Raw genomic sequence first — 57,671 nt, 5'->3', positions numbered from 1 at the left:
TGGAAGAAAAAGGTATTCAGTATATGGAACTCAACAAAAATCCGACGCTGTTCAATCTGCTGATCTGACATAGAAAGACGACCGGTATTGGGATATACCGGTCGTCTTTCCATACCCAATATCCTTTCTCGCCAGGAGGGTAACTTAGTTGCTGCTACAGCTCAGACTGATTGGTGTCGATGACGTGAAGCAGTATAAACCTTCACCGACAGCCTATACCTATGCGTTGGACCGATTGAACTGCAAACGGGAAGAAACCAAAATGCAAAACCGTCCTCTCGCTTATCAGCACAAGGAAGAGAGCGGTTTTTGTCTTTATGCCTCGGCAAATGATTTAACCGAATCGATTTCAGTAAAGTTGAAATTACTGTTTCATAGTGAACAGTAATGAAGCGAGGAGTGTAACACAAATCTTTTGTGTAAATTCATTCTACGACGACGCTAGATAAGGACATAAGCTTTACATAACTAAGAGACCCTCAACAAAGGAAAAAGGGATACATCCCTTACGTAAAATACGTAAAAAAACTATCCCGAATTTTGTAATATCAGTCTGGGATGAAGGAATATATAAGTCAAGATCTACCTTTTCCACGTCCTTGGAGGATGAGGAGGGGATATATTCTGGGAAGGAGGTGTTTTGGTGGAAGCCCTTGTGCCGAGGAGGTGAATACGATGGATGTCACCGACTTTTACCGCGAGGTTAAGGATTGGGTGCTGGTTTTCGGACCAGTCGTTCTTGCCTGGTGGTTACAACATCGAAAGTCTGGCCCCCGTCGCACCATCACCTTTGTATACTCTTGGATTACTCAATTGAAAAAGAATTTGAAGATCAAACGAAAGCGTTAGAACCTGACTAACTGAAGAGAGTTAACGAGCGAAACGTCTTCTTGCAACCGGTTTGGCCTTTTTCCTCGTAGTAGGAATCATCACTCCATCCATTACCTGGGCGAAACCGAACAATGCAGGGATTTATAGGTATCTCCATCATAAAAAAACCGGAGCCCATCGTTGGTGAGCTCTGGTTTTTTTATCGGGAGCTAAAAGATAACTGAACGGAGCCAGTGTATTTGATTCCCTTCGCCATATTCAACCCTTTATACTATATTTAAATTTTAGGTTTTTTCATAGGGTATTTCGGTATTGTTATCGTTTTATAAACGATTTTACCGTGTTTTACTGCTTTGTTTGGAGCAATAACACTAAGAAAAACTTGGTTGGCCAATGATCTCTCTCCTTTCCATTCGTGTTTGCAACCTACAGTGTCAATGTATTCTTCACCCTTGATTTTGTATAGGATATGGATCTAGAAAATAAGAATGGGCATAGGGAAATTAGGATATCTCACTTATCGAAGAAGGAAGATGGTTGTTATCCTTGGCTATGCGTATCATCACGCCCTATCCATTAAGGGGCGCTCACACGTAAAGTTGATGATCATCGATGGGGAGTGATGGGTTTCATCTTCTCCGTGATCCGCTTCCCCAATTCCTTCAGCCCGTCCGGCCTTGATTTTGGCTTGTGCCGAGTGGTATCCGGTTCCCCATCGCGGATGGTGACCGCCTAATTATGCGGAAAGGAGGCGTCCACCTCCCGGGCGGTGTTCTAACAGCAACCCTGTCACTGGGCATATTAGGTTAAGTGAAATATATGCGAAGGACTCATCATTGACACCGAAAGATGGAAGCCAAAGGCCGAAGGCACGAGCTCCCTTTGTTCTCCGTATACTGTATAAGATTCCGTGATCTTTTTATGGGGGAAAATATACATGTTCATTTATTCGGACCCTGATAAAGGGAACATCAGACAGAAGATTACTGACATCGTCCGAAACACCCGACATTTTTTGATTGTTTGCGAGGATGGAATTTTCCAGGCAGAAGAACGAAACCGTTTCCTGTCCGAACTGGGGTATTTGGAACGAGCCGCCGCTATCCCTGCTGCTACTCTGGATCAACTTAATTGGCTGTATCAAAAGGCGTGTCAACTTCACAGAAAATGTTCACGGCACGTCAAAGGGGCACCGACATTGAACAATGCCGTTCAAAACTCGGAAGAACCGTCCACCGAATCGGAAGAGGGAGGGGAAAGGTATGTCCCAGTAGGAAAACACGTTCTCCCGCCGCTCCCTTATCCTTACGATGCACTGGAACCGTACATCGATGAAAAGACGATGCGGCTTCACCACGATAAACACCACAAAAGCTATGTGGAAGGTCTCAACAAAGCGGAAACGATGATGGCCCAGGCCCGAAAAACCGGGGATTTCAATCTGATCAAGCACTGGGAGCGGGAAGCCGCGTTCAACGGGGCAGGCCACTACCTCCATACTATTTTCTGGAATATCATGAACCCCCGGGGAGGCGGTGAACCGGAAGGCGATCTCAAACAGCAGATCCGAAAGGATTTCGGGAGTTTTGAAGCCTTTAAAAAGCATTTTTCCAATGCGGCTGAAAAAGTGGAAGGGGGCGGTTGGGCCATCCTGGTCTGGTCACCCAGGTCCCGCCGTCTGGAGATCTTACAAGCGGAAAAACATCAAAACTTAACTCAGTGGGATGTTATTCCGCTGCTGGTGCTGGACGTATGGGAACATGCGTATTATCTCAAATACAACGACAACAGAAAAAAATACATCCAAGCCTGGTGGCATGTTGTTCATTGGCCAGCCGTCGATCACCGTTATCAGAAAGCGCGGAAAGTGCGGTGGAAACCTTACTGAAAAAATAAGCCTATTCCTTTTAAGCAGAAAACAATTCCAGTCTAGACTCACAAAGTTACCCAACCCAAAATACCCTAATCCCCGTCAGTAAAGGGGATTGGGGTATTTGGGTTGTAGTGGTTAAGCAGCCATCTTCCGGCATTCGGTCGCACATTGCCGACAGAGATCCGCGCATTTTTGGCAGTGCTCACCTTTAAATTTGGCATTCCTGCGCGCACGCCTCACAAACCGTCGCGTATACTTCACTTTTTCGGGACATAAACCGGGAAGCCATGGAGCAGATCTCAGCACAATCCTTAAGAACCTGAATGCAATGCTCCCTAGCCTATGGGCAAATAATCATCCAACTCCTTTCAGAGGTAGCTGGTGCTATTCGAATCGGTACTGCCATAGTACCCAGCAATTTTAGGGGTTCCAATTAAAAAGGCTCTGTTATATAATAAAATCAACATAAGGATATCTGTTGTGATACAATTAAAGCGAGCGGTACGAAGGAGGATAGATTATGGCAAAGCAAAGATGTAAAAAAACGGAGAACAGTAAACAAATGATTTGTGTCGACTGTGGTATTCAAATGGCCCCATCGTATATTACACAATGTGAACATTGCTTAAGCAAAGTGAAAGAATAAAACCCTCGTCAATAAGTACGGTTACGTAATAAAGGCTACGTTGTTCGGGGAGGAAGTAAGTCACTCAGATACATCCGCTTTACGCTTATTCCATTCCAGGGAGTGGCCAATCGCCCGCAACAAAGAAAAGCTGGGGAGTTCCCAGCTTTTTTTGTCTATTAAAAGTCGATATAAAGTGCAAAAGTGTAACTCCCAATCATATCTGTACGTAATGAACCTCAAAAGTCCAGACAATTAAGTGACATTTGAAGTAAGAGATTGACGGAATTCTTTTGGAGATAGATAGCTAGCGTAGAATGAGGTCGGTCAATGTAGGCTACAATATCCGGTTTGGCTTCATGAAAGGAACGGATAAATAGCGAGGGTATAGGGCGTGCCTGACAAAAAACTCTTCAAGCAACTCTGAGGCATTCATCAACCTGGGTATTCGTACATAATTTGTACAAATTAAAGATTAGGGGGCATACCCGTTGACAAATGGTTTTGTGGTACGTTCGCTTGATGAGATTCGATTTTGGTCGCGTATTATGAAGGAACATTCGTTGTTTTTAAAGCTTGGATTTCGATGTGAAGATACGCAGCTGATTAACGAAGCGAATTATTTTTTCTCCCTTTTCGAAAGAATCGAAAATCAAGCTCATGACTTTTCTACAGAAGCGGATCCCGAACAAATCAGCAATTTTAATATGAAAGTTCATCGAGCGGCTTCTCTCATTTGGGCGTTTAAAAGAAAAGTCTTGGGTTTGATTTTGCAATGTCAACTTCCCGGAGGAAACAACTTTCCCTTGTTAGTGGATCATGTGAGTCGAGAAGCAGCTTATTTTAGAAATCGATTGGAAGAACTGAATCAAGGAAGACTTGAGCCTCTTCCCGATGCGATCATCGATGAAAATGTATTTTTCCTGCGAATCATGGCCGATCATGCTAAATTTATCGGACATCTTCTGGATCCTTCGGAAAGAAAACTGGTTGAACAGGCCCGGGAGTTCAGCCATGATTTTGACCAGTTGTTATTCCAGGCCAAAGATCTAGAGTCCATGAGACCCCAATCACAAACGGTTCCTTTGCTCGATCAGTTTCTAGATCAAAATAGGGTATCCGTTAAGTCATTGCGGGACTTTAAAAAGACGGCGCGGGAATTAATCGAGGCTTGTCGGATTAAAAGCATCATCCACCCCCTATTGGCCGACCATGTTTTTCGTGAAGCTGAGCGGTTTTTGCAAATCATCGACCTATTTGAAAGAAGTTTAACCAAGAGTTCTCCAAAGTAGGGGTAGTCTGAGATATATGTAAACGATACGGTTTCAAATGGGATAAAAAGTAAATCTCTTTAACATCAGGATGTCCGATTACATACATTCGCGGTTATTCATCCCGCGAATCTATGTCTGGAAGGCACGGAATAATGGGGAGAATCCATGTGTACTACTGTCTAACCGTAGATATCGCGCGTATACCGGACCTACCCGAAATGCTCATACCGATGCCTTCCGAAGGACATCTTAGTTGGTCGCAAGGCGAGCAGAAGGGTTATAATGGGCAATCCCCACAAAAAGAAAGCATACGGGAAGTAGACGAGTGTCGGTATACCCATAGCCGCTGAACAGAGGATGCCATGCAAATTCCAAGGGATCAGCGGTGAAACGACGACACCCGAGTCCGCTAAACTCCTTACCAGATAACGAGAAGGAACTCCCAGCTTCTCATATGAGGAACGAAGAGTTCGTCCCGGCACAATCACGGATAATGACTGATTGCATGCCAGTAATGACATAGAGATACTTAGTAAGACAGTCGCGCCGATCAATCCGCTTTTCGAACGGATGCGCTGAAGTAACGAATCAAGGATCGCATGCAACATACCACTTTCCTCCATGACCCCGTTTAAAGCCCCCGCCGCGACAATCAGTAAAACCTCATTGAACATCGGCCAGATACCTCCGCCATGGAGCAATGCTTGTCCGTTCACTTGAAGATCATATCCGAGCCACAGAGAACGTAAAACCGAGAGCCACGAATCGCCTTGTAGCGTGACGGCGAAGAGGATCCCCAATACGGTGCCGATCCCGAGATTCAGCAGAATAGAAACACGAAACATGGCCAAAATGAGCACCAGAATAGGAGGGATCAATACGTACCAGGGCATCTGAACATGTAGGATTAATTCTTTCAGTATAGGATGACTCATGGGATGAAGACTCCCGAATGTTTTGCCGTACCCAAGGCAAGAGAAGAGAAGGATACATAGGACGATCATCGGTATTCCCGTCTGCCACATTGGTTTGTAATTATCTTCCGCTTTGGTTTCTGTCATATGGGCAACCAAGTGAAACGTTCCTGAAACGGGCGATGTGCGATCCCCAACCATCGCCCCGGAGATGAGGGCACCTCCGATGAGTGCGGGGGACAGATTAAAAACGTGTGCCATCCCTGCGATAGCAACCCCCATGGTGGAGAGGGTCGCCACAGAAGAGCCCAGTGTCATCGATGAGACCGCTGCGAGTAAAAAAGCGGTTACAACAAGAAACTTGGGGTGAATCAATTGTATCCCATAGTAAATCATGGCCGGGACCGTCCCAGATGCAAGCCATGCCGAGATGATCCCAGCGATCAGCAAGAGAATGGCGACAACGAAAAAAGTGCTCTTCATTCCTTGAGACGTCGCCCGGACCACTGACCTAAATGATCCTCCATGGAAAAGGGATATCACTACGGCTGTCAGCCATCCTGCCACAAGACCAGAATACAAGGGGGCTTTTATCAATTTTATTGCAGCGATCAACCCCATGATGGAAACAAGAAAAGGTACGACAGACAGAGGCAATGGAACGGTTCGGTTTTTTTTCATGAGAATTGCCGACAGGAGACTCGCCAATTCATTGGCGTAGAGGAATCGGTGTTGCTCAGTATCTACCTTGTGGGGATGCTTAGAGCAACAATCTTTTCTCCTGTCGTACCTCCCTTCAAAAAATGATAATCTCCTTTACTTTCACTAAAATATGTTATGTTAGTTTCATGTAAGAGGAGGTGAAACACATGCAAATCACCATTACGGCCAAGCTTAAAATCCATGTGACAGAAGAACAGAAAGACCTACTTGCTCAAACTTCACACGCCTACAAGACCGGATGCAACTATGTTTCTAATATTGTCTATGAAACCAAAAATCTCGTTCAAACAAAATTACACAAGATGACTTATGTAGAGCTTCGTTCTACTTTTGGACTTCGCTCTCAAATGGCTCAATCCGTAATGAAAACCGTCATTGCAAGTTACAGGTCAGCCAAAGAAAATGGTCATGATTGGTCTTTAGTGAAATACAAACGGCCTGTGTATGATTTGGTTTGGAATCGAGACTATTCCTTAGTTGGTGGAATGTTCTCTGTAAATACCTTAGAAGGTCGTGTGAAAGTTCCTTATGAAATGAAAGGGATGGAACATTTCTTTGATGGTAGTTGGTCGTTTGGTACAGCAAAACTTATCTCTAAGAAAGGGGAATTCTTCTTGCATATTCCCATGACTAAAGAGGTTCATGATGCTGACTTGAATGAAGTGCGAAATGTTGTAGGTGTTGATTTTGGATTAAACTTCTTAGCTACAACATTTGATTCCAAAGATCAAACTGTTTTTTCAAAGGTCGCTATATCAAAGATAAGCGATGTCAGTATAGACGTACCCTTAAATCTCTCCAACAGAGAGGAACAGCTTCTGCTCGAAGACGATTAAAGAAGATCGGTGATCGAGAAAACCGTTGGATGACGCATATTAATCATGCGGTATCAAAGGCACTCGTTCAACATGCTGGTAAAAACAGCCTAATCGTCTTAGAAGATTTAGAAGGTGTTCGCTCTGCAACTGAAAAGGTTCGTAAGAAGGATCGTTGGTATTCCGTCAGTTGGGCGTTCCATCAACTACGGCAAATGGTTGAATATAAGGCAAAGTTGAATCTCTCTACCGTAGTCACTGTTGATCCTGCCTATACATCCCAAACCTGCCCCAAGTGCGGACATACAGAGAAGGCGAACCGTAATAAGCAGAAACATGTCTTCCAATGCCGTACATGTGGGTACACCTCAAATGATGATCGGATTGGAGCCATGAATCTGCACCGTAAGGGAATTGAGTACCTTTGTGCAGGAAAACTGCATCAGCATGACTGGTGCGGTGCGGGTAGCTGTCAACCTGCCCTGATGTAACATCAATTCAAGGTCAGAGTCGAAAGACGCTTGCATGACTGGATAGTTACAAGCTCACCATTTCAACGGTGAGTCGTTGACTTAAACATAATCGCAGAACGAAGAATGCAATGAAGTTTGCTATAAGGGGTGAACGTAATACCGACGTCCAGCCTGTCAAGGGTGGAGGCCGAGGGGATAGTCGCCCATACGCGAGATCGCGGGAAAGGGTGACCAAAAGCCAGAATCGGCAATTATAAATAGCGAGCGAGAAAACCCAGCCCTTTCGGGTTGGGATGAAAGCAAGCGTCGGACAAGGGAGGGGGTGCCCCCTCTTAATAGTCCGGGCTTAAATTCTCGTTGAGGATGTTTTTCGCCGCATTGAGATCCCGGTGTGGGGAACACCGCATGCCGGGACAGCAAGAGTCGGCAGGAAGAACCAAGAATCCCATGTCTCAGGCGTGGGAGTGTCAAGAGAACGAGAGCGGTTTTCAACGCGCCCATCCCGTTTTTCGAAAAAAATCAAATAAAAAATCGTTGACAAAAGGTCAGAAAAATGAGTAGAATACAAGAAACACATAAAAACCTAGTAAATTGATTGGGTTTACTTGTTTTCAGTTTTACCTGGCCAGGAAAGGTTTGCACACAATCCAGTCCATCCAGTTTCTATTTGGGTGATACATAAGGGATTGTGTAAATACAGGATGAGAACCTGTAAGGAGGAATGTATGATGGCAGTGGAAACGCAAGTCGCAGCAACTCCGGCAATTCCGAAAATCGGAGATCCGGCTCCGCAATTTACCGCTAAAACCACCTTTGGAGAAGTCAGCCTCTCCGATTACAAAGGCAAATGGGTGCTTCTTTTCTCCCATCCGGCAGATTTCACTCCGGTGTGCACCACGGAGTTCATTGGTTTTGCCAAACGGAATGACGAGTTTGCTCAACGCAATGTGCAACTGTTGGGGCTCAGTGTAGACAGCATCTCCTCTCACTTGGCGTGGGTAAACAACATCCGTGAAAAAATGGGTGTGGAAATTCCCTTCCCGGTAATCGCCGACCTGACCACCGAAGTGGCTCAAAAATACGGAATGATTCATCCCGGTGCCAACGAAACGGTAACGGTCCGTTGCGTCTTTGTGATCGATGACAAGCAAGTGATCCGCGCTATCATCTACTACCCGCTGAATGTGGGCCGCAATATCGACGAAGTGCTGCGTCTGGTGGATGCATTGCAAACCGCCGACAAACATGCTGTTGCTGCTCCGGCCGACTGGCAGCCGGGTGATGAAGTGGTGGAACCTGCTCCGACCAACTACGAAGGCCTCAAAAAGCGTCTCGAAGGCGACCTGAACGGAACAGACTGGTACCTGAAGAAGAAAAAGCTGGACAGCTGATCAACGGATGGTATTCCTTTCCTTGAGTATAGAACAACTCACCCCCGGTGCTTACAGCCGGGGGTATTTTTACTGACAAAGAAGAGATTTTTGCCAGGTTTCAATCGGCTTGTCGTCCATCTAACCCCCAGCGGTAGGCAGGGGGGTTATGAATTTCTTGAGCAAATCCGCCGAAAATACGTCTTTCTTCCCATTGCCATCTCGCTGTTCTTTTTTCATAGTATAGATAGAAAACGAGGAGGTGGTCATGGAAAAACATCCCTAAATTAAAGAATCGGGATAACTGGGGTTCTCGCTACATAAAATCATCTCCCGCTCGATATGGACTTCTGTCCTTATGATCTGCCGAGGATCCTGTTATTTTCGAGTAAAATCCTTGGTAGTTGGATATTGGACAGACTGGAACGGATTTGGTATAAAAGTCGGAGGTTGAGATTATTACATAAAAATCTCACGTAGGGAGAGGGATTATGAAACGCAAGTTAGTAGCTACTGTAGTAGCATCCACTTTGGCTTTCAGTGCACTTCCGCCGCAGTTTGCTCATGCGGAATCCACAAGCCAAAGCAAGCAAGAATTGAAAGATATCAACGAACAACAGGATGAAGTACAAAAGTCGATTGATGAGTTGGAGAAAAAGATTGCGCCTATCAAAAAGAAAGTAACTGATTTGGAAAAGAAGATGGCGGATACCAACAAGAAAATCAACGCCTTGGAGAAGGATATGAAGAAGAACAAAAAAGACCTGGACAAGGCTTCCGCTGTCTTTAAAGAACGGATCCGCATCATGTACCAACAAGGTGAAATGGGTACGATGGAGGCGCTCCTGGAAGCCGATTCCTTTGAAGAATTCCTGCAACGCTTCGAAGTGTTGCGGATTATTCTGAAGCAGGATCGGAATAAGTTTGACCAGTATTATCGGTTGTATGAGAAAAAAATGGCCATGAAGAAGAAGCTGTTGGCCATGAAGAAGAAGCAAAAGGAAGAAGCGGACAAGGCCCGGGCAGAATACGAAAAGATCAACAAAGAAATGGAAAAAACAGAGAAAAAACTCTCTTCTCTCAACTCTCGTGAACAATCCATTAAATCCCGGTTGGAAGCTGCGATCAATATCGATGCCTCCCTGTATCCGCTTCGAAACGCCAGCACCTCCGGGGTGGATCCCTGGGGCTTCTACAACCGTCAGTGCACCTCTTTCGTAGCTTGGCGGATGAACGCGAAAGGCGTGGATTTCTCCAACAACATGAAAGGAGGCCACTGGGGGAACGGGAACCACTGGGATGACAACGCACGTGCCCTCGGATACCGGGTGGACAACCAGCCCACCGTCGGCTCCATCGCGCAATGGAACTACGGCGGCGGCGGTTTCGGCCACGTGGCCTATGTGATTGCGGTGGACGGAAGCCAAGTAACCATCGAGGAGTACAACTGGGATACTCCCTATGGTTACGGCAAGCGGACGATCTCCGCTTCCGAACCCAGCAACTACATTCATATTATCAATTAACGATGAATATTGGCCCCGCATCGGTGAAACGGTGCGGGGGTTGTTTTTTCATGGAGATTGGCTTTTATTATCCGATCTATATTCGCATAATTCATTTTTGTATAATAAATTCTAAAGTGAATTCATTCGCATGCTGATAGGTGATGGAAGGAGGCGGTTTCTTGACTAAGCATCATTGGGATGAGAACGAAGCGATTTTGCACTCGTTGCAAGAGGATATTTTGGTGACGGATCCAAGTGGTACCATTTTGAAAGTGAGTGAACTGACGGGATCCATCTATGGGTTGCCTTCTGGTGAGCTGTTGGGACGTACCGTGTATGACCTGGAAAGAGAGGGGATTTTCCACCCCTGTGTGACCCCGTTGGTTGTCCAAAAAAAGGGGAAGGTCACCTTGATCCAAACGACCAAAAACGGGAAGAAGCTACTGATTACAGGAATTCCTGTTTTCGATCCAGAGGGGGAGTTGGTCCGGATCGTCAGCTATTCCCATGATGTGACGGAATTGGCAGAGATGCAAAAATATCTGGACAAAATGAAGGACGAAATGGAACGTGTCAAAAGTGAATTGGAGATATTGCGCCAACAGCAGGTTCAGGTGGACGGCCTGATCGCCAACAGTGCCAAAATGAAACAGGTGATCGGTACGGCGCTCCAAGTGGCGGAAGTGGACGTCAACGTCCTGCTGCTAGGGGAATCCGGTGTAGGGAAATCCTCGATCGCCCATTGGATTCACCAAAAAAGCCCTCGTCACAAAGGGCCTTTTATCGAGGTGAATTGCGGAGCAATCGCCGAGTCCCTGTTTGAAGCGGAGTTGTTTGGATATGAAGCGGGATCCTTTACCGGAGCCAGCCGAAAAGGCAAAATAGGCCTGGTGGAGCTGGCAGACGGTGGGACACTCTTTCTGGATGAAGTGGGGGAGCTGACTCCTGCTCAGCAAGTCAAGGTGCTGAAATTGATCCAGGAAAAGCAGTTTTACCGGGTGGGGGGAACCCAAGCGCGAAAGGTGGATTTTCGATTGATCGCGGCTACCAACCGAAATTTGGAGAAAGCAGTTGCCGAGGGGGCTTTTCGCGAAGATCTCTATTTCCGGTTGAATGTTGTCCCTGTTGAGGTGCCACCACTGCGGGAGCGTAAAGAAGACATGATTCCCCTGATGCGGCATTTCCTATCCCGATTCAATGAAAAATACGACCGCCGGCGTCAGCTGGACGAGGATGTGATCCATCACCTTCTCATCCAGGAGTGGAAAGGAAATGTCCGGGAATTAGTGAACCTGATTGAAAGGTTAGTAGTAACCTCCTCCTCGGAGATGATCACCATTGACAACTTGCCGTCACCCTATTTGCGGTCCAGCTTTCGGGAAAACGGATGGCAAAACCAACCCTTGAAAGCGGTGTTGGCTCAAGTGGAGAAAGAGATGCTGATCCAGGCGAAGCAGCGTTGCCGCACCACCTTAGAAATGGCAGAAGTGCTGGGGATCAGTCAACCTTCGGTCGTTAGGAAACTGAAAAAATACAAGATTCGTTAAGTTGGCACCATATTTGCATGTTATGAGGGCGAATCGAGGGAGTGCTACTGAGAGGGGGCAACCGAATGGGGATCATCGATTACGCGGTTATCGGGGTCTACTTCGTGGTGCTGGTATGGGTAGGAGTATATGGTTCCAAGAAGACGGCATCCACGGAGGATTACTTAGTAGCCGGCAGGCGGCTCAATGTTTGGATGTACATGGCGTGTTTGTCCGCGGTTATCCTGGGAGGAGCTTCCACTGTGGGGACAGTGAAGCTGGGATACCAATTCGGCATCTCCGGCATTTGGCTTGTGGTCATGCTGGGCCTGGGAACTCTGTTTTTGGGGTGGTTTTTGTCCAAGCGAATCGCCCGACTCCGAATCGTCAGTATCAGTGAACTGTTGGAACAGCGGTTTCACCACCATAGCCGTTTGATCAGCGCGGCCATTATGGTGATCTACACATCCATGGTCACGGTGACCCAAGTCATCGGAATCGGCACCGTTCTCAGCGCGATTCTCGGCTGGGACCTTCATCTGTCCATGATCATCGGTGGAAGCATTGTGCTGTTCTATACCATGAAAGGCGGCATGTGGTCTGTATCTTTGACGGATTCCATCCAATTCGTGATTATGACCGTCGGTATCTTTTTTATCCTGCTGCCCTTGGGATGGTCCAAAGCAGGCGGGTTCAGCGGACTTTCCAATCGGTTGGAAGGATCGTATTTTGATGTGACGGCGATTGGCTGGGATACGATCTTCTCCTTTTTCCTGTTGTATTTCCTGGGGATGATGATCGGGCAGGATATCTGGCAGCGGTTGTTTACCGCTAAAAACGAGAATGTTGCGAAAAACGGGACGATATTGGCGGGGGTATACAGCATCCTGTTCGCTGTGGCTTGTACCCTGATCGGAATGACAGCGGCGGTGCTGCTTCCGGGATTGGAAGATCCGCAATTGGCCTTTCCTAAATTGGCCACTGCCATTTTGCCGCCGGGGGTGTTGGGCATTGTGCTCGCTGCGGTGATTTCGGCGCTGATGTCTACCGCCAGCGGGACCTTGCTCGCTTCCTCCACGCTACTGGTTCACGATATCTGGAAACGCTTTTTCCGTCCGGATCTAACCGATCAGCAATTTTTACAAGCGACACGATGGACCACGGTGATACTGGGTGTGTTTATTTTAACGATGGCGGTATGGATCCAGGATGTGATTGTCGCGCTGGATGTAGCCTATGCCTTCCTGTCCGGTTCCATCTTCGTTCCGGTCATGGCGGCATTCTTCTGGAAACGGGCAACCTCCCAGGGGGTATGGCTGTCGATTTTGGTGAGCGGTGCTGTGGTATTGGCCACGTTGATTCTCAAAGGAATCACCTCGACCGATCCGATCATCTACGGCATTGTCAGCAGTTTGATCATCTTGGTCGCAACCTCCTTATTGGGCGCAAAACCCCAACCGGCTGAACAGGGAAAAAAATCCGAGGCAATCTAGATCAACGAAAGGAATGGATACCATGACAAAGTATCAACCGGCAGACTCTTTTGCTACCCCGCGATTTTCCGGTGTTCGTACCTTTATGCGTTTACCCTACAAAGAGACACTGGATCAAGGGATGGATTTTGTGGTGACGGGAATCCCTTTTGATACAGGCGGCTCCTATCGGGTCGGGACGCGGTTCGGTCCCCAGGCCATTCGGGATGCCTCGGTGCTCCTCCGACCCTACAATGTAGAGCAGGATCTCTCCCTGTTCGATTATGTATCGGGAGTGGATTACGGGGATCTGCCCGTGGTGCCGGGCTATATCCGACCTTCCTACGACCGAATGGTCGAAGGGCTGTCCCCGATATTGGAACAGGGGATTATCCCCATTGTCCTGGGCGGGGATCATTCCATCACCTTGGGAGAATTGCGGGCTGTAGCCCGGGTTTACGGAAAAGTGGGCTTGGTTCACTTCGATGCCCACAGCGATACCTGGGACAGCTACTTCGGCGAGAAATACAATCATGGGACGCCCTTTCGCCGAGCGATGGAAGAGGGGTTGATCGACCCTGCCCGTTCTATTCAGGTGGGGATGCGGGGATCGTTGTACGGTCCGGATGATTTGCAGGCGGCCAGGGATTTGGGATTTGCCGTATACAGTACTAATGACCTGCTTCAAATGGGTACGGCAACCATGGTGGAACGAATTCGGAAACGGACAGGAACCGGTCCGCTGTTCCTCTCGTTTGATATTGACTTCCTGGATCCTGTTTATGCGCCCGGTACGGGGACTCCGGAGGTAGCCGGCCCTTCCATCCATCAGGCCTTGGAGCTGGTTCGCGGGTTAAAAGGGCTGAAGTTTGTAGGCTTTGATCTGGTGGAGGTGCTTCCGTCATACGATCACGGACAGATCACGGCCCTGGCAGCCGCCAATATCGTCTATGAATTTATCACCTTGATCGCTTGCAATAAAAAAGCCGCTTCAAAGCATACGGAAGGTGCTTCAACGTGACTGCGCATTGGACAGAGTTGCTTTTAAACATGGAGGACCGGTTTGCTCCCAGCATGGCCAAAGATCATCCTAATCTGCCGGTGGAAAAAGCAGAAGGTTGCTATTTCCACGGTGCAGACGGCAGGAGGTATCTCGATTTTACTTCAGGGATAGCTGTTGCCAACACCGGACATCGACACCCCAAAGTGGTACATGCGATCAAACAGGCAGCGGATCAACTGGTCCACGGCCCCATCGGAGTCGTCGTCTATGAATCGATTGTACGTTTGGCGGATGAATTGGCACGGGTGCTGCCGGAGGGACTGGACTGCTTTTTCTTTTCCAACAGCGGGATGGAGGCGATAGAAGGGGCTATTAAACTGGCTAAATATGTTACCAAACGGCCAGGTGTCGTTTCCTTTACGGGCTGCTTTCACGGACGGTCCATGGGAGCGCTGAGTGTCAGCACCTCCAAAAGCAAGTATCGCAAGTACCAACAGCCGATGAGTCTTGTCTACCAATTGCCTTATGCCAATCCGGCGGACTGTCCGCCCCGGAAGGATCCAGCAGCCGATTGTGTTCGGAAGTTGGAACTTCAAGGGGAGAGGTTGTTTGCCCACCAAATACCTCCGGAAGAGGTAGCTTGCTTCATCATGGAGCCGGTGCTGGGGGAGGGAGGCTACATCATCCCCCCCAGAGCTTGGGTGCAAAAGGTGCGGGAGATATGCGATGAACACGGGATTCTTCTCATCTTTGACGAGGTACAAACCGGCTTTGGCCGAACCGGGGAGTGGTTTGCCGCTCAAAGCCTGGGGGTCACCCCGGATATCATGGCGATCGCCAAGGGGATCGCTTCCGGACTTCCGCTGAGTGCCACCGTTGCGTCTAAAGAACTCATGAAACAGTGGCCGATGGGGAGCCATGGGACCACCTTCGGCGGCAATCCCCTCGCTTGCTCCGCAGCGTTGGCCACATTGGAAATCATCAAGGAAGAAAATCTCCTGGAAAATGCCCGGCGAATGGGAAGCTATGCTTTCGAGAGGTTGAAGGGAATACAAGAGCGGCATCCGGCTGTCAAGGATGTCCGCGGCATTGGTTTGATGATCGGTGTGGAGTTGATCCATCCGTTCACCGGTGAACCCGATGGGGAAGGAGTCTTGCGGGTGTTGAACCATGCCCTGGACCAGGGCGTCCTCTTCTACCTGTGCGGTAACTGTGGAGAAGTGATTCGGATGATTCCGCCGTTAACGGTAAATCAACAGCAAATGGACGAAGCGCTGGAAGTACTGGATCAAGCCTTAAGCCGTTTTGAATCGGAATGTCTCTCTGATAGGGTGCAAACAGCCCGCTGATGTTTTCAGCGGGCTCAGATTGATGACAAACCTGTAGGATTGCTTCGACTTAAAAACGCCCCCCGAAGGAGTTTGCAGAGGTGAAGCAGAAGAAAGTCCGCGTATCGTTATCGTCAATGAACACATCAACAGGGGGGATCTGCGGTGAAAAAAGTGATGAATCAAGCCGAACAGATCGTTGAGGAAATGTTGGAAGGGATGGTTCAGGCCGCTCCCGGCCGTCTTCGTCTTTTGGAGGGGACGGGCGTGCTGGTACGGGCCGATGCCCCGGTGGCTGGGAAAGTGGGGTTGGTCAGTGGAGGGGGCAGTGGTCACGAACCGGCCCACGGCGGATACGTGGGGAAGGGGATGTTGGACGCGGCCGTGGCCGGAGAAGTGTTCACTTCTCCCACACCGGACCGGATTCTGGAAGCAATCAAAGCGGTGGACAGCGGAAAAGGCGTTCTTTGTATTGTGAAGAACTACACCGGAGACGTACTCAATTTCGAAATGGCGGCCGAATTGGCCGAGGCGGAAGGGATTCAAGTGGAGCAGGTTGTGGTCAATGATGACGTGGCAGTGGAGGACAGCACCCATACCTCCGGGCGGCGGGGAATCGCCGGCACCCTGTTTGTACACAAGCTCGCCGGGGCGAAAGCGGAAACGGGCGCCACTCTCCGGGAAGTGAAAGAAATCGCCGAAAAGGCGATTGCCCGGGTGCGAAGCATGGGGGTGGCCCTTACTCCCTGCACCCTCCCCGAATCGGGAAAACCGAGTTTCACCTTGGGGGAGGATGAGATCGAAATTGGAATCGGGATCCATGGGGAACCGGGTGTGGAACGGACCCGCCTACTTTCCGCTTCCGAATTGACCCGAACCCTGGCGGAGCAGATCGTGAAGGATGTGCCTTTCCGGTCCGGGGAGCGAGTGGCGGTGATGGTGAACGGAATGGGCTCGACTCCGTTGATGGAGCTGCATGTGGTCCATCGGGAGCTGATGGCTTACCTTGCCGAAAAAGAGATCGGGGTGGCCGAGTCCTGGGTGGGGGAATATATGACCTCATTGGATATGGCCGGCTTTTCACTCACGATGATCCAACTGGATGAGGAATTGGAGAAGCTTCTGGCACAACCCGTGGATACACCCACGATCAGGAGGTTTGGAGATTGAACGCCATCGAGGTAAAACACTGGTTCCGCCGTTATGCGGACCGGATCTTGGAGAAGAAAAACGAGTTGACGGACTTGGATTCAGCCGTCGGGGACGGGGATCACGGGGTCAACCTGGCACGGGGCTGGAAAGCGATCGGAAACGAGATGGAGACGTTTGACGGAGGGGTGTCCGATATTTTCCTCCTGGTCAGCCGAACGCTGATTTCTAAAGTGGGAGGGGCTTCGGGGCCTCTTTATGGAACGGCATTTTTGCGTATGTCCGCGGTGCTTAGAGGAAAAGAACAGATCGGCAAGGACGACTGGCCGGGGCTGCTGAAGGCGGGTTGTGAAGGCATTGGACAGCGCGGAAGGGTGAACGGTGGGGAGAAAACGATGTACGATGTTTGGTTGGCCGTGACCGAAGCCGCCGAAAAGAAGGAGCCGGAGGAAGCCACCCTGGCGTTGCGCCTTTTGGAAGCGGCCCGAAAAAAAGCGGAGGAAATCATTGAGCTTCAGGCGACGAAAGGGAGGGCTGCCTACCTGGGGGAACGGAGCATCGGTCACCGGGACCCCGGAGCGGAGTCGACGGTTCTTCTGTTTGAAGCCCTTCACGATACCGTCTCCAACCCGGGGGGAAGGCCATGAAAACGGGACTGCTGTTGGTTTCGCACAGCGAAGCGTTGGCCCGGGGAACCCGTGAGCTGGTTTCCGCAATGGCGCGGGAGGTGCCCATCCTGATTACCGCCGGGGACGGAAACGGCGGATTGGGCACCAGGGCCAAAGCGATCGAGCAGGCGGTCCTGTCCAGTGACTTGGAGAACGTGATTCTCTTGTTTGATCTGGGTAGTGCCTTAATGAATGCGGAGATGGCAGCGGAGATGCTGACAGCCCAGGGATACGGGATGACCGTCGTCGATGCCCCCTTTGTGGAAGGGGCGTTGGCGGCCGGGATGGCCCTCCAGGTGGGGAAAAGTCCCTCGGAAGCGGCGGCAGAGGCGGAAGCTACCCGGAATAGTCCAAAGAAGGGCTGACCCTTGGATTTGATCGGCTGTGCTCTTTTTAGAAGAAGCAAGGCCCTGTGTCGTCTTTTAAGCGCAGGGCCTTTTCTATTTCTTTATAAATCTAGATGAGAAAAAGCGGATCCATTTTGAAATCCCTTCGGATATCCATTACAATAGGAGCGGAATCCATTTCTTTAGCAGGTAAACAAGAACGCTACTTACATACACAGGAGGGTACCATGTCGAAGCTTACCTTTGATTACAGCAACGCTTTGTCATTTGTCGGCCAGCATGAGCTGGACCAAATGGAATCCAGTGTCCATGCCGCACACAAACTGCTGCATGAAGGGACCGGTGCAGGGAGTGACTTCCTGGGGTGGGTGGATCTGCCCAGTAAGTACGATCAAGAGGAGTATGCCCGAATTAAGGCCGCTGCCGAGCGGATCCGTTCCGACTCCGACGCCTTGGTCGTAATCGGGATCGGCGGTTCCTACTTGGGTGCACGGGCTGCGCTCGAAATGCTGACCCATACCTTCTACAACCAGCTTTCCAAGGAGAAGCGCCAAGGACCGGAAATCTATTTTGTGGGTCATCATATCAGCTCTACATACACGGCGCACCTGTTGGAGCTGTTGGAAGGAAAGGATGTCAGCGTCAATGTGATCTCCAAGTCCGGCACGACGACAGAACCGGCGATTGCTTTCCGGATTTTCCGGGAGTACTTGGAGAAGAAGTACGGCAAGGAAGAGGCACGCAAGCGGATTTATGCCACCACCGACCGGGTCAAAGGTGCTTTGAAGCAGCTGGCTGATGAAGAAGGCTACGAAACTTTTGTGATTCCGGACGATGTGGGAGGCCGCTACTCGGTACTGACCGCTGTGGGGCTGCTGCCGATTGCTGTGGGCGGAATTAACCTGGATGATATGATGGCCGGTGCCCGGGACGCTTCCGAAGCGTACCGCAACCCGAGCCTGGCTGAGAACCCCAGCTACCAGTATGCTGCGGTGCGGAACGCCTTGTACCGGAAAGGAAAAACGATTGAGCTGTTAGTCAACTATGAACCGTCTCTGCAGTACTTCTCCGAATGGTGGAAGCAGTTGTTCGGGGAAAGTGAAGGAAAGGACCTTAAAGGGATTTACCCGGCTTCGGTCAACTTCACCACGGACCTGCACTCCATGGGACAATATATTCAGGAAGGGCGCCGGGATCTCTTCGAAACCGTGGTAACGGTGGATCGTCCGGCGAAAGAGCTGACCATCCAGGAAGAAGCGGGCAACCTCGACGGGTTGAATTACCTGGCGGGACAAACCATGGACTTCGTCAACAAAAAAGCGTTCCAAGGAACACTGTTGGCCCACACCGACGGAGGAGTGCCCAACCTGATCGTTCAAGTGCCGGAAATCAGTCCGTATGCCTTTGGACAACTGGTCTACTTCTTCGAAAAAGCTTGCGGAATCAGCGGTTATTTGATGGGTGTCAATCCCTTTGACCAGCCTGGAGTAGAAGCTTACAAGAAAAACATGTTTGCACTCCTTGGCAAACCCGGTTTCGAAGCCGAACGGGACGCGTTGTTGAAACGGTTGGAGAATTAAGAGGACAAAGGGCTCCAAAAGGAGCCTGAGGTTGCTGATAAAGTCCTGCGCCGAAAGGCGACAGGGCTTTGTTTCTTCCAGAAACAGAGAAAAATGAAAATGTGCAAGGGAGATCGCGGCCCGTTTTCGGGTCCCCTGCTTTTCTTGGAGAGGAGCAGGGCCATTTTTTATGTTTTGGGCACACGCGGTTAGGAGGTATTGTTCTGTGACCTTGACAAGCCCCTCATGCGTGCTATCGGAGACCATGGAGCTCTTTGGCATCAGCAAACTCGCTCGATGGTCTCCTTTCTTCGTTTATAGAGTGCTTTCCCCCGTTCGCTCAAGCGGTTGGTACGCACCCACTCTTTGGCGTCCTCCCACACATGGCGGGTGGACAGTTTTGACGCAGCTCTTGCTGGTCGTACAAGAGGGACTTGAGCAACATTTTTTGTTTTTAGTTGTTGCAGTATTAATAAAATACCGATACAACTAAAACCATGGGACAAGCATACAGAAGGACGAAAAAGACGGTATCTCTGATTAACTACCACTTTGTTTTCTGCCCACGTTATCGTAGAAAAGTGTTGATAAACCAAGTGAAAGAGCGATTCAAACAGTTGGTAAAAGAAATTTGTCAGGAAAATAGCTGGGATATCCTTGCCATGGAAGTGATGTCAGATCACTGTCATCTGTTTTTAAACTGCCTACCCAGTGATTCGCCATCTGACATCATGGCAAAATTGAAGGGGGTGACTTCTAGAAAACTGAGGCAAGAATTCAATCACTTATCTCATTTGCCAAGCTTGTGGACACGCTCATTCTTTGTTAGTACGGCTGGAAACGTTTCAAGTGAAACGATCCGTCGATATGTGGAAGAACAAAAGAAAAGGGGGTGAATGGATGCCCACCATCACACTCAAGCTGGAACTGTATCAACCAACCCAATTCAAACAGGCCATGTATGAACAAATGACACAGATCAACACGAAGTTTGCAAACTGGCTCTTGCTTCATCCCGACGTGAACAAGGCGACCAGCAAGATTTTCAAGGAGTTTTCTGACGAGAAGTTCCCGTCTGCAATCATAAACCAAACGATCCGGGATGTGAAATCGCAGAAGAAACACCAACAAGCTCGGGTATTCAGGAAGATATGGTGTTCGTTCAATCAGAACCTAAAAGTCGAGAAAAATGGTGACTTCTACACGGTGTCGTTCCCTATGCTGGAGAAGCGTATCGGTGTGCCGGTTGTGGCTCGGTCATATCAGCAACAATGGCTGGATCGGATCATAGACGGAACGGCCAAACAAGGAACGGCGAAGCTCTACAAAAAGAAGCGCAAATGGTTCATTGCCTTGCCGATCACGTTTGATGTGGAAGCCAGCCAAGGCGAAAAGGTGATGGGCATTGACCTCGGACTCCGCTATTTGGCAGTGGCAAGCATCGGAACCAAATCCCTGTTCTTTAAAGGGAATCCATGCGCATACATACGCAGACGCTACGCCGCCAAACGGCGGAAGCTGGGCAAAGCCAAGAAGCTCGATGCAATCCGAAAGTCCAAGGACAAAGAAGCTCGGTGGATGAAAGATCACAATCACAAGATCAGCCGTCAAATCGTCAACTTTGCGGTATCCAACGGTGTTGGACTCATCCGCATGGAAGACTTGACGAACATCCGGAACCGGGCCAAGTCAAAAAAAGAAGCCGGACGGAACCTGCATTCCTGGGCGTTTTATCAGCTGAAAGAGATGATCTGCTACAAAGCGGAGATGGCGGGTATTCGGGTGGAGATAGTCCATCCCGAATACACCAGCCAAACCTGCAAGTGCGGTCATCGCGAAAAGGCGAACCGAAGCGGTATCCGTTTCAAGTGCAAACAGTGCGGATACACCATCCACGCTGATCTGAATGGGGCGATCAACATCGCCAAAGCGATTTCAGGGTTAGTAGCCTAGCACACTGGTAATAGGTGTGCCGCCCATCCGGGTACGTGCTAACCGGGTGGGATGGGCTGATGACACAGCCCTAGCTTGAGGGTTGCCCGAAACAGAAATGGATTGAGGGCGTTAACCACTCAAGAATCCCACGGCGACCATAGGGAGTGCCTGTGGTACTTTAGCCGTGTGGAGTGTCAAGAACGTTCTACCAAGTCCCGAACATCCGCTTGAATCCGGTTCATTTTGTCTTCTGCGTCCTCGCGCGTCTTGGCGACTACACTGAAGTAGAATTTGATTTTTGGTTCCGTACCCGAGGGGCGGACGGCGATCCAGCATCCATCTTCCAGCAAGTACTTCAATACATCGGCTTGCGGGAGCCCGTCGATTCTTTTGGCGTAATCTTTTAGCTCGCGAACGGGAATCCCGCCGATCGTTTTTAAGGGGGTGGTGCGCCATTCGGTCATTATCCGGTCCATCTTTTCTTGTCCGGCTTTGCCTTTGAAGGTCATGGAAAAAAGGTCTTCGGCATAGACCCCGTGTTTTTCGAACAATTGCTCCAACACCTGATCCAGAGTCCGGCCTTGTTGCTTGTAGTATGCGGCCATATCGCAACACATCATGGCAGCTTGGACTGCGTCTTTGTCTCGAACAAAATCGCCGAAAAGGTAGCCGTAACTCTCTTCGTAACCAAAAAGGAAGGTGTGTCGGCCCGTGTTGCGGTACTCTTCTATCTTTTCCGCGATGTATTTAAATCCGGTCAACACATCTACCATTGTGACGCCGTGTTCCCGGGCGATCACTGTTCCCATTTCCGAGGTGACGAGGGATTTCAGCACGACGCCGTTTTCCGGCAGCTTGCCTTTTTCCTTGCGTCGTTCCAACAAATAGTGCAGCAACAGTACTCCGATCTGATTGCCGTTAAAAGCGGTGTATTCACCGGCGGCGTTTTTGGCGAACAAACCCAGGCGGTCTGCATCCGGGTCGGTCCCGAGTACGATGTCGGCCTTTTGCTCTTTCGCTTGAGTCAGGGCCAAATCAAAGGCTTGCCGCTCTTCTGGGTTGGGGGAAGAGACTGTGGGGAAATCAGGATCTGGCTGCTCTTGTTCAGGTACGATGTAAAGATGGGTATAACCAAGTTCCTCCAACACTTGGCGTATGGGTAGATTGCCTGTTCCGTGCAATGGAGTAAACACGATGCGAAGGGGGTCCGGGGACGGATTTTTCTGTTGTTCCAGGGATAGTGATTTCACTTTTTCGATATAAGCGCGGTCCACCTCATCACCCAGGATGCGGATGAGCCCGGTGCGAATGCCTTCTTCTTTGGACATTGTGGGCAGGGTCAGTTCGTTCTCGATCTGCTCGATCTCCCGGATGATATGTTCCACTTTGTACGGCGGCATTTGTGCCCCGTCTTCGCCGTAGAGCTTGTAGCCGTTGTACTCCGGCGGGTTGTGGCTGGCCGTGATCATAATTCCTGCGGCAGTGTTCAGGTGGCGGACGGCAAAGGAGAGTATCGGAGTCGGACGGAGAGAGGGGAACAGGTAGACTGGAACTCCGTAATAAGCCAATACACACGCAGCTTCCTCAGCAAATTCTGGTGACATGCGGCGGGAATCGTAGGCGATTACCACCCCCTGGTTTTTTGTCTTCTCCCCTTGTGCAGAAAGAAAGCGGGCCAGCCCTGTGGTTGTTCGGCGGACGGTATAGCGGTTGATGCGATTGGTGCCGGGACCGATCAAGCCCCGCATTCCGGCGGTGCCGAAAGCGAGATGACGGTAAAAAGCATCTTCGATGTCAGTTTTGTTATACGAGGCTAACTCTTCTTTCAATTCCGGATCCAAATTGGAGTAAAGCTGCCAGCGCTGATAGGATGCGTTCATATGTCACACTCCAATATATGTATTTTGGACGCCCCTATTAAAGATATGACATAAATCTGTCCAGAGTTCAACGAAAAAATCGGTAGACTCTCGGTTTGCATAAGTCTCCGGAGAAAGCGATTGCAGATGGAAAGGAGATTGGGTATGATAGAGGCTAGTTAATTAATTTAATTTATAGGAGGTCCCCGCCGTGGAATTGCGATTTAACCCCTTGCTTGGAGATTGGACCATCGTCGCATCCAACCGGAAAAACCGCCCCACCCTGCCGAAAACGGATTGTCCCTTCTGCCCGGGCTCCGGAAAGGTGCCTGAGGATTACGATGTGCTGAAATACGATAACGATTTTCCCGCTTTGATGCCGGAGCCGCCAGAGCCGGACGCGGTTGCCACCGATTTGTACAAAACGGAAAAAGCTGTCGGAAAGTGCGAAGTGATCCTGTACTCGTCGGGTCACACGACCACGCTTCCGGAGCTGTCGGTGGACCATATCGAGAAGCTGGTGGATTTGTGGACGGAACGGTTTGTGGAATTGGAAACAGATCCGCGCCACCAGTATGTGCTGATCTTTGAAAACCGGGGGGAAGAGTGCGGAGTAACCATGCCCCATCCCCATGGACAGATCTATGCCTATTCCCACCTTCCGCTGAAGATCCGGACAGAGTTGGAGAATTGCAAGAGCCATTACGAAGAGCATGGTTCCTGTCTCATTTGCGACATGAACAAGGAAGAAAAGAAATTTGAACAGCGGGTGATTGCGGAAAACGATTTCTTCATCGCTTACATCCCGTTCTTTACCGATTATCCTTATGGATTGTTCATTGTGAGCAAAAACCACAAAACCGCTTTGAGCGACTTCACCCGGGAGGAAAAACGGAGCCTGGCTGATATACTGCAAAAGATGACCGGGGCGATGGATACGATGTTCAACCGGCTGTTTCCCTATATGATGGTGCTTCATCAACGACCGGTAAATGGGGAAGATGTGGAGGACTACTACCACTTCCATATTGAATTTTATCCGCCGCTTCGGGAGGCCGACAAAATCAAGTTTTATGCTTCCTCGGAGATGGGCGCCTGGGCTGCCTGCAACCCAACTGCAGTGGAGGAGTCGGCGAAGCAGTTGCGAAAAGCGTATAAGCAGTATCTGCAAGAGGGGAGAAAAGTGAAAGCATGAGTGTAGTGGAGCGATTGGAGGCTCGTTTTGCGGATCTGTACGGAGCGGGAGAGACGCGTCTTTTTTTCGCCCCCGGGAGGGTCAACCTGATCGGTGAACATACGGATTACAACGGGGGTTATGTGTTCCCTGCCGCACTTCCTTTCGGTACTTGGGTAATGGTTCGTCCCCGGAATGACGGCCGATTCCGTTTGGCTTCCACCCGGTTTGAAGAGAAGGTGGAGTGTGGAGCAGAAGGGATTACCTTTCGCAAAGAAGATAATTGGGCTAATTTTCCCAAGGGAGTGATCCGGGAGTTCCAACACAGGGGAGTCCATCTGAAAGGGGCGGACCTGCTTTTTCACGGCAACCTTCCTTTGGGTGCCGGACTTTCTTCTTCCGCATCCATTGAGCTGGCCACGGCGACGGCTTTGGCCGCTTTGGAGGAGCTGGATTGGGACAGGGTAGAGCTGGTGAAATTGTCCCAACAGGCGGAAAACGAGTTCATCGGGGTACAGTGCGGCATTATGGATCAGTTTGCTTCCGGTATGGGCAAACAGGATCACGCTATTTTGTTAAAATGCGACACCTTGGAATACCGGCATGTCCCCCTGGAACTGGGCGATTATTGTTTGGCTATTATTCATACCAATAAATCCCGTGGTCTCGCGGACTCCAAATACAATGAACGGCGCCGAGAATGTGAATCGGGATTCAGGGCGTTACAGCAGGTGCTGCCTGAGATCCAAACATTGGGTGATGTCAGTGTGACCCGGTGGGAAGAGGCTCAAAGAGCCGTTTCCTCCCCTATTGAGCGAAAGCGCTTACGGCATGTCATCACAGAGAATCGGCGGGTGCTGGATTCCGAGCAAGCCCTGCAAAAAGGAAATCTGCTCCGGTTTGGAGAGCTGATGAAAGCCTCCCATCTCTCCTTGCGTAACGATTATGAAGTGACCGGAGCGGAATTGGATGCTTTATTTGAGGCCGCCTGCAAGGTGGAGGGATGTATTGGAACCCGTATGACGGGTGCGGGGTTCGGCGGTTGTACGGTCAATCTGGTGTACAAAGATGCTTTGGAAAGCTTTAAAACTCGAGTAAAAGCGGAATATGAAGCAAAAACCGGGCTTCCTCCCCTCTTTTATCCCGGAGGCATCGGGGCCGGCGCCCGGGAGATCGTTAAAACAGAAACGGCGGAGTAAAGGAACGGGTGTATAAGCGACCGGTGATACAGCAGGCAGAAAGAGAGACTCATATTCCATCGTTCTACGAACAAAAAAGGAGGAAACATCATGGCGGTGCTGGTGACCGGCGGAGCCGGATATATCGGAAGTCATACGGTGATGGAACTGTTGGATCGTGGCGAAGAAGTGGTTGTGTTGGACTCTTTGCAAACGGGACACCTGGGAGCGGTGCGGGCCCATACTTTTTACCACGGGGATTTGAACGATCCAGCCCTGTTGGATGCTATCTTCCAAAAACATGAAGTAGACGTAGTGGTTCATTTTGCGGCTCACTCGCTGGTGGGCGAAAGCGTCAAGGACCCGCTCAAATATTATCACAACAATGTGGAGGGAACCCGGAGTCTGGTTGCCTCCATGGTAAAGCACGGCGTGAAGCGGATGGTCTTCTCTTCCACGGCGGCGGTGTATGGGGAGCCGAAGCACATTCCGATCCGAGAAGCGGATCCGACGGAACCTGCCAACCCCTACGGAGAAACCAAACTGGCGATTGAAAAAATGCTGCGGTGGTGCGAGCAGGCCTATGATGTGAAATCCGTCTGCCTTCGCTATTTTAATGCGGCGGGTGCCCACCCTAATGCGGAAATCGGGGAAGATCACACTCCGGAAACCCACCTGATCCCGATTGTGCTGGAAGCGGCGCTGGGACAGCGGGTGGCACTCTCTATTTTTGGGGAGGATTACCCCACGGAGGACGGGACCTGTGTACGGGATTATATCCATGTGATGGATCTCGCTCAAGCCCACTGGCTGGCCTTAAAGCGATTGCGGGAAACGGGGGAAAGCGGTGTGTACAACTTGGGCAACGGCAAGGGTTTCTCTGTGAAACAGGTGGTTGAGCGGGCCAAAGCAGTCACCGGTCGGAAGATCCAGGTGAAGATGGCTGAGCGCCGCGCCGGGGACCCGGCGGTGTTGGTCGCTTCCTCCGAAAAAGCGCGGGAGGAATTGGGTTGGCGACCTCAATACGCCGATTTGGACGTCATTTTGGAAACGGCATGGCGGTGGCATCAGACCCATCCTCACGGGTATGCTGAAGGGAAGAAGAAATGCTGATGGCAAGCCGGCTGGAAGTGGAGGATCGTTTGGAGAAAGTAAGGAACTTAATGATCGAAAAAGAACTGGATGCTGTTATTCTTCGCAAACGTCGCAGCTTCTCCTGGTTGACGGGCGGACGTGCCAATGATATCGTGCAGACCGTGGAAGAAGGCGTGGCCGATTTGGTCATCCTGCCGGAGCGGGCAGTCTGTGTAACCACGCAGATGGAAGCGGCCCGGATCCGGGAAGAAGAGCTGGACGGTCTCGGATTTGAGTTTGTCACTACGGAGTGGACGGAAGGGACGGAGCAGGCATTGACCGCCCTATGTGAAGGGCGACGGGTAGGGGCGGATGTACTTCCGGCGGCTCTGGGATTGGATCACGGTGTTTACATCGGGCAAGCCTTGGCACGGTTGACTTATGTGCTGACCCCGCCGGAGCAGGATCGGTACCGGGAGTTGTGCCAAATGGCGGCCCGAGCGGTGGAGTCCACCTGCCGGGAGATTGAGCCGGGCATGATCGAGCATGAGATTGCCGCCCATGCAGCTTCCAAAGTCATCGCCTTCGGAGCCCGGGTTCAGGTGCTCCTTGTGGCCGCCGATGAACGCATCTACAACTATCGCCACCCCATCCCAACCGATAAAAAACTGCAACGGTATGCGATGCTGGTTTTGTGTGCAGAGAAGTGGGGCCTGGTAGCCAATGTCACCCGGTTCGTCCATTTTGGACCGCTGCCAAAGGAGGTGGCGGAGAATCGGTTCAAGCTGGCCCGAATTGATGCGGTGATGAACCATGCCACCCGACCGGGAGTTCGCATCCGGGAAGTGTTTCAAAAGGGCATCGAGGCGTATGAGCAGGCAGGGTACCCGGGAGATTGGCGTTATCTTCACCAAGGTGGACCGACCGGTTACGCTTCCCGTGAATTTTTGGCCACACTGGAGAGTGAAGGGGATGTTCAGCTTTACCAAGCGTTTGCCTGGAATCCTTCTATCCGGGGGATTAAATCGGAAGATACCATTCTTGTCAAGCAGGATTCCAATGAATTTTTGACGTATACTGGAGATTGGCCTGTACTGCGAGTGGAGTTAGACAGCAGATGGTATCATCGTCCGGATATTCTCATTCGTTAAGGTTGGGTTGGTGAAAAGGGGGACAACCATGCCGCGTTCCATGCAAATTGGAAGCTTTCGCTGGATGAAGTCGATAAATAAATCGGCCATTCTCAATGTGATTCGGCTGCACGGCCCGATTTCCCGGGCAGAGATCGCCAAGCATACCAAGTTGACACCGCCGACAGTAACCAATATTGTCGCAGAGCTGTTGGAGTCCCGGTTGGTAGTAGAAAGTGATCTCGGTCAATCTACCGGCGGCCGCAAGCCGATCATGTTGACCATCAATGCTGAGGCTTTTTGTGTGGTGGGGGTATATGCCGGTGCGAAACGGGTGCAGGCGGTTTCCGCCGACTTGAACGGCAATATTCTGGAAGAGGCGGAATTGCCCATTCCTACTCGCCCGGAAGCAGATGTATTTATAGCCATAGTAAAAGAAGCCGTAAAAACCGTGATTCAAAAAGCGCGTGAGCAATCGGTTCCCATCCTGGGTATTGGTGTGGGGATGCATGGTTTAGTGGATCCGGATAAGGGGATTTCCATTTTCGCACCCAACTTGGGGCTGAAAGATATCCCGCTTCGCACCCTGCTGGAAAAAGAATTCGACCTTCCAGTGGAAGTGGAGAATGACGTCCGTGCACTTGCCTTGGGTGAAAGCTGGTTTGGTCAAGGGAAGGATGTCGGCGATTTCATCGTGGTTAATGTGGGTACAGGAGTGGGTGCCGGCATTATGCTGGAACATCGGCTGATCCATGGTCCATCCTTTACTGCGGGTGAGCTGGGGCATACAGTGATTGACCTGGACGGCCCGCCATGCAGTTGCGGCAACCACGGCTGTGTGGAAGCTTTTGCTTCCGGACCGGCGATGGCGAAACGGGCACTGGCTCGGATTCGCGAAGGAATCCCTTCCTCGTTGTCAGGGCGGGTAGAGGCAGGAGCTTCCGTCACGGGAAAAGATATCTGCCGAGCTGCTGAGGAGGGAGACCCTCTGGCCCGGAAAGTGCTGGCCGAAACGGGACGATATCTGGGTATCGGCTTGGCCAATCTGGTCAATTTGTTCAACCCGACCAAAATCATTTTAAGCGGCGGCGTGATCCGGGCTGGAGACTTTGTTTTGGAGCCGTTAAAAGAAACCGTTAAGAACCGGGCTTTATCCGTTCCGGCTAAAGAAGTCAGCATCACCGTGTCTGAATTGGGTACTCACGCTCAAGCGATCGGAGCGTTCACTCTGGTGTTGCAAAAAATGTTTGAACCCATGGGGCAGTGAAAAACACCGTGAGCAACCGGAACAAGGGGGCCGCGGTGTTTTTCCAGCTGCCGTTCCCAGCAACGGTCTTGCTTATTTCAGCGACGGAGGGTTTCTATTCTATAGATAGCGAGTAGGAAAACCCAGCCCTTTAGGGTTAGGATGAAACCGAGCGTCGGACGAGGGAGGGTGTAAACTCTCCGACAAGTATCTATGCGTTAAACTACTCGTACCTTGGGAACCGAATCACATAGGGTTGGCAGGAGGAATCAGTCCGGCTATAAAATGATTCCTGTTTCTCTAGCAACTTTTTGGGTGTTCTTTAAACAGTTCTTCCTGCGTTCATGACATGAAACTGGTATAGTGAAAGATGAAATCTTCCATTCATCGATCCGGACAGAGAGGAAGAGATGACCTTGAACCAAGATGCACACCGAGTGGAAAAACTGTACCACTATCTGGTGGGGAAGATGAAGCTGACACCGGAGCAAAAGCAGACTTTGTGGCAAGAACTGATGAATTGGTATGGCGTGCAAACGGAAGACTTACAAGCGAAGGGATCCGCAAGAGAGCAGGTACATCACCTGATTAAAAATATGGGGTGAAACGAAGAGAGCCCTTCGAAAGAGGGGCTTTCTGAAGCCTTTTGCGAGGAGGACTTTTCTTCATAATAGTAAAATACGGAAAAACAGTGAATGCGATCAATAAAACAGGCAAGGCACACAGCGTCGGTGCGTAAACATACAACAGGCTTTTTCCCAGCTGGGTGGCGGCCAATCGCCTCCAAACATTTGGCAGTCTCATTTCCCCCGTGGGCTGTGGGAAAGAAGGAGGGGAAGTTCAAGGAGCGAAAGGGTGTATAATAGAAAGAATCGCCTGCGAAAAAAGGTTGTGTCTATTTCGTGAATCCATTATAATGGCCTATAAGAAAAACAGCTTGTAAGCGCGTACATGTCGACCGGAGATGAGGAGAGGTCGTACGTACCCTTTTTCGCAGTGCACCATGGGGAAGGGGAAGTACGGCCTTTTACATCTTCGAGGGAAATGTACGGTAATTATGGGAAAAAGGAGTGAATCTGTTGGATCGGAAATTATGGGGGGCATGTCTATCTGAATTTTTCGGTACTTTTCTTCTGATCTTCATCGGTGTGGGAGCTGTAGCTGGTTGGGTACTGAATGAGCTTCCGTACAACTTGTGGGATGTCGCACTCCTGTGGGGGTTGGCAGTAACCATCGCCATCTATGTCACTGGTGCCGTTTCCGGAACTCATATCAATCCGGCGGTAACGATTACGATGGCCGTGTTTCGCGGATTTCCGTGGAAAAATGTAATCCCTTACATCATTGCGCAGGTGTTGGGTGCCTTTACGGGAGCAGCCGCGACGTACTTCCTGTATCGCGGCGCTTTTGCCCAGTTTGAAAAAACGAAGGATATCGTGCGGGGGAGTGCCGACAGTCTGGCAACGGCAAAAATTTTCTCCACCTATCCGGCGCCCTTCTTGAGCAATTGGGATGCTTTCTTTGTGGAGTTCATGATTACCGCCTTGCTGTTGATCGTCATTTTGGCCGTAGGAGATGATCGGAATCCGTTGGTGCCGGCTTTGAATCACCTGACTCCGTTGGTAATTGGCTTGACAGTGGCCGTCATCGGCGGTTCCTGGGGCAGCCTAACCGGATTTGCTCTGAACCCGGCACGGGATTTGGGACCGAAACTCTTTGCGGCTGTTGCCGGCTGGGGTCCTATCGGTTTCCCTGGACCCGATGTCTACTTCTGGGTGCCTGTGGCCGCACCGATTTTGGGCGGTTTGTTCGGCGCATGGGTCTATGATAGGTTGATTCAAACGTATTTGCCGGCACAAACAAAGGTTCCGGCAGGTCGTTCCAAAGCCAACTGAACCGTTTTAAGAAGGGCCTATAGAGACATCTTTTGGTTCCCATGATGGCAAGGCAGTAACGGGTAGGAGGAATGAAGGGCTGAATTTAGAGAAAGGGGAAATGAACATGTCCAAAGACAACAAGATGTATATTCTGGCAATAGATCAGGGAACCACCAGTTCCCGTGCCGTTCTCTTTGATCAAAAAGGCCATGTGCAAGGGATGGCTCAACAGGAATTCCGCCAGATTTACCCGAAACCGGGCTGGGTGGAACACGATGCCGAGGAGATTTGGGATACCACCTGCCAGGTGATCGACCGCTTGTTTGATGAATCCGACATCACACCGCAACAAATCGCGGGGATTGGTATCACCAACCAAAGGGAAACCGCGGTGGTTTGGGATAAAAACACCGGCAAGCCCGTCTACAACGCCATCGTGTGGCAAAGCCGCCAAACCGCCGGTATTTGTGAAGAGTTGAAGCAACGAGGGCTGAAGAAGACCTTTAAAGAAAAAACAGGCCTGGTTGTGGACGCTTACTTCTCCGGTACCAAAGTGAAGTGGATCTTGGACCATGTGGACGGTTCCCGTGAACAAGCAGAGCGGGGAGATCTGCTCTTTGGCACGATTGACTCTTGGCTGATCTGGAAGCTGACCGCCGGCAAGGTTCATGTAACCGACTACAGCAACGCGTCCCGTACGCTGATTTACAATATTCATACGCTGGATTGGGATGACGAGCTGTTGGAAATCCTCGGTATCCCGCGCAGCATGTTGCCGGAGGTGCAGCCTTCCAGCAAAGTGTACGGTTACACTGATGAAAAGATCTTCCGCGGTGCCCGTGTCCCCATCGCCGGTGCAGCGGGAGATCAGCAGTCCGCCTTGTTCGGCCAGGCTTGTTTCAAACCCGGAATGGCCAAAAATACCTATGGAACCGGTTGCTTTATGTTGATGCATACTGGTGAACGGGCGGTTCAATCGGATCACGGGTTGCTGACCACGATCGCCTGGGGAATCGATGGCAAAGTAGAATACGCTTTGGAAGGCAGCATCTTTGTCGCGGGTGCAGCGATCCAATGGCTGCGCGACGGATTGCAAATCATCGACAAAGCAGCGGAATCCGAAGAGTGCGCCAACCGGCTGGAGTCCAATGAAGGTGTTTATTTGGTTCCGGCATTTGTCGGTTTGGGTGCTCCTTATTGGGATCAGGAAGCCCGGGGTGCGATGTACGGACTGACTCGGGGTACCACTCGGGATCATTTTGCCCGTGCGGCTTTGGAGTCTTTGGCTTATCAGACGCGGGATGTGTTGACGGCTATGGAACAGGATTCCGGCATTCACCTGAAACAGCTGAATGTGGATGGCGGAGCTGCGCTGAACAATTTCCTCATGCAATTCCAATCCGACATTTTGAATGTCACGGTCAAACGCCCGACGGTAACGGAAACCACGGCTCTGGGTGCCGCTTATTTAGCAGGGCTGGCCGTCGGTTATTGGGATGACAAAGAATCCATTCAACAAAATTGGGCCATCGATGCTGAATACGAACCGAAAATGGCAGAGGAAACGCGAGAAAAACTGTATGACGGATGGAAAGACGCCGTACGCCGGACCATGTCCTATGAAAAGGTAAAAATATAATTTTTGCATCCAGGGCTCGCTTTGTTATAATATATTTAAACAACAGGAAAATCTGAATGTGTCGGGACTGGAGACGAAGAGAAGAGTCCCTCACCAATCCGAGCGTTTGTTTGCAACGGGGTGGGGACTCTTTTTGCATTTTTAAGGAGGAGACCAATGTGGATTTCCGGCAAGCGATTCAAAACCATCGCGTAATCGCCGCTTTGCGGAAAGAAGAAGAACTCGCGTCATTGGAGGGGACGGATCCGACCGTCTGCTTCTTGCTGTTTGGAGAGATCAACACTGCCGCAGATGTGGTGAAGCGGGTGAAATCGATGGGCAAACAGGTCTATTTGCACATCGATCTGGCTCAGGGGTTTGGCAATGACCGTGCCGCTTTGCGATACATCCGCTCCCAAGTGCAGCCAGACGGCATCGTATCCACTCGCACCCATTTGATTCGTTCTGCCCGGGAAGAAGGGCTGTTTGCGATTCAGCGGCTGTTTATTCCGGATACCATGTCGGTAGAAACGGGTAAACATTTATTGAAGCAGTCCAGAGCGGATGCTGTGGAAGTGATGCCTGGTGTCGTTCCAAAATGGGTTTTTGAAACCTTGCGGGACAGCCGGGATATTCCCATCGTGGCTGGTGGGTTGATCCGGGGTGAAGACGATATTCGGAGTGCGTTCAAGAACGGTGCCAGTGCCGTTTCGGTGAGCAGTCGGGGGTTGTGGAACCAGAAGGTTTGAAACACGTAAGAGAAGAGGTGATGCCAGGATGCATTTCTCAGCTAAAAGTCGTACCCGTATACTGGATGAAATGTCGAAGGAGAAGCTGGATCTATTGGTGATCGGCGGCGGCATTACCGGTGCCGGGATCGCTTGGGACGCTGCTTCCCGCGGTTTGTCCGTCGGGCTGGTAGAGATGCAGGATTTCGGCGAAGGCACCAGCAGCCGCTCTACCAAACTGATCCACGGTGGTTTGCGCTACCTGAAACAACTGGAAATCAACTTGGTTCGCGAAGTGGGACGCGAACGGGCACTCTTGTACGAACGTGCTCCTCATATTGTCCGTCCCGCTCCGATGATGCTGCCCATATATGAAGGCGGGACCTATGGAAAGCTGGCTTCTTCCGTCGGTCTTTTTGTGTATGATCGTTTGGCCGGTGTGAAAAAAGAAGAGCGCCGCAAAATGTTGTCCAAACAACAAACGTTGGAGAAAGAACCGCTTCTCCGTTCCAAAGGGTTGAAGGGATCCGGTTACTACTACGAGTACCGGACCGATGATGCCCGCCTAACCCTGGAAGTGATGAAAACGGCCGTCTCCTTGGGCGCCAAAGCTGTCAATCACGCCAGAGCGGAAAGCTTTGATTACGATGAGAAGGGCAAGTTGGCCGCTGTCGACGTGCAGGATCTGGTAAGCGGCAAAAAGTATAAAATGACAGCACATGAAGTGGTAAACGCCGCAGGTCCCTGGGTTGACGAATTACGGAAAAAAGATAACTCGCTCAAAGGAAAACGTCTGCATTTGACCAAAGGGGTTCACTTGGTGGTGGCCCATGAACGTTTTCCGTTGAAACAACCGATCTATTTTGATGTGCCCGACGGACGAATGGTCTTTGCCATTCCGCGCGGCCGCACTACTTACATCGGCACCACGGATACCAACTACCAAGGACCGATCGATCAGCCAATCATGACGGAAGAGGATCGGGATTATCTGTTGAAAGGCGTCAACGATGTCTTCCCGGATGTTCAGCTGAAACCGGAAGATGTGGAATCCGGCTGGGCTGGTCTGCGTCCGTTGATTCACGAAGAGGGCAAAAGTCCCTCGGAACTGTCACGGAAAGATGAGATCTTCCAGTCCGACACGGGACTGATCACCATCGCCGGCGGCAAATTGACCGGTTTCCGGAAAATGGCTGAACGGACGGTTGACTTGGTCTGCCGGCGGTTGTCTGGCAAAGGAATCCGTTCTTTTGTCTCCTGCCGAACGGATCGCACATCGATTACCGGCGGCGGAGATATGGGTGCTGAAGGGTTTGTCCGTTTCCGCCGCGAGTGGGTGGACAAAATGGCCCAAGCGGGTGTTGAACGGGATCATGCCGATGAATTGGTACAACTGTACGGGCTGCATATCGCCAAGGTATGGGAACGTGCCGGCGGAAATCCGGAGAATCTCCTGAAAGCTCAGGTGGAATTTGCGGTAGATGAGGAAATGGCCGTATCCGCTGCGGACTTTTTGATCCGGCGAACGGGAGATCTGTACTTTAACCGAGCCCGTTGTGAAGCCAACTTGGAACAAGTATTAGAGATTATGGCAGAAAAAGCAGGTTGGGATCAGGAAAAGAAACTGCATGAACGCGAAAAGATGGAGCATCATATGAAAATGACTCATCCTCAGGGATAAAGCATTTGGACATTGACAGAGTAGTGCCGCGGTTTTTACCTCAACTTACCGGTAAATGCTGCGGTTTTTTCTTTTTTTATAGGAGATATTAAAGATAACATTGGAAAAAAGTGCGTTTGACAGAAAAGTGAAGGTTTCTTAGAATAAATCACGGGCTAATCAATAGGCTTCCGAATTCTATGAAACTACAAAATTATCAAACTAGTGAATAAAGGAGGAAAACCTGTGAGCCTGTTTCGTAAAAAGAGCATTGATGAATTGCTCCGTACGACCAAACAGGGCAAGACCCTGAAGCGCGCCTTGGGTACATGGGATTTGACCATGTTGGGAATCGGCGCTATTATCGGAACCGGTATTTTTGTGCTAACTGGAACCGGTGCATTGAAAGCCGGCCCTGCCTTGGTGCTGTCTTTTATCGTTGCCGGCCTTGCATGTGCTTTCGCAGCGTTGGCATATGCAGAGTTTGCAGCTCTGGTACCGGTTTCCGGAAGCGTTTACACCTACAGCTATGCTACGTTGGGTGAATTTGTCGCGTGGATCATCGGGTGGGACCTGGTGTTGGAGTATTTGCTGGCCACCAGTACCGTTTCTGCCGGTTGGTCAGGGTACTTCCAGTCGTTATTAAGCGGTTTCGGCATTGTTTTGCCGGAGGCTTTGACCGCTGCTCCGGGAGCAGTACCGGGTAAGACCACTTTGTTTAATTTGCCTGCCTTTATCATTGTGATGGTGATTACCTTCCTGCTGGCACGGGGAATTACCGAGTCCAAACGGACCAACAACATCATGGTAGTCATCAAAATTGCCGTTGTGTTGATGTTTATCCTGGTCGGGGTGGGTTATGTGAAACCTGCCAACTGGCAGCCCTTTATGCCTTTTGGCTTTGACGGCGTCTTCTCCGCGGCGGCGCTCGTATTTTTTGCTTATATCGGTTTTGATGCAGTAGCGGCTGCTGCCGAAGAGACGAAAAATCCGGGTCGGGATCTTCCCCGGGGGATTATTTACTCTTTGGCTATTTGTACGTTGCTGTATGTGATTGTATCCGGCATCATGACCGGTATCGTTCCCTTCAAAAAGTTTGAAGGTGTGGACCATCCGGTGTCGCTGGCTTTGCAATTTGCCGGTCAAAACTGGTTCGCCGGCTTTGTGGATCTGGGTGCCATTCTCGGGATGACGACAGTGATGCTGGTGATGTTGTATGGACAAACGCGGATTTTCTTCGCCATGTCCCGGGACGGGCTGCTGCCCAAAGGGTTTTCCAGCGTTCATCCCAAATTCCGTACGCCCTTCGGTGCTACTTGGTTCTTGGGAACAATTGCGGCTTTGATCGGTGCGTTGATTCCGCTGGATAAACTGGCGGAGTTGGTGAACATCGGGACACTGGCCGCTTTCACCTTGGTTTCTGTCGGGGTGCTGGTACTGCGGAAAACCGAGCCGGATCTCCATCGACCTTTCCGTACACCGGGGATGCCGTGGGTGCCCCTCTTGGCTATTGCTTTCTGTCTGTTCCTGATTTCCAAGCTGGCTCCTATTACTTGGATGGCCTTCTTTATCTGGATGGCCGTCGGCCTGTTGATCTATTTTGTGTACTCGCGCAAGCACTCGAATCTCAGCAAACAAGGTGAATAATGGATAAGTCTGAAGCCCGCGATCCAATTCGCGGGCTAAGATTTGTCAGCAGTTGTATAGGAGCAGTGGGAATCCGTTCTGCTAAGGCGCGACTTTTGAACGAGAAGGGCATTCTCTAATGGATTGACCTCATTTTTTGCGAAAAAAGGAGAACACTTGTGAGAGAGTGTGAAATCCTTTAGAATGAGGTCATGATACACAACTGTCAAATTCGAAGCATGACGGGATACGGTCGAGGCGAATGCACCACAGAGGATGTCCGTTGTGTGGCGGAGATCCGGTCCGTTAACCATCGCTTTTCCGAAGTGATGGTTCGTCTGCCTTCCGGTTGGATGGCATTGGAAGAGCCCGTAAAAAAAGAAGTCCGGTCCGTTGTTAAGCGTGGTCGGGCGGATGTGTTTGTGACAGTGGAAGCACGTTTGTCCGCCAAGGAGATCAAGGTGAACGAGCAAGTGGCGGAGAAGCTGGTTCACGCCGCCAAAAAGCTGAAAGAAGTCCTGGAGTTAGAAGGTACTCTCACCTTGGCCGAGATCATGCAATTGCCGGATGTTCTTCAGGTGAAAGAAGAGGGATTTCATCCGGAAAGCCATGAACAGCAGGTGTTGCAAGCGGTAAAGTCTGCCTGTGCGTCCCTGAAGGCCATGCGGATCCGGGAAGGAGAAGCATTGGCGAAAGATCTCATCTCCCGGGTAAAAACCCTGAAAGGTTACGTGGAGGAGATCGGCCAACGGGCTCCCCAAGTGGTGGAGGATTACCGTAAACGGCTGCATCTACGGCTACAGGATTTTCTTGCCGAAGGGGTTCTGAACGCAGACCGCATTGCTGCGGAAGCGGCCATATTCGCGGAACGTTCGGATATTCAGGAAGAACTGACCCGACTCAGAAGTCATCTGGATCAGTTTTTGCATACCCTGTCCCAACCCGAACCAGTAGGACGTCGCTTGGATTTTTTGTTGCAAGAGATGAACAGGGAAGTAAACACCATCGGGTCGAAGGCGAACGATCAGGTGATCGGGTCCCGGGTGGTAGATTGCAAGAGCGAATTGGAAAAAATGAGAGAACAAGTGCAAAACATCGAGTAAACAGGTTATAATGAGATGAATGCGGATATGGCTAGAACCATGGAGCGAGGAGGTACTCTAAGTGAGTATCAAGTTGATCAATATAGGCTTTGGCAACATCGTATCAGCCAACCGGATCATTTCCATTGTCAGCCCGGATTCGGCTCCCATCAAACGGATTGTCCAGGAGGCCCGTGATCGGGGTGTCCTGATCGATGCCACTTACGGCCGCCGTACCCGTGCGGTCATTATCACGGACAGCGATCATGTCATTTTGTCTGCCGTGCAGCCGGAGACCGTTGCGCACCGTTTGCAGAGCAAGGATCAACCGGAGGAAATGGTAGACTGAAGTAGGAAAGGGTCGGTTATGGGGATTACAGACAAAAGTAAAGGTTTGCTTATCGTATTGTCAGGTCCGTCCGGTGCGGGAAAAGGAACCGTATGCTCGGCGCTTAGAAACCGTCTGCCCGATTTGACCTATTCCGTCTCCGCGACTACCCGTCAACCCCGGGAGGGGGAAGTGAACGGCGTCAACTATTTTTTTAAGAGTCATGCGGAGTTTGAACGGATGATCGAAGAAGGCAAACTGCTGGAATGGGCCAAGTATGTAAACAATTATTATGGTACCCCCCGTGAGTTTGTAGAGGAAAAACTGGAGGAGGGAAAAGACGTACTGCTGGAAATCGAGGTGCAAGGCGCCCGTCAGGTCAAAGAGCAATTTCCGCAGGGCGTATTCATCTTCCTGTTGCCGCCTTCGATGCAAGAGTTGAGGGAACGGATCCGCAACCGGGGGACCGAGACGGAAGAAAGTTTGCACAATCGCATGAAGGCGGCTGAAAACGAGCTGAAGCAGGTGGAGTATTATGACTATGTAGTCGTCAACGACGTGGTGGAAGACGCCTGCGACCGCATTCGCGCCATTCTGGTGGCGGAACACAGCCGCAAGGATCGTTTTTTGGAAAATCACCCCGATTGGCTGGAGGGATTTTGATGCTGTACCCATCCATTGATACACTCATGTCCAAAGCGGACAGCAAATACACGTTGGTTATTCTGGCGGCCAAACGGGCCCGTCAACTGTTGGACGGTGCCGAGCCGGATCTGCAGCCCCGTTCGAATAAATACGTAGGCATCGCACTAGAGGAGATCGCTGCGGATAAACTGGTACCGCCGGAAGAAGTCCGAAACCAGGAGAAATAACAACCTGTTACGGGTTGTTATTTTTTATCGTTAGAGGGGGACCGCACTATGAAAGGAAAACGCATCGTGGTAGGGGTGAGCGGTGGGATTGCCGTGTTTAAGGCAGCCTCCTTGGTCAGTCAACTGAACCAACGGGGGGCAGACGTCCGTGTCATTATGACAGAGTCGGCTACCCGTTTTGTCACCCCGTTGACATTCCAGACTCTCTCCCGCAATCCGGTCGCCGTGGATACATTTGATGAGAAGGACCCCTCTGTGGTGACCCATATCGATCTGGCGGATCATGCGGACTTGTTCGTCATCGCTCCGGCGACGGCCAATATCTTGGCCAAAATGGCCCATGGTCTGGGGGATGATATGTTGAGCACCACCCTGTTGGCCACACAAGCGCCGATCCTGGTAGCACCGGCGATGAATGTGCATATGTATGAAAATCCGGTCGTGCAGGAAAACATCAAAAAGCTTTGTCGCCTGGGCGTGCGGTTTGTGGAACCGGGATCCGGCCAGTTGGCCTGCGGTTACGTAGGGCGCGGCCGGATGGCGGAACCGGAAAAGATTGTGGAAGTGGTCGAAGAGATGCTGGCCGAACCGGGGAGCCAGCTTCAAGGCAAAAAAGTGGTGGTGACGGCAGGGCCTACCCGGGAGCCGATGGATCCAGTCCGCTACTTCACCAACCGCTCTTCCGGGAAAATGGGCTTCGCCCTTGCGGAAGCCGCAGCCGCCGCCGGTGCGGAAGCGGTGTTGGTGGCAGGCCCCAGCTCTCTCGAAACGCCCGTGGGTGTCCGCCGGGTGGATGTTACTACCGCTGAGGAGATGCTTCAAGCCGTGTTGGAGGAGATGGAAGAGGCGGATGTGATTATCAAAGCGGCAGCAGTGGCGGACTATCGGCCAGCGGAAGTGAAAGGGAGCAAGATCAAGAAAGCGGATGACCGCCTGCAGGTGGAATTGGTGAAAACGCCGGATATCGCTGCAGAGGTAGGCAGGCGCAAGGGACGTCGTCTGCTCGTCGGATTTGCCGCGGAGACGGATCAGGTCGAAACTTACGCTCGCGACAAACTGCAACGAAAAAACATGGACATGATCGTGGCCAACGATGTGTCCGAGCCTGGAGCCGGTTTTGAAGGGGATACCAATATTGTGACGGTATTTGATAAACATGGGGAAGTACTGCGGCTCCCCCAACTGAGCAAACGCGAGGTGGCCCGGCGGCTCATCCGTCTGGTAGGAGAACGGCTGGATGAACGATCATAAGCGTGTGGCACGGGTGTTTGTGGATGTACCCAGCCAACAGACAGACAGGCCCTTTGACTACGAAGTGCCGACTGCCATGCGGGATGAGGTGGAGGTTGGGAGCCGCGTCCGGGTACCTTTCGGCCCGAGGAAGCTGCTGGGTTATGTCGTAGCATTTGCTCCGGTTTCCGATGCCCCCCGCTTAAAGCCGATCCTGGAGGTGTTGGATCTGGTCCCGCCGCTGACGCCGGAGTTGGTTTCACTGGCCCGTTGGGTGGCACAGCAGTATTTATGTCCGGTGATTACGGCCCTCCATGCCATGGTGCCGGCGGTGTTGAAAGGACGCTATCAACGGATTTGCCGGGTGCATCCCGATTTTGCCGAAGAGGATCTGTTGCCGGAACATGAACGGGAGCTGATCCGACAGCTGCGGGAAAAGGGAGAGATGTCTCCCGAACAAGCGCTGAAATTGCCTCGGGTTTCTCGTTTCCTGCTGCGGCGGATGGCTGCGGATAAGCGGATCATCATCGAAGAACGGGCCGGGGACCGTGTCACCCGTAAAACGGTGATCTGGGTGGGGGCGGCGAAGACGTCGGAAGTCCTCCGACGAGAAGCGAAAGCTTTGCCTGCACAAGCCCGCCGTCAAAAAGAAGTGCTGCAGTATGTCGCGGACCATCCCGATCCGATCCCTTTGGCGCAGTTGCTGACGGAAACGGGGGCGGTTCATGCCACAGTCAAACGTTTGGCGGAAAAGGGACTGCTCACATGGGAAGAACGGGAGGAGTACCGGGATCCATTTGGAGGGCGTTCTTTTGAACGGACGGAACCCTTGCCGTTAACACCGGAACAACATCAGGCATATGATGCGATCGCGGAACCGCTCAAGCGCCGAGAGCCCCGAACGGTGCTGTTGCATGGCGTCACCGGGAGCGGGAAAACAGAGATTTATCTCCAAGCGATTACGGAAACCCTGAATAAAGGGCGGCAAGCGATCGTACTGGTTCCCGAGATCTCTCTCACTCCGCAGATGGTGCGACGGTTCAAGGGACGTTTCGGTGATGATGTCGCGGTGTTGCACAGCGGCTTGTCGGATGGGGAGCGGTATGATGAATGGCGGAAAATCCGTTCCGGCGAGGTACGGGTGGCGATCGGAGCTCGGTCGGCTGTCTTTGCTCCCTTTGAGAATATCGGTCTGATTATTATTGATGAGGAGCATGAATCTTCTTATAAGCAAGAGGAACAGCCGAAGTATCATGCTCGCTTGGTGGCGTCCAAGCGGATAGAAGCCCACGGTGCGGTGCTGGTGCTGGGAACGGCTACCCCATCTGTGGAATCTTACTATCAAGCCCGCACCGGGAAATTGGAATGGGTCACGTTGAACCAACGGGTGCATGGCCGTCCGTTCCCTCAAGTGGACGTGGTGGATATGCGAAATGAATTGCGGGGTGGCAACCGGTCCATTTTCAGCCGCCCGTTAAAACAAGCGTTGATGGAGTGCGTCGACCGAGGCGAACAGGCGGTGCTCTTTCTTAATCGGCGAGGGTATTCCACCTTCGTTCTGTGCCGGGATTGCGGCAAGACGGTGGAATGTCCCCACTGCGATATCTCCTTAACCTATCACCGGACCAACCGGACCCTCCGCTGTCATTATTGCGGCCATGCCGAGCCGGTTCCGCAAACCTGTCCCTCTTGCGGCAGCTCCCATATCCGTTACTTCGGAACCGGCACACAGCGGGTGGAAGAAGAGTTGGCCAGACAATTGCCCGGCCTGCGTGTCATTCGGATGGATGTGGATACCACCAATCGGAAGGGCGCCCATGAACGGCTGTTGACCGCTTTTGGTGAAGGAAAGGCGGATGTACTCCTGGGTACGCAAATGATCGCCAAGGGACTGGATTTTCCCAAGGTGACCCTGGTCGGTGTCATCGCTGCCGATACCATGCTGCACCTGCCGGACTATCGGGCGGCAGAACGAACTTTCCAACTGCTGACCCAGGTGAGCGGCCGTGCGGGGCGCCATGAACGGCCGGGGCGTGTGGTGGTTCAAACCTATACGCCCGAACATTACAGCATTCAGATGGCCGCCCGGTATGAAACAGAACCCTTTTATATACAGGAGTGCCGGTTGCGCAAACAGCACCGCTATCCGCCTTACTGCGGACTTTTTACCATATTGCTTTCCCATACGGACAAAGGAGCGGTGATGCAAGCAGGAATGCGAACCGTGCGGGGCCTGCAGCCTTATATGCCCGAAGGGGCGGAGATCTTGGGTCCTGTACCGGCGCCCATTCCCCGGATCAAGGATCGATACCGGCTGCAGGTCATGATCAAAGTGCCGCCACATACAGATGAATGGAACGGTTTGACGGAGAAACTGCGATCACTCTCTTTCTTGCTGGGAGACGACGAATTGCGTGTCAGTATTGACCGAGAAGGTATTTGATCTCAAGCGAACAGCACTTCAATTGGGTCGCGTCTCATACCATTTTTGAACTGAAGTTGAAGGATAAAAGGAGGGATGCCCTATGGCTATCCGAAGAATTGTGCTTCATCCCGATCCCATTTTAAAAGAGAAAGCCAAAACGGTGACGAAATTCAACGAGCGGCTGCACAAGTTGTTGGATGATATGGCAGAAACGATGTATGATGCCCCCGGTGTCGGCTTGGCTGCCCCGCAGGTGGGGATCTCCAAGCGTGTTATCGTGTTGGATGACGGCAATGGCCTGATCGAAGTCGTCAACCCGGAACTGTCGGACCTGGAAGGAGAAGAGCTGGGACCGGAAGGATGTCTCAGCATTCCCGGTTTGCAGGGGGACGTACGCCGGGCGCTCCGGTTAAAGGTGAAGGGGCAGGATCGATACGGGGAGCCCTTCGAGATGGAAGCGGAAGGTTTTCTGGCTCGGATTTTCCAGCATGAAGTGGATCATTTAAACGGTGTGTTGTTTACGGATGTGGCCGAACGGGTGTATGAGATCGGGGAGAAGGAGGAAGACGGTTCGTGAGTCAGCGTCCCAGAATCGTATTTATGGGCACCCCGGATTTCGCGGTGCCCTCTTTACACATGTTGATGGACAAGGGGTATGAAGTGGTCGGTGTGATTACCCAGCCGGATCGGCCAGTGGGGCGGAAACGGGTCCTGACGCCTCCGCCGGTCAAAGTGGCGGCGGAGAAAATGGGCTTGCCTGTTTTTCAGCCGGAACGGCTGCGGGAGCCGGAAGCGGTGGCCCGGTTTCTCGCAATGAAACCCGATTTGGTGGTAACGGCTGCTTATGGACAATTGCTCCCCGAAGAAGTACTACGGGCTCCGAAGCACGGCTGTATCAACGTACATGCCTCTCTGCTGCCCAAATACCGAGGCGGAGCTCCTATTCACCATGCGCTAATCAACGGTGAAAAGGAAACTGGCGTTACCATTATGTATATGGTGAAAGAGCTGGATGCGGGGGATATACTGAGCCAGCAGGCGATCCCGATTACGGATGAAGATGATGTGGGTACTTTGCATGATCGTTTGGCCAAAGTGGGAGCGGATCTGTTGGCGAAAACGCTGCCGCCGCTGTTGGAAGGCACGATCCAACCGATACCCCAGAACCCCGCCGAAGTTACCTATGCTCCCAATATACGGAGAGAAGATGAAAAAATCGACTGGACCCGCCCAGCCCGCGATTTGTTTAATCAAGTACGCGGATTGCGGCCATGGCCGGTGGCTTTCACCTTATGGAAGGGAAAGCCTCTCAAGATATGGCGGGCGCTTGTGCTGGAGACGGAAACGATGGAGCCTCCCGGAACCGTGCTGCGGGTGGATGAAGCCGGCGTGGTAGTGGCTGCCGGAGAAAATGCCCTCCTGATTAAGGAACTGCAGCCTGCCGGGAAAAAGAGGATGACAGCAGACCAATTTGCCCGTGGTCGCAACATGGAACCAGGAGAACGTTTGGGGGAAGATTCATGAATTGGCAGCCGACAGCCCGGGACATTGCCCTCGATGTCCTGATCGCTGTGGAGAAACAAGGATCTTACAGTAATTTGATGTTGAACGATGCCCTGAAAAAACATGCCCTCTCTTCCCGGGATCGGAGGCTGGCCACGGAACTGGTTTACGGCACGATCCAGCGGCAAAATACCTTGGACTGGATTTTGAACCGCCTCATCAAAAAGGGCGTCCAGTCCCTGGAAGCATGGGTACGCCAGCTGTTACGGATGGGTCTGTACCAAATCCGCTACCTGGACAAGATTCCTTCCCGAGCGGCAGTGCATGAGACGGTACAAATAGCTAAACAACGGGGCCATAAAGGCATCTCCGGACTGGTCAACGGCGTACTCCGCAACTATTTGCGCCGGGAGCGGGAATGGCGGCTGCCGGATCACCCGAATACCGTGCAGGAAATGGCGCTGGTTACCTCTCATCCCAAGTGGCTTGTCCGCCGGTTGCAAGAGGTGTATGGTGTTGAGGAGACTTTTGCCATACTGCAGGCAAACAACCGGCCGCCCAAAACGGCCCTGCGCGGCAATCCGTTGAAAGCGAGCCGGGATGCCTTGATAAAACGGCTGCGGGAAGCTTTTCCGGAAGCGAAGGTATCCCCGTCCGAGGCAGCACCGCAGGGAGTTGTGCTGGAAGGGGCGGGGAATGCGGCGCTTCATCCGTTGTATCAAGAAGGATGGTATACCGTGCAGGATGAGAGCTCCATGTTGGTGGGTCATTTGCTTGCGCCAAAGCCCGGTGAGCGGGGGCTGGATGCTTGCGCAGCGCCAGGCGGGAAAACAACCCATCTGGCGGAACTGATGCAGAATCAAGGCAACCTGCTCGCCTGCGATATTCACCCCCACAAGGTGAAGCTGATTCAGAAACATGCCGAGCGGTTGGGGATCTCCATCATTGAAACCCGGCAGGCGGATGCCAGGGAACTTTCCGGGAATGAAACCGACACTTTCGACTTTGTCCTGTTGGATGCGCCTTGTTCGGGATTGGGTGTGATTCGTCGCAAACCGGATATTAAATGGAGCAAAGAACCGGAAGAAGTGGAGCAGCTGGTCCGGTTACAACGGCAATTGCTCAAGGCGGTTGCCCCACTGGTAAAGCCCGGCGGCGTTTTGGTATACAGCACCTGTACTCTGGAACCCAAGGAAAACCGGGAGCAAGTCGAGTGGTTTCTGGCCAAGCATCCGGAGTTTGAATGGGATGCTTCCTTTGTCGATGGGCTGCCCAATGACGTACAAAGAAAAGTGCGGGTAGAGAAGGGGAGCGTACAGATTTTGCCGCATCATTTGGACAGTGACGGCTTTTTCATTTCGCGGTTGCGGAAGAAGTCCTCAGCTGAATAAAGTGGATCGGGAACACCTTCCGATCGGCTGCTGCTGCGCTGATGTGCCTATCGCTGATGAACCGCCTGGGCCCTCCCTCTGGGTTGGCGCAGCTTAGCAGCTTACGGCATCAGATCAAACGTTTCCGTTGCCTCCGTCATTTCTTATGCCGCATTCCAATCATAGGGACAGCCTTGTTCGGCGAGGCTGTCGGGGTCGCATGGACAGAGGAAAGCGAAGAGAAATCTTAATATTGGAAAATATGGAGAACGGTGATGTTAGATGGATACGGAATTTTTTGTAAAGATCATCATTGCCAATCCGTGGGTAGCGTATGCGATTTTAGCCTTTGTCTGCCTATTGGGCGGGATATTGGTATGGCGGGCGAGCAAAGGGGATGAAGTTTCTCTGTTCGGTTTGCAGGTGCAATCCAATGAGCGGTTAAAAGAGTTGCAACAGCAGTACAAAAATATCGCCGAAGATAACAAACAGCAACAGTATGTAATCAATGCTCTTCGAGTCTTGTCCGGCGAAATCGCCAAACTGGTCGCCCGGGATTATGATCGGTTTGAAGAACATCGTAACGGAATTTATCGGTATTTTTTATCCAGTGTGATGGCCTCCATGGCGATCAACAAAGCCAACAATCCCAAGGTGTGTATTTTTGTCGATGCGGGGGACGGAACCTTAAAGGTGCATGAAGCCGCCGCTCACAGTCCGGAAGGGATGAAAAAGCTCCGTTTGCCGATTGCGGATTCTGCAGCGGGATACACCTTTACCACCGGCGAGATCTTTTTTTCCGGCGAGATTCACACTCCGGGGAGCCGATTTCGGAAGCACCCCAAAGCGCAATCCACTTACCACTCCCTTATTTGTGTGCCGATTCAGGTAGGAGATCAGGTGCTGGGAGTGCTCAGTGTGACTGGAGATGAGGCAAAGTCCTACACAGAAGATGAAAAAAGCTATCTATCGGCTTTTTCCAACAGTATTGCCCCACTGCTGTACATGGAGCTGAGAGGGAAAGTGCCGATTTCGTGACTTTTGGTTTTAGTTGAAAAGCGCCTGTAGCATCCACTTCAGCCGGACCAACCGGCAACGGGTCTGACGGCAGAACCCTTCATCCGGATATGGTTGATACCGGAGGTAGCGGCATGGCAGTGAACACTGTCACATATAAAGAATACGTACAGCCTGATCGTGTCTAGTCGGGCTCTAATTTGAGAATCTCGTGCATACGAGATTATTTTTTTGTTTTTCCCTTCACTTACCGGGTGCCTCATCTCGGTATACCTTGCCAACCCGTTGGAAATGGTAAAGGTGTGGTGATGTGGAATGAAAAGGAAAATGCGACGGAGAAGGGAACGGACCAAGGAAAAAAAACTGCAGGAACGCTCCCAAAAACAATTGCAGGATAAAGTGGGGGATCGGAAAGTCTCTGCCGATCTCGAAGAAAATATTCGTTTTATCAGCCAGGTGTTGGGGGACGGAGCGGATTTGATTACCCGCAAATTCACCATCCAGTATGCCCCTGATCGCCAAGCGGCATTGCTCTATCTCGATGGCATGTCCAATGTACCGCTGTTGGACAACTTTGTGCTGCGACCAATGATGCTGCAGGGCGAACAAGTCAAAAACAAAACCGAGTTATGGGATCTCATCTTTGAAAGCTTGCTCCATACAGGGGAGACAAAAAAGCAGACGGAAATGCGATCCATGGTGGAATCCCTGCTGTCCGGGGATGCCATTCTCTTTGTGGACGGGTGTACGGAAGGGGCGGTGATCGGTGCCAAAGGCTGGCAACAACGGGGAGTGACCGATCCCAAATCCGAATCGGTGATTCGTGGATCCCGAGAAGGATTTACTGAGAATCTCCGGGTAAATACGGCTTTGATCCGCAGGCGATTAAAGGACCCGGATCTCCGTATGAAAAACTATAAAATCGGGGTACGTACCAACACCAATGTTTCTGTGATGTATATCGAAGGGGTGGTGGATGATGCCGTTGTCAAAGAAGTGGAAGACCGGCTGAAATCCATCGAACTGGACGGGATTTTGGAAAGCGGGTATATCGAAGAAATGATCGAGGACACCCATTGGACTCCTTTTCCCGGCATTCAAAACACCGAACGTCCCGATGCAGCAGTGGCTAACTTGTTGGAGGGGAAAATCTGCATCCTGGTGGACGGAACTCCGAACGTGCTGATCGCCCCTGCAGTATTCTCCCAATTTTATGCGAGTCCCGAGGATTATTACGAGCGGTATCTCATCGCTACGTTTCTGAGGGGACTCCGTTTAGTAGCATTTCTGACCGCCCTGTTGCTGCCGGCGTTGTACATTGCCTTTATCTCGTTTCACCCGGAGATGATTCCTTCCAAATTGGCGATCGCTATGGCGGCAGGGAGAGCGTCGGTGCCCTTTCCTTCCATAGTAGAAGCCTTGGTAATGGAAATCAGTGTGGAAATCTTGCGGGAGGCAAGCGTTCGTTTGCCCGGTCCTATCGGTCCGACGATTGGCATTGTAGGGGCGCTGGTCATCGGCGAAGCGGCAGTGTCGGCCGGTCTGGTTTCCCCGTTGATGGTGATTGTGGTAGGGATGACCACCATCAGTTCCTACGCAAACCCCAGCTACAATGCGGCGATTTCGGTTCGTTTGCTGCGGTTTCCGTTTATGATCGTGGCCGCGGCTTTCGGACTGTACGGCATCATGATGTCGCTGATGATTTTGTTGGTGCATCTAATACAACTTCGTTCTTTCGGTGTACCGTATATGTCGCCGCTTGCCCCGTTGCGCATCAGTGATGTGAAGGATACGCTGATCCGGGTTCCCTGGCCGTGGATGAAAAAGCGTCCCGTCACTTTCCGGCCGGGAGACGATCGCAGAGAGGGGGAGACGTAAGCCATGGACCCGAGTTCCAAACAGGGAAAAGAGCAACCGATTTCCATCTACCAGGGTCATGCACTGATTGTGACCACGGTGGTCGGCGTGGGGGTGCTGTATATGCAGCGGGGGATTGCCCAGACTGCGGGAGCCGATGGTATTTGGACCATTTTGCTCGGCGGCTTGCTGGCCATGTTGGAGTTGTATATTCTAACCAAACTGCTGCAACGGTTCCCAAAACAACACAGCACCGTTTGGATGCCCCGTTTACTGGGATCTGAAAAACGTTCCGGTGTGGGAAAAATCCTGGCTCTTCCTTTCTTTTTTGCGATAGCTCTGTTTTGGATTTCCGCTTCTGCTTTGGCCTGCCGCACTTTTGGAGAAGTGTTGGTAACGGCAATATTTCCGCTTACTCCGATGAGTGTGATCCTTTTGACCCTATTGGTAACGGCCGTTTTTGTGGCCAGCACCCCGGTGGAAGTGATCGCCCGTTTCAATGAATTCCTGCTGCCGGTGCTGTATTTGCCTGTCATTCTTATTTTTGCCGTATGGGCGAAAGAAGGGGAGTGGCTCAATATGCTCCCATTGTTTCAGCTGTCCTGGAAAGAGGCGGGGCTGGGCATTTTGGTGTCCTTCTTTGCTTTTTCCGGATCCAGTATTGTGTTTGCCTTTATGGGCTATTATCAACAGCCGGAAAAAGCGGTAAAAGCACATATGTCAGCGATAGCGGTCATTATCCTGATCTATTGGATTGTGACAGCCGCATCCGTTGCCGTTTTCGGCCCCGATGAGTTGAAACGGTTGATGTGGCCGACACTCGATTTGGTCAAGAGTGCGGAGTTCCCGGGAATGATTTTGGAACGGTTGGAATCCGGGCTGATAGCCATTTGGGTAGTGGCGGTGTTTACCACACTGGTCAACCTGCTGGCCGCCCTGATCGATATCATTGTCCGCCTGTTCCGGATACAGGATCGATCGCGAAAATGGATCGGGCTGGCATTAATCCCGGTGCTATATTTTCTGGCGATCTGGCCTAAGGACATTCAAGATCTGTTCTTTTGGAACTGGATCGTCGGGGTGTACAGTCCCCTCGTATCTATAACGGTTGGTTTGATTTTGCTGGCAATCGCTTTATTGCGGCGGAAGAAAGGAGGAGACCCCCATGTTCCCACTCCTCCGACCAGTTAGAGGATGGGCCGTCCTGTGTATGCTACTGGCATTGACCGGATGTTGGGACGCCAGGGAAGTGGAAGAGCGCACTTCCGTGATTGCTTTGGGTGTTGATGCGCACCCTCAGGGATATGAAGTGACGGTCCAAGTACCGAATCCGTTGAAGGTCGTGGGATCCGGCGGATCCGGCGGCGGGGGCGGCGAAGGCGGTCAAGCTGCGGTACAGCTTTTTACCGGGGTGGGAAAAACCCTGAACGATGCGATGAATGAGATTCGTAATCAAACCAATCAGCGGATCTTTTTCGGACATACCCAGTTGCTCATGCTCGGCGATCAGATGGCACGCAAAGGGATATCCGGAATGTTGGATGCTTTACGCAGGCAACAGGAGATTCGGCGTCGCCAATGGGCCTTGGTGGTAAAGGGAAAAGCCAAGGATGCGATGAAAGCCAGTCCCAAACTGGAACAGATTCCGATGGAATACATGGTCTACTTGATTGCCAATGGTGTACGGGAAGGCCGTTATTCCAGTGAAGGGTTGAGTGACCTGTATTCCAACATCTTTAATCCCGGGAAACAGCCGATACTCAATTTTATCGAAGCAGAGCCGGAAAAAGTCCGATGGTTGGGGCTGGCGATCATGAACAAAGATCGTATGGTCGGCTTATTGCCCAGAAAAGAGAGTCAAGTCCTGCTGCAATTGCGCGATGAAGAGGTAGGTGAATCGTTTAATACCCCCTGCCACAAGAGAGGTTATATCGTTTTTCAACCTCAAGGTTTGAAGCGGGATGTTCGGATCCAGTTCCAAGGAATCAGGCCGGTTATTCGGGTGAATGTGGATCTTCGGGGAGAAATTGTGGAAAAAAGTTGTGATGTAGATTTGAGCCGGGATCCGGTCATTCACGCTCTAGAAAAGCAAGTCCGGCGCCGTTACGAGCACCTTGCTCAAACCATGGTGGCAAGATTGCAGAAGCAATTCCGAACGGATGCCTGTAACTTTGGAAACCGGGTCCGGGCGTATTATCCGCAAAAATGGAAACAGCTCGACTGGAGTGAAGCCTTTTCCCAGGCGGATGTCCGGGTTAACTACCATGTGAAGATTCTGCGGATCGGTTTGGAAGCGAAATAAAGCCGAGGAAACAATAAACGGGAATCCAACAACCATGGATGGCGGGGTTTTATGGGGGACCTCGTCTTTTTTTGTCGGAGTTTCTCCATATCCCTATACCTTTTCATTCTCTTGCGGGCCTGATATAATAAGGAAAGTTTTGAGGAATGTTTTGGACATTATTTATTTGGTGGGATTTTTTCATGAAAGCTTTTGTGTACGACCGAACACATGCCGATTGGAAAAACTGGGTGCAGGAGCGGGGTGAGCCCGCTTTTCGCGCCAGTCAAATCATGGACTGGATATATCAAAAGCGGGTCACTTCTTTTGAAGAGATGAGCAACTTGCCCAAAGGGCTGCGTCAATGTCTGAGTGATTCTTTTGATTTTGCACCCTTGGACAATATTACGACGCAGCAATCTGCAGACGGAACGGTGAAGTTTTTGAACCGTCTCCATGACGGGCATGCTATCGAAACGGTCATCATGCGGCATCATTACGGCAACAGTGTTTGTGTCACCACCCAGGTCGGTTGCCGGGTCGGTTGTACGTTTTGCGCCTCTACCCTGGGCGGGTTGAAACGCAACCTGAATGCCGGAGAGATTGTGGCGCAAGTGGTGGAAGCGCAGCGGTATCTGGATCGGGAAGGCGAACGCGTCGGCTCGGTAGTGATCATGGGTATTGGGGAACCCTTTGAGAACTACGATGCGATGATCCAGTTTATCCGCGTAATCAATGACCCCAAAGGCCTTCATATCGGCCAGCGACACATTACCGTCTCCACGAGCGGGATCGTGCCTAACATTTATCGTTTCGCCGATGAGGGATTGCAGGTGGTATTGGCCATCTCCCTCCATGCTCCCAATCAGGAGCTGCGGGCGAAGTTGATGCCGGTCAGCCGGCGCTTTCCTCTGCCGGAGTTGCTGGAAGCTTGCCAGTATTACATGGAAAAGACGGGGCGTCGGATCACGTATGAATATGCCCTTATCGGAGGGAAGAACGATCAACCGGAACATGCTCATGAACTGGGGCAGCTTCTGGCCGGAACCCACTGCCTGGTCAATCTGATTCCGGTCAACTATGTGCCCGAGCGCAATTATACGCGAACCCCCCGCAATCAGATTTTCGAATTTAAACGAATCCTGGAAGGATACAAGGTGAACACCACCATCCGCCGTGAGCATGGCAGCGACATTGATGCCGCTTGCGGACAATTGCGGGCTAAACATATGGATTCCGGACAAAAAACATCGTAAGATGATATCGGGAACAAAACCAACAACATGAGCTCTCGACTCCAAGAGGAATGGCGGTGAATTCCCGCTGTTGGAGAGGGAAAGGGGTAACCGTGATGGAAAAGGCGTGGCAAACCCACAAAGGTCGTGTTCGCGAATATAACGAAGACAGTGTGGGCCTTTTTCAATCGGACGAGGGAGTGACCGTTGCTGTCGTGGCTGACGGCATGGGAGGGCATCAGGCTGGTGACGTGGCTAGCCAATCGGCGGTCCGCATCATCCGGCAAAGGCTGATGTCCCTGTCACCCCGCATGGACACAAATGAATTGCGCAGGCGCTCGGAAGAGGCCGTGCTGGCGGCCAACCGGGAAGTATACCAAATGGCCGCTTCGCATAAAGGTTACAAGGGTATGGGTACAACCGTCATTACGGCGGTACTGTCTCCGGAAGAGGTGGTTTTGGCCCATATCGGTGACAGCCGGGCGTACCTGTTGCATAATGAAGGATTATACCAATTAACGGAAGATCATTCCCTGGTGAATGTGTTGAAAAAACACGGAGAGATCACGGAAGAGGAAGCCAAAGTGCATCCTCAGCGCAATGTGTTGGTCCGTGCCTTGGGCACCAACGAAGAAGTGGAAGCCGATATGATCGTAACCCCTTGGTATGAGGGAGATACGCTGCTCTTGTGCTCCGACGGATTGTACAATATGGTCGGAGTGGATGAGATCGGAACCATTTTGACCTCGGGACTGTCGGTGCAGGAACAGTCGGACCTTCTGGTGGAAAAAGCTTTGGAAGCTGGTGGGGTGGACAATATTTCAGTTATTTTGATCAAACACACAGGGTTGAAAACTTCAAACGCCTAGATTGAATGGGAGCGGGGTGATTTGTCAGTGGAAGGGAGAAAGTTGGGTGGTCGTTACGAAGTGATCAACCGCGTGGGTGGCGGCGGTATGGCCGTGGTCTACAAGGCCCGGGACGTGCTGTTAAACCGTTACGTGGCGATCAAAGTGCTCAATGAGAGCTTAAGTAACGACTCCGAGTTCGTGCGCCGGTTCAGTCGGGAAGCGCAGGCGGCAGCCAGTTTGTCGCATCCCAACGTGGTTAGTGTTTATGACGTGGGACAGGAAAATCATACCCATTACATTGTGATGGAATATATCGAAGGTCCTACACTGAAAGAATATATACAGCAATACGGTCCGCTGACAGCAGAAGAAATTGTGTCGATCGCATCTCAGATTTGCGATGCATTGGCACATGCCCATGAGAATCAAATCGTTCATCGGGATATTAAACCGCACAACATCCTACTGGGACACAACGGTCGGGCCAAGGTGACGGATTTCGGCATCGCACGTGCCACCAGTTCGTCCACCATCACCCAAGCGGGTTCGGTGATGGGGTCGGTTCATTACTTTTCTCCGGAACAAGCCCGCGGCGGAGTGATCGGGGAAAAATCCGATATCTACTCTCTCGGTGTGGTCATGTATGAGATGGTGACCGGGCGACTTCCTTTTGATGGGGATTCCGCCATCAGTATCGCCATGAAACACTTGCAGGAACCGGTGGAGGATCCTGCACAGTTGAATCCGGATATTCCGGAAAGCATTCATCATATTGTCCTGAAAGCATTGGAAAAGGACCCGGAGAATCGCTATCCATCTGTGCGGGCGATGAAACAGGAAATCGATGCTGTCTATCATCATGACCGGTTGCATGAGCCGGCATGGCGTTCCGACGGGGATACCAAGCCGTCGATAAACGGATTGGGTGCTACCGGTGCCGCGGGTGCTGCCGCTGCCGGGATAAGCGGAAGTCAAGCGCAATCCCCGACCAAAGTGGGCGATCAGACGATGGCCAACCTGGAACGGCTGCGCCATGTCCCGGCGGATAAGGACAAAACCATGCTGGAACGCACGGTGGTCTGGCTGGAAAATGTGCAGGCCAACATGCCCTGGTGGCAAAAGGTATTGTTCGGATTGTTCACCTTCTTCGTCATCGCCGGGTTGGCCCTGTTCACTTTTGATGCCGTCATGGGCTGGATGTCCAATGACGGTGAAGATCCGCCCGGTCAAGTGCAGTCCAGCGATGCTCACATGGTGGATGTGGTCGGCAAAAAGGTGGGAAACGCAAAGAGAATACTGGAGAGACAAGGGTATAAAAATATTGCTGTGACGACAAAAGAGGGAGACAGCAGTTACGGCCCGGGGGTTGTGTACAAACAAACCCCCGAGGCTGGCACTTCGCTGGACAAGGACCAAAGAGCGGACACGGAAGTGACGCTCTTCGTCAATCCACCAGGCGGTATGGTAAAGGTGAAAGATTTTACTGGTTTATTTCAATCGAGAATCGACAGTATGAAAGGTCAGTTGCCTTATAATATCGAGTATCATTTTCATGATGCCACTGACCGGTATGAGCAAGGCAAGGCTTTTGCTTCCCGCCCTAAAGCTGGGGATTATGTGAAAAAAGGGGATACGGTAGAGGTATGGATCAGCAGCGTTGGGCAAAATAATCCACCACCTCCCCAATAATTGATAACTGACATGGATTCGAGCATAATGAGAACGAGGGAGCCCCTCGTTCCCTTTTTGTAAATAAAGAAAACTTTTGAAGGAGGGACGCTATGCCGGAGGGGCAAATCGTGCGGGCAGTGGGCGGGTTCTATTATGTGCGGACTCCCGATGGGGACGTGCAATGCCGCGCCCGGGGCATCTTTAAGAAACGAAAATTTTCGCCCCTGGTGGGAGATCGCGTCACGTTTGAATGGACAGCGAACGGGGAAGGGGTTGTCACCCAGGTGGAACCCCGTAAAACGGAACTGGTGCGACCGCCCATTGCCAATGTGGAGCAAGCGGTCGTTGTTTGTTCATTGAACGAACCCCGGTTTCAACCGGAGCTGCTGGACCGTTTTTTGGTTCATTGCGAGCATGAAGGGTTGGAGATTCTGATCGTGCTTACCAAGCTGGACTTGTTGGAAGATCCAAATGGACTGCGGCAGATTCGGGCCATGTATGATCCGGCCGGCTATCGGATCGTAGCCACCAGTATTAAAACTGGGGAAGGCATCGAAGTAGTAAGAGAGGAGCTGACCGGACGACTTTCCGTCTTTGCGGGGCAGTCCGGTGTCGGGAAATCTTCGCTGCTCAATCGCTTGTACCCGGACTTGGAGTTACAGACCGGGGCCATCAGCCGCAAACTGGGCCGAGGGCGGCACACCACCCGCCATGTGGAGCTGCTGGACCTCCCTGAAGGGGGACAGGTAGCGGATACACCCGGATTCAGCCAACTCGCTTTTCAACATATGGAGCCGGTGGACCTAAGTGATTGTTTCCCGGAGATGCGGCTGCGAGCGCCCGATTGCCGCTTTCGGGGATGTCTTCATAAAAACGAGCCGGATTGCCGGGTGAGGGAGGCGGCAGAGAACGGGGAAATCGCTCCTTCCCGTCATCGACATTACCTGCAGTTCCTTGAAGAAATCAGCGAACAGAGGAGGTACTGACCATGGTGAAGATCGCACCTTCGATTTTGTCTGCTGACTTTTCCCGGCTGGGTGACGAGATTCGGGAAGTGGAAGCGGGCGGAGCCGATTGGATTCATGTCGATGTGATGGATGGACATTTTGTACCCAATATCACCATCGGCCCGTTGATTGTGGAAGCGATCCGCCCACATACGGAGCTGCCGCTGGATGTTCATCTGATGATCGAGGAGCCGGATCGCTATATCCCGGCATTTGTCCAAGCGGGGGCGGATTGGATCTCCGTGCACCAGGAAGCTTGTCCCCATCTGCACCGCACGCTGTATCTGATCAAAGAAAGCGGAGCGAAAGCAGGGGTTGTGATCAACCCGGCTACTCCGGCATCGGTTTTGGAGCCGGTATTGACAGATGTGGACCTGATTCTGCTGATGACGGTGAATCCCGGTTTTGGCGGACAAGCTTTTATCCCGCAGGTGACTAACAAGATTTGTCAGGTTTCCCGTATGCTGAAGGAAGCGGGCCGGGACGATGTATGGATCGAAGTGGACGGGGGGATCAATGCGGAGACTGCCGCGCAAGTGACGGAAGCAGGGGCTCAAGTGTTGGTGGCCGGTTCCGCGGTGTTCGGACAGGCCGACCGAAAGCAGGCCATAAAAGAGATTCGTCAAGGGGCCCTCGCGGGAAAACAAAAGTAATCATGTGGATTTGAGGGTCAAGGAGATTGGGAGGGTTACAGAGTGAATCGACAACGTTTGTTAACTATGATTGAGATCGCGATAATGGCTGGAATCGGGGTGTTGTTCAGCACTTACATCACCATTCGGGGATTGTGGCCACAAGGGGGCTCCGTCAGTTTGGCGATGGTTCCGATTGTCATCCTGTCTTTCCGGCGGGGCTGGGTGGCCGGAGTCATTTGCGGTTTGCTGGTGGGGATGTTGAATTTTGTGCTGGCTGCTACCCCGCCGGTGCATCCGGTGCAGGTGGTTTTGGATTACCCTTTGGCCTTTGCTTTGCTGGGCACTGCCGGATGGATTCGGCTTCAACCAGGGGAAAAGGGTACGTTCTGGAAGGTCGCAGCAGGAGTGACATTGGCCGGCCTGCTGCGTTTTCTGGCGCATTTCATCTCCGGTGTCGTCTGGTTCGGTTCGTTTGCGCCTAAAGGGATGTCCGTATGGGTTTACTCCTTCCTCTACAATATCTCTTATATTCTCCCGGATATTCTGGTTTCCACCGCTGTGATGGCGTTGCTGATCCGTAACGCCCCGCAACTGATTCGGGTGAACCAATGACTCCATCTCGCCGCATTGTGATCGTAGCGGGAGGAGAGGTGGAAGCCGCTGATTTGGAGACGATCCGACCGGAAGACCGGGTGATTGGTGTCGATGGCGGTGCCCGGAGCTTGGTGATGCACGGGTGTCTGCCGGATGTGGCAGTGGGAGATTTTGATACGGTTGGCCCTTCCTTGTTGGAAGAGCTGGAGAGAAAAGGGGTACAGGTGGATAAACTGCCGACAGCCAAGGATGTGACGGATACCCATTATGCCTTGGAGAAGGCATTGGCAGAGGAGCCGACGGAAATTCTGCTGTTGGGTGCGTTGGGAGGCGCCCGGTTTGATCATGCCCTCGCGAATGTTTTTTTGCTGGAAAAGGCGAGCGCATCCGGCATCCCGGTGAAGATTCGCAATACCCGGAATCGGATGATCCTGCTTCAGGGAACCGAAGAAGTGACACTGGAACGGGAGGGTTACCGTTATATCTCTCTGTTGGCATTGAGCGATACGGTAAAAGGAGTCACGTTGAAAGGATTTTTATATCCGCTGGAGGATGCGGTACTCCTTCGGGATACTCCGCTGGGGATCAGCAATGAATTGGTGGAAGGGAAAGGGCATATACAGATAAAGGAAGGCAAACTGTTGGTTATTCAGAGCAAAGATTGAAATGGGCTCCCATGAAATGATGTTCTAGGGACTAATTCCCCCCTATAGAATATAAATAAGTGACGGGGCGAAGCTTCGATGACCAACAGGTTAAAGGAGGGACCGGGGTGAAATTTTACACCATCAAACTCCCTAAGTTTCTCGGCGGAATGGTGAAGGCGCTGCTGGGTGTCTTCAACAAAAACAAATAATCTCCATTCCCCCCTTTCCTTTTATACGGTGCGCAACCACGAGCGGCCCGCCCTCCTTCGGGATTTGGATTGATGGATACGCCTGGGCATCCGGGTGGTTTCGGCGTGAGCGTACCTGGTATTTATTTATCGATTTTTTATAGCAAAAGCACCTGCGGAACTCCGCGGGTGCTTTTTGTTCGGTCATGAAAAAACCCGGCGCCTTTAGACGCGGGTCACTTTTCCGGATTTGAGAGCTTTGGTGCTGACGTACACGCGCTTCGGTTTGCCGTCGACCAAAATGCGGACTTTTTG

The 57,671-nt window shown here is 51.5% G+C and carries 52 protein-coding genes and 3 pseudogenes (2 of these 55 running past the window's edge); 50 read left to right on the top strand and 5 right to left on the bottom strand.

Going from position 1 to position 57,671, the window contains the following annotated elements:
• The 4 genes from ilvA to IEW70_RS09040 all read left to right on the top strand — a co-directional run.
• Positions 1-68 carry the final stretch of a threonine ammonia-lyase IlvA gene (ilvA, locus tag IEW70_RS09055; RefSeq protein WP_188647614.1) on the top strand. Its footprint begins 1,201 nt before the window's first position, so only the last 68 of its 1,269 coding nucleotides appear in the window; its start codon lies beyond the left edge, outside the window; the stop codon is at positions 66-68.
• 80 nt (positions 69-148) lie between these two features.
• Entirely contained in the window at positions 149-388 is a 240-nt protein-coding gene (locus IEW70_RS09050; RefSeq protein ID WP_188647591.1) for a hypothetical protein, read from the top strand.
• 287 nt (positions 389-675) lie between these two features.
• Positions 676-849, top strand: a complete 174-nt coding sequence (locus IEW70_RS09045) for a hypothetical protein (protein ID WP_188647590.1) — start codon at positions 676-678, stop codon at positions 847-849.
• A gap of 919 nt (positions 850-1,768) precedes the next feature.
• Positions 1,769-2,719 (top strand): superoxide dismutase, encoded by a 951-nt coding sequence (locus IEW70_RS09040; protein ID WP_188647589.1) that lies wholly within the window; start codon positions 1,769-1,771, stop codon positions 2,717-2,719.
• Between the two features lie 120 nt (positions 2,720-2,839).
• Here IEW70_RS09040 and IEW70_RS18695 read toward each other — a convergent pair.
• Positions 2,840-3,029: pseudogene (locus IEW70_RS18695) on the bottom strand (four-helix bundle copper-binding protein).
• Between the two features lie 791 nt (positions 3,030-3,820).
• Here IEW70_RS18695 and IEW70_RS09030 point away from each other — a divergent pair.
• The gene (locus tag IEW70_RS09030) at positions 3,821-4,621 is read left to right on the top strand and encodes a DUF2935 domain-containing protein (RefSeq protein WP_188647588.1); all 801 of its coding nucleotides are present in this window, start codon (positions 3,821-3,823) and stop codon (positions 4,619-4,621) included.
• 191 nt (positions 4,622-4,812) lie between these two features.
• On the opposite strand, the gene IEW70_RS09025 is transcribed toward IEW70_RS09030, so the two are convergent.
• Complete coding sequence (locus tag IEW70_RS09025; RefSeq protein WP_268234845.1) at positions 4,813-6,198, bottom strand: Na+/H+ antiporter NhaC family protein; 1,386 nt, start codon at positions 6,196-6,198, stop codon at positions 4,813-4,815.
• 188 nt (positions 6,199-6,386) lie between these two features.
• Here IEW70_RS09025 and IEW70_RS09020 point away from each other — a divergent pair.
• The 11 genes and pseudogenes from IEW70_RS09020 (at position 6,387) to IEW70_RS08970 (ending at position 19,479) form a co-directional block, all read left to right on the top strand.
• Positions 6,387-7,546, top strand: a pseudogene (locus IEW70_RS09020) (RNA-guided endonuclease TnpB family protein).
• A gap of 710 nt (positions 7,547-8,256) precedes the next feature.
• Positions 8,257-8,919: a peroxiredoxin gene (locus IEW70_RS09015; protein ID WP_188647586.1), complete on the top strand. Its 663-nt coding sequence runs from the start codon at positions 8,257-8,259 to the stop codon at positions 8,917-8,919.
• Between the two features lie 470 nt (positions 8,920-9,389).
• Positions 9,390-10,424 carry a CHAP domain-containing protein gene (locus IEW70_RS09010; protein ID WP_188647585.1) on the top strand — a complete coding sequence of 345 codons (1,035 nt, stop codon included), beginning with the start codon at positions 9,390-9,392 and terminating at the stop codon, positions 10,422-10,424.
• A gap of 143 nt (positions 10,425-10,567) precedes the next feature.
• Positions 10,568-11,953, top strand: coding sequence for a sigma-54 interaction domain-containing protein (locus IEW70_RS09005; protein WP_188647613.1), 1,386 nt, complete (start codon positions 10,568-10,570; stop codon positions 11,951-11,953).
• Between the two features lie 65 nt (positions 11,954-12,018).
• On the top strand, positions 12,019-13,425 hold the full coding sequence (locus IEW70_RS09000) for a sodium:solute symporter family protein (protein WP_188647584.1): 1,407 nt from the start codon (positions 12,019-12,021) through the stop codon (positions 13,423-13,425).
• Positions 13,426-13,447: 22 nt separating this feature from the next.
• On the top strand, positions 13,448-14,425 hold the full coding sequence (speB, locus tag IEW70_RS08995; RefSeq protein ID WP_188647583.1) for an agmatinase: 978 nt from the start codon (positions 13,448-13,450) through the stop codon (positions 14,423-14,425).
• The gene (locus tag IEW70_RS08990; RefSeq protein WP_188647582.1) at positions 14,422-15,756 is read left to right on the top strand and encodes an aspartate aminotransferase family protein; all 1,335 of its coding nucleotides are present in this window, start codon (positions 14,422-14,424) and stop codon (positions 15,754-15,756) included. Before speB ends, IEW70_RS08990 begins: the two co-directional genes overlap by 4 nt.
• A gap of 144 nt (positions 15,757-15,900) precedes the next feature.
• Entirely contained in the window at positions 15,901-16,905 is a 1,005-nt protein-coding gene (gene dhaK / locus IEW70_RS08985) for a dihydroxyacetone kinase subunit DhaK (RefSeq protein WP_188647581.1), read from the top strand.
• The gene (gene dhaL, locus IEW70_RS08980) at positions 16,902-17,531 is read left to right on the top strand and encodes a dihydroxyacetone kinase subunit DhaL (protein WP_188647580.1); all 630 of its coding nucleotides are present in this window, start codon (positions 16,902-16,904) and stop codon (positions 17,529-17,531) included. Before dhaK ends, dhaL begins: the two co-directional genes overlap by 4 nt.
• Positions 17,528-17,917, top strand: a complete 390-nt coding sequence (dhaM, locus tag IEW70_RS08975) for a dihydroxyacetone kinase phosphoryl donor subunit DhaM (RefSeq protein WP_188647579.1) — start codon at positions 17,528-17,530, stop codon at positions 17,915-17,917. The genes dhaL and dhaM overlap by 4 nt, the downstream gene beginning before the upstream one ends.
• Positions 17,918-18,126: 209 nt before the next feature.
• Complete coding sequence (locus IEW70_RS08970) at positions 18,127-19,479, top strand: glucose-6-phosphate isomerase (protein ID WP_188647578.1); 1,353 nt, start codon at positions 18,127-18,129, stop codon at positions 19,477-19,479.
• 165 nt (positions 19,480-19,644) lie between these two features.
• Here IEW70_RS08970 and IEW70_RS17875 read toward each other — a convergent pair.
• A pseudogene (locus IEW70_RS17875) lies at positions 19,645-19,850 on the bottom strand (transposase); the annotation flags it as partial.
• Positions 19,851-19,955: 105 nt separating this feature from the next.
• On the opposite strand from IEW70_RS17875, the gene tnpA reads away from it, so the two are divergent.
• Positions 19,956-20,354 carry an IS200/IS605 family transposase gene (gene tnpA / locus IEW70_RS08965; RefSeq protein WP_188647577.1) on the top strand — a complete coding sequence of 133 codons (399 nt, stop codon included), beginning with the start codon at positions 19,956-19,958 and terminating at the stop codon, positions 20,352-20,354.
• Between the two features lie 4 nt (positions 20,355-20,358).
• Positions 20,359-21,411 carry an RNA-guided endonuclease InsQ/TnpB family protein gene (locus IEW70_RS08960; protein WP_188647576.1) on the top strand — a complete coding sequence of 351 codons (1,053 nt, stop codon included), beginning with the start codon at positions 20,359-20,361 and terminating at the stop codon, positions 21,409-21,411.
• Between the two features lie 176 nt (positions 21,412-21,587).
• Here IEW70_RS08960 and IEW70_RS08955 read toward each other — a convergent pair whose 3' ends face one another.
• Positions 21,588-23,273 carry a phospho-sugar mutase gene (locus IEW70_RS08955; protein ID WP_188647575.1) on the bottom strand — a complete coding sequence of 562 codons (1,686 nt, stop codon included), beginning with the start codon at positions 23,271-23,273 and terminating at the stop codon, positions 21,588-21,590.
• Between the two features lie 190 nt (positions 23,274-23,463).
• Here IEW70_RS08955 and galT point away from each other — a divergent pair, with 190 nt between their 5' ends.
• From galT to spoVM, 32 genes are all read left to right on the top strand, one after another.
• Positions 23,464-24,447, top strand: a complete 984-nt coding sequence (gene galT, locus IEW70_RS08950) for a galactose-1-phosphate uridylyltransferase (RefSeq protein WP_188647574.1) — start codon at positions 23,464-23,466, stop codon at positions 24,445-24,447.
• Positions 24,444-25,625, top strand: coding sequence for a galactokinase (locus IEW70_RS08945; RefSeq protein WP_188647573.1), 1,182 nt, complete (start codon positions 24,444-24,446; stop codon positions 25,623-25,625). The genes galT and IEW70_RS08945 overlap by 4 nt, the downstream gene beginning before the upstream one ends.
• A 90-nt stretch (positions 25,626-25,715) precedes the next feature.
• Entirely contained in the window at positions 25,716-26,717 is a 1,002-nt protein-coding gene (gene galE / locus IEW70_RS08940) for a UDP-glucose 4-epimerase GalE (RefSeq protein WP_188647572.1), read from the top strand.
• Positions 26,711-27,829 carry a M24 family metallopeptidase gene (locus IEW70_RS08935; RefSeq protein WP_229751901.1) on the top strand — a complete coding sequence of 373 codons (1,119 nt, stop codon included), beginning with the start codon at positions 26,711-26,713 and terminating at the stop codon, positions 27,827-27,829. The genes galE and IEW70_RS08935 overlap by 7 nt, the downstream gene beginning before the upstream one ends.
• Before the next feature lie 28 nt (positions 27,830-27,857).
• Complete coding sequence (locus IEW70_RS08930) at positions 27,858-29,075, top strand: ROK family transcriptional regulator (RefSeq protein WP_188647571.1); 1,218 nt, start codon at positions 27,858-27,860, stop codon at positions 29,073-29,075.
• 395 nt (positions 29,076-29,470) lie between these two features.
• Complete coding sequence (locus IEW70_RS08925) at positions 29,471-29,659, top strand: hypothetical protein (RefSeq protein ID WP_188647570.1); 189 nt, start codon at positions 29,471-29,473, stop codon at positions 29,657-29,659.
• A 474-nt stretch (positions 29,660-30,133) separates the two neighbouring features.
• Positions 30,134-30,949 carry an MIP/aquaporin family protein gene (locus IEW70_RS08920; protein ID WP_188647569.1) on the top strand — a complete coding sequence of 272 codons (816 nt, stop codon included), beginning with the start codon at positions 30,134-30,136 and terminating at the stop codon, positions 30,947-30,949.
• Positions 30,950-31,055: 106 nt separating this feature from the next.
• Entirely contained in the window at positions 31,056-32,570 is a 1,515-nt protein-coding gene (glpK, locus tag IEW70_RS08915; protein WP_188647568.1) for a glycerol kinase GlpK, read from the top strand.
• 158 nt (positions 32,571-32,728) lie between these two features.
• Positions 32,729-33,298 carry a glycerol-3-phosphate responsive antiterminator gene (locus IEW70_RS08910; RefSeq protein WP_188647567.1) on the top strand — a complete coding sequence of 190 codons (570 nt, stop codon included), beginning with the start codon at positions 32,729-32,731 and terminating at the stop codon, positions 33,296-33,298.
• Positions 33,299-33,326: 28 nt separating this feature from the next.
• On the top strand, positions 33,327-34,958 hold the full coding sequence (locus tag IEW70_RS08905; protein ID WP_188647566.1) for a glycerol-3-phosphate dehydrogenase/oxidase: 1,632 nt from the start codon (positions 33,327-33,329) through the stop codon (positions 34,956-34,958).
• Between the two features lie 225 nt (positions 34,959-35,183).
• A complete protein-coding gene (bcaP, locus tag IEW70_RS08900; RefSeq protein WP_188647565.1) occupies positions 35,184-36,584 on the top strand; it encodes a branched-chain amino acid transporter BcaP in 1,401 nt (466 codons plus the stop codon).
• Positions 36,585-36,775: 191 nt separating this feature from the next.
• Positions 36,776-37,666, top strand: a complete 891-nt coding sequence (locus IEW70_RS08895) for a YicC/YloC family endoribonuclease (protein ID WP_188647564.1) — start codon at positions 36,776-36,778, stop codon at positions 37,664-37,666.
• A gap of 61 nt (positions 37,667-37,727) precedes the next feature.
• A complete protein-coding gene (gene remA / locus IEW70_RS08890) occupies positions 37,728-37,994 on the top strand; it encodes an extracellular matrix/biofilm regulator RemA (RefSeq protein WP_188647563.1) in 267 nt (88 codons plus the stop codon).
• A gap of 18 nt (positions 37,995-38,012) precedes the next feature.
• Complete coding sequence (gene gmk / locus IEW70_RS08885) at positions 38,013-38,636, top strand: guanylate kinase (protein ID WP_188647562.1); 624 nt, start codon at positions 38,013-38,015, stop codon at positions 38,634-38,636.
• A complete protein-coding gene (gene rpoZ / locus IEW70_RS08880; RefSeq protein WP_188647561.1) occupies positions 38,636-38,845 on the top strand; it encodes a DNA-directed RNA polymerase subunit omega in 210 nt (69 codons plus the stop codon). The genes gmk and rpoZ overlap by 1 nt, the downstream gene beginning before the upstream one ends.
• A gap of 48 nt (positions 38,846-38,893) precedes the next feature.
• The gene (gene coaBC, locus IEW70_RS08875; protein ID WP_188647560.1) at positions 38,894-40,096 is read left to right on the top strand and encodes a bifunctional phosphopantothenoylcysteine decarboxylase/phosphopantothenate--cysteine ligase CoaBC; all 1,203 of its coding nucleotides are present in this window, start codon (positions 38,894-38,896) and stop codon (positions 40,094-40,096) included.
• Positions 40,083-42,518, top strand: a complete 2,436-nt coding sequence (gene priA / locus IEW70_RS08870; protein WP_188647559.1) for a primosomal protein N' — start codon at positions 40,083-40,085, stop codon at positions 42,516-42,518. Before coaBC ends, priA begins: the two co-directional genes overlap by 14 nt.
• Positions 42,519-42,600: 82 nt before the next feature.
• Complete coding sequence (def, locus tag IEW70_RS08865; RefSeq protein WP_188647558.1) at positions 42,601-43,077, top strand: peptide deformylase; 477 nt, start codon at positions 42,601-42,603, stop codon at positions 43,075-43,077.
• A gap of 23 nt (positions 43,078-43,100) precedes the next feature.
• The gene (gene fmt / locus IEW70_RS08860; RefSeq protein ID WP_188647611.1) at positions 43,101-44,024 is read left to right on the top strand and encodes a methionyl-tRNA formyltransferase; all 924 of its coding nucleotides are present in this window, start codon (positions 43,101-43,103) and stop codon (positions 44,022-44,024) included.
• Positions 44,021-45,394 carry a 16S rRNA (cytosine(967)-C(5))-methyltransferase RsmB gene (rsmB, locus tag IEW70_RS08855; RefSeq protein ID WP_188647557.1) on the top strand — a complete coding sequence of 458 codons (1,374 nt, stop codon included), beginning with the start codon at positions 44,021-44,023 and terminating at the stop codon, positions 45,392-45,394. The genes fmt and rsmB overlap by 4 nt, the downstream gene beginning before the upstream one ends.
• Before the next feature lie 261 nt (positions 45,395-45,655).
• Positions 45,656-46,411 (top strand): GAF domain-containing protein, encoded by a 756-nt coding sequence (locus IEW70_RS08850; RefSeq protein ID WP_188647556.1) that lies wholly within the window; start codon positions 45,656-45,658, stop codon positions 46,409-46,411.
• Between the two features lie 294 nt (positions 46,412-46,705).
• Positions 46,706-48,268 (top strand): spore germination protein, encoded by a 1,563-nt coding sequence (locus IEW70_RS08845; protein WP_188647555.1) that lies wholly within the window; start codon positions 46,706-46,708, stop codon positions 48,266-48,268.
• A gap of 3 nt (positions 48,269-48,271) precedes the next feature.
• Positions 48,272-49,438: a GerAB/ArcD/ProY family transporter gene (locus tag IEW70_RS08840; RefSeq protein WP_188647554.1), complete on the top strand. Its 1,167-nt coding sequence runs from the start codon at positions 48,272-48,274 to the stop codon at positions 49,436-49,438.
• Positions 49,413-50,549, top strand: coding sequence for a Ger(x)C family spore germination protein (locus tag IEW70_RS08835; RefSeq protein ID WP_268234844.1), 1,137 nt, complete (start codon positions 49,413-49,415; stop codon positions 50,547-50,549). Before IEW70_RS08840 ends, IEW70_RS08835 begins: the two co-directional genes overlap by 26 nt.
• 182 nt (positions 50,550-50,731) lie before the next feature.
• The gene (gene rlmN / locus IEW70_RS08830; protein ID WP_188647552.1) at positions 50,732-51,784 is read left to right on the top strand and encodes a dual-specificity RNA methyltransferase RlmN; all 1,053 of its coding nucleotides are present in this window, start codon (positions 50,732-50,734) and stop codon (positions 51,782-51,784) included.
• Between the two features lie 95 nt (positions 51,785-51,879).
• On the top strand, positions 51,880-52,632 hold the full coding sequence (locus IEW70_RS08825; RefSeq protein ID WP_188647551.1) for a Stp1/IreP family PP2C-type Ser/Thr phosphatase: 753 nt from the start codon (positions 51,880-51,882) through the stop codon (positions 52,630-52,632).
• A 27-nt stretch (positions 52,633-52,659) separates the two neighbouring features.
• Positions 52,660-54,303 carry a Stk1 family PASTA domain-containing Ser/Thr kinase gene (pknB, locus tag IEW70_RS08820; protein ID WP_229751905.1) on the top strand — a complete coding sequence of 548 codons (1,644 nt, stop codon included), beginning with the start codon at positions 52,660-52,662 and terminating at the stop codon, positions 54,301-54,303.
• A 92-nt stretch (positions 54,304-54,395) separates the two neighbouring features.
• Positions 54,396-55,271: a ribosome small subunit-dependent GTPase A gene (gene rsgA, locus IEW70_RS08815; protein WP_188647549.1), complete on the top strand. Its 876-nt coding sequence runs from the start codon at positions 54,396-54,398 to the stop codon at positions 55,269-55,271.
• 2 nt (positions 55,272-55,273) lie between these two features.
• On the top strand, positions 55,274-55,945 hold the full coding sequence (gene rpe / locus IEW70_RS08810) for a ribulose-phosphate 3-epimerase (protein ID WP_188647548.1): 672 nt from the start codon (positions 55,274-55,276) through the stop codon (positions 55,943-55,945).
• A gap of 42 nt (positions 55,946-55,987) precedes the next feature.
• A complete protein-coding gene (gene thiT / locus IEW70_RS08805) occupies positions 55,988-56,539 on the top strand; it encodes an energy-coupled thiamine transporter ThiT (protein ID WP_188647547.1) in 552 nt (183 codons plus the stop codon).
• Positions 56,536-57,186 carry a thiamine diphosphokinase gene (locus tag IEW70_RS08800; protein WP_188647546.1) on the top strand — a complete coding sequence of 217 codons (651 nt, stop codon included), beginning with the start codon at positions 56,536-56,538 and terminating at the stop codon, positions 57,184-57,186. Before thiT ends, IEW70_RS08800 begins: the two co-directional genes overlap by 4 nt.
• 107 nt (positions 57,187-57,293) lie before the next feature.
• Positions 57,294-57,377 (top strand): stage V sporulation protein SpoVM, encoded by an 84-nt coding sequence (gene spoVM / locus IEW70_RS08795; RefSeq protein ID WP_188647610.1) that lies wholly within the window; start codon positions 57,294-57,296, stop codon positions 57,375-57,377.
• Between the two features lie 204 nt (positions 57,378-57,581).
• Here spoVM and rpmB read toward each other — a convergent pair whose 3' ends face one another.
• On the bottom strand, positions 57,582-57,671 hold the final stretch of the coding sequence (rpmB, locus tag IEW70_RS08790) for a 50S ribosomal protein L28 (RefSeq protein WP_188647545.1). It continues 99 nt past the right edge of the window; the window shows 90 of its 189 coding nt (coding positions 100-189); its start codon lies off the right edge, out of view; its stop codon occupies positions 57,582-57,584.

This window comes from Marinithermofilum abyssi (assembly GCF_014641195.1).
In the GTDB taxonomy this organism is placed as follows: Bacteria; Bacillota; Bacilli; order Thermoactinomycetales; family DSM-45169; genus Marinithermofilum; species Marinithermofilum abyssi.
Note: the sequence above shows the minus strand (reverse complement) of the source record. Positions and strands in the feature narration are given on the sequence as shown.

What these genes read in the sequence shown, in the direction of transcription:
- IEW70_RS09045 (WP_188647590.1), top strand. Translation starts at nt 676, where the DNA reads ATGGATGTCACCGACTTTTACCGCGAGGTTAAGGATTGGGTGCTGGTT.
- IEW70_RS09040 (WP_188647589.1), top strand. Translation starts at nt 1,769, where the DNA reads ATGTTCATTTATTCGGACCCTGATAAAGGGAACATCAGACAGAAGATT.
- IEW70_RS09025 (WP_268234845.1), bottom strand. Translation starts at nt 6,198, where the DNA reads ATGAAAAAAAACCGAACCGTTCCATTGCCTCTGTCTGTCGTACCTTTT.
- IEW70_RS09015 (WP_188647586.1), top strand. Translation starts at nt 8,257, where the DNA reads ATGGCAGTGGAAACGCAAGTCGCAGCAACTCCGGCAATTCCGAAAATC.
- IEW70_RS09010 (WP_188647585.1), top strand. Translation starts at nt 9,390, where the DNA reads ATGAAACGCAAGTTAGTAGCTACTGTAGTAGCATCCACTTTGGCTTTC.
- IEW70_RS09005 (WP_188647613.1), top strand. Translation starts at nt 10,568, where the DNA reads ATGGAAGGAGGCGGTTTCTTGACTAAGCATCATTGGGATGAGAACGAA.
- IEW70_RS09000 (WP_188647584.1), top strand. Translation starts at nt 12,019, where the DNA reads ATGGGGATCATCGATTACGCGGTTATCGGGGTCTACTTCGTGGTGCTG.
- speB (WP_188647583.1), top strand. Translation starts at nt 13,448, where the DNA reads ATGACAAAGTATCAACCGGCAGACTCTTTTGCTACCCCGCGATTTTCC.
- dhaM (WP_188647579.1), top strand. Translation starts at nt 17,528, where the DNA reads ATGAAAACGGGACTGCTGTTGGTTTCGCACAGCGAAGCGTTGGCCCGG.
- IEW70_RS08970 (WP_188647578.1), top strand. Translation starts at nt 18,127, where the DNA reads ATGTCGAAGCTTACCTTTGATTACAGCAACGCTTTGTCATTTGTCGGC.
- tnpA (WP_188647577.1), top strand. Translation starts at nt 19,956, where the DNA reads ATGGGACAAGCATACAGAAGGACGAAAAAGACGGTATCTCTGATTAAC.
- IEW70_RS08960 (WP_188647576.1), top strand. Translation starts at nt 20,359, where the DNA reads ATGCCCACCATCACACTCAAGCTGGAACTGTATCAACCAACCCAATTC.
- IEW70_RS08955 (WP_188647575.1), bottom strand. Translation starts at nt 23,273, where the DNA reads ATGAACGCATCCTATCAGCGCTGGCAGCTTTACTCCAATTTGGATCCG.
- IEW70_RS08945 (WP_188647573.1), top strand. Translation starts at nt 24,444, where the DNA reads ATGAGTGTAGTGGAGCGATTGGAGGCTCGTTTTGCGGATCTGTACGGA.
- galE (WP_188647572.1), top strand. Translation starts at nt 25,716, where the DNA reads ATGGCGGTGCTGGTGACCGGCGGAGCCGGATATATCGGAAGTCATACG.
- IEW70_RS08935 (WP_229751901.1), top strand. Translation starts at nt 26,711, where the DNA reads ATGCTGATGGCAAGCCGGCTGGAAGTGGAGGATCGTTTGGAGAAAGTA.
- IEW70_RS08930 (WP_188647571.1), top strand. Translation starts at nt 27,858, where the DNA reads ATGCCGCGTTCCATGCAAATTGGAAGCTTTCGCTGGATGAAGTCGATA.
- glpK (WP_188647568.1), top strand. Translation starts at nt 31,056, where the DNA reads ATGTCCAAAGACAACAAGATGTATATTCTGGCAATAGATCAGGGAACC.
- IEW70_RS08905 (WP_188647566.1), top strand. Translation starts at nt 33,327, where the DNA reads ATGCATTTCTCAGCTAAAAGTCGTACCCGTATACTGGATGAAATGTCG.
- IEW70_RS08895 (WP_188647564.1), top strand. Translation starts at nt 36,776, where the DNA reads ATGATACACAACTGTCAAATTCGAAGCATGACGGGATACGGTCGAGGC.
- gmk (WP_188647562.1), top strand. Translation starts at nt 38,013, where the DNA reads ATGGGGATTACAGACAAAAGTAAAGGTTTGCTTATCGTATTGTCAGGT.
- rpoZ (WP_188647561.1), top strand. Translation starts at nt 38,636, where the DNA reads ATGCTGTACCCATCCATTGATACACTCATGTCCAAAGCGGACAGCAAA.
- coaBC (WP_188647560.1), top strand. Translation starts at nt 38,894, where the DNA reads ATGAAAGGAAAACGCATCGTGGTAGGGGTGAGCGGTGGGATTGCCGTG.
- priA (WP_188647559.1), top strand. Translation starts at nt 40,083, where the DNA reads ATGAACGATCATAAGCGTGTGGCACGGGTGTTTGTGGATGTACCCAGC.
- def (WP_188647558.1), top strand. Translation starts at nt 42,601, where the DNA reads ATGGCTATCCGAAGAATTGTGCTTCATCCCGATCCCATTTTAAAAGAG.
- fmt (WP_188647611.1), top strand. Translation starts at nt 43,101, where the DNA reads ATGGGCACCCCGGATTTCGCGGTGCCCTCTTTACACATGTTGATGGAC.
- rsmB (WP_188647557.1), top strand. Translation starts at nt 44,021, where the DNA reads ATGAATTGGCAGCCGACAGCCCGGGACATTGCCCTCGATGTCCTGATC.
- IEW70_RS08850 (WP_188647556.1), top strand. Translation starts at nt 45,656, where the DNA reads ATGGATACGGAATTTTTTGTAAAGATCATCATTGCCAATCCGTGGGTA.
- IEW70_RS08845 (WP_188647555.1), top strand. Translation starts at nt 46,706, where the DNA reads ATGAAAAGGAAAATGCGACGGAGAAGGGAACGGACCAAGGAAAAAAAA.
- IEW70_RS08840 (WP_188647554.1), top strand. Translation starts at nt 48,272, where the DNA reads ATGGACCCGAGTTCCAAACAGGGAAAAGAGCAACCGATTTCCATCTAC.
- IEW70_RS08835 (WP_268234844.1), top strand. Translation starts at nt 49,413, where the DNA reads ATGTTCCCACTCCTCCGACCAGTTAGAGGATGGGCCGTCCTGTGTATG.
- rlmN (WP_188647552.1), top strand. Translation starts at nt 50,732, where the DNA reads ATGAAAGCTTTTGTGTACGACCGAACACATGCCGATTGGAAAAACTGG.
- IEW70_RS08825 (WP_188647551.1), top strand. Translation starts at nt 51,880, where the DNA reads ATGGAAAAGGCGTGGCAAACCCACAAAGGTCGTGTTCGCGAATATAAC.
- rsgA (WP_188647549.1), top strand. Translation starts at nt 54,396, where the DNA reads ATGCCGGAGGGGCAAATCGTGCGGGCAGTGGGCGGGTTCTATTATGTG.
- rpe (WP_188647548.1), top strand. Translation starts at nt 55,274, where the DNA reads ATGGTGAAGATCGCACCTTCGATTTTGTCTGCTGACTTTTCCCGGCTG.
- IEW70_RS08800 (WP_188647546.1), top strand. Translation starts at nt 56,536, where the DNA reads ATGACTCCATCTCGCCGCATTGTGATCGTAGCGGGAGGAGAGGTGGAA.